The 57,671-nt window shown below is 68.6% G+C and carries 48 protein-coding genes and 1 pseudogene (1 of these 49 running past the window's edge); 21 read left to right on the top strand and 28 right to left on the bottom strand.

The features are described 5' to 3' along the window. The 3 genes in view from ASD37_RS24105 to ASD37_RS24095 are tightly spaced (at most 37 nt apart) and all read right to left on the bottom strand, a layout consistent with a single transcriptional unit that may run on beyond the window. Positions 1 to 910, bottom strand: the 5' portion of a protein-coding gene (locus ASD37_RS24105) for an aspartate aminotransferase family protein (protein WP_056557677.1). The gene continues 398 nt to the left of window position 1, outside the view; 910 of the gene's 1,308 nt are visible here — the first part of the coding sequence; its start codon is at positions 908 to 910; its stop codon lies beyond the left edge, outside the window. Further along, positions 907 to 2,394, bottom strand: coding sequence for an APC family permease (locus tag ASD37_RS24100; RefSeq protein WP_056557675.1), 1,488 nt, complete (start codon positions 2,392 to 2,394; stop codon positions 907 to 909). Before ASD37_RS24100 ends, ASD37_RS24105 begins: the two co-directional genes overlap by 4 nt. Positions 2,395 to 2,431: 37 nt before the next feature. Further along, entirely contained in the window at positions 2,432 to 3,751 is a 1,320-nt protein-coding gene (locus ASD37_RS24095) for a glutamine synthetase family protein (RefSeq protein WP_235568533.1), read from the bottom strand. 131 nt (positions 3,752 to 3,882) lie between these two features. Between ASD37_RS24095 and ASD37_RS24090 the strand changes: the two genes are divergently transcribed. Both ASD37_RS24090 and ASD37_RS24085 read left to right on the top strand, forming a co-directional pair. Continuing rightward, complete coding sequence (locus tag ASD37_RS24090) at positions 3,883 to 4,707, top strand: class II glutamine amidotransferase (RefSeq protein ID WP_056557673.1); 825 nt, start codon at positions 3,883 to 3,885, stop codon at positions 4,705 to 4,707. Beyond that, positions 4,704 to 5,567: a MurR/RpiR family transcriptional regulator gene (locus ASD37_RS24085; RefSeq protein WP_235568532.1), complete on the top strand. Its 864-nt coding sequence runs from the start codon at positions 4,704 to 4,706 to the stop codon at positions 5,565 to 5,567. Before ASD37_RS24090 ends, ASD37_RS24085 begins: the two co-directional genes overlap by 4 nt. Before the next feature lie 3 nt (positions 5,568 to 5,570). On the opposite strand, the gene ASD37_RS24080 is transcribed toward ASD37_RS24085, so the two are convergent. Then, positions 5,571 to 6,923: an MFS transporter gene (locus ASD37_RS24080; protein ID WP_056557669.1), complete on the bottom strand. Its 1,353-nt coding sequence runs from the start codon at positions 6,921 to 6,923 to the stop codon at positions 5,571 to 5,573. A 69-nt stretch (positions 6,924 to 6,992) separates the two neighbouring features. Next, complete coding sequence (locus ASD37_RS24075) at positions 6,993 to 8,210, bottom strand: FAD-dependent monooxygenase (protein ID WP_056557667.1); 1,218 nt, start codon at positions 8,208 to 8,210, stop codon at positions 6,993 to 6,995. An 81-nt stretch (positions 8,211 to 8,291) separates the two neighbouring features. Between ASD37_RS24075 and ASD37_RS24070 the strand changes: the two genes are divergently transcribed. Continuing rightward, positions 8,292 to 8,786 (top strand): MarR family winged helix-turn-helix transcriptional regulator, encoded by a 495-nt coding sequence (locus ASD37_RS24070; protein ID WP_056557665.1) that lies wholly within the window; start codon positions 8,292 to 8,294, stop codon positions 8,784 to 8,786. Positions 8,787 to 8,879: 93 nt separating this feature from the next. Here the strand turns inward: ASD37_RS24070 and ASD37_RS24065 are convergent, their stop codons facing one another. Further along, positions 8,880 to 9,773 (bottom strand): GGDEF domain-containing protein, encoded by an 894-nt coding sequence (locus ASD37_RS24065; RefSeq protein ID WP_235568550.1) that lies wholly within the window; start codon positions 9,771 to 9,773, stop codon positions 8,880 to 8,882. A gap of 133 nt (positions 9,774 to 9,906) precedes the next feature. Beyond that, complete coding sequence (locus ASD37_RS24060; protein ID WP_056557661.1) at positions 9,907 to 11,052, bottom strand: FAD-binding oxidoreductase; 1,146 nt, start codon at positions 11,050 to 11,052, stop codon at positions 9,907 to 9,909. Between the two features lie 61 nt (positions 11,053 to 11,113). On the opposite strand from ASD37_RS24060, the gene ASD37_RS24055 reads away from it, so the two are divergent. Next, positions 11,114 to 12,049 (top strand): DUF808 domain-containing protein, encoded by a 936-nt coding sequence (locus tag ASD37_RS24055; RefSeq protein WP_056557659.1) that lies wholly within the window; start codon positions 11,114 to 11,116, stop codon positions 12,047 to 12,049. Between the two features lie 86 nt (positions 12,050 to 12,135). On the opposite strand, the gene ASD37_RS24050 is transcribed toward ASD37_RS24055, so the two are convergent. Continuing rightward, positions 12,136 to 13,761: a PucR family transcriptional regulator gene (locus ASD37_RS24050; protein WP_056557657.1), complete on the bottom strand. Its 1,626-nt coding sequence runs from the start codon at positions 13,759 to 13,761 to the stop codon at positions 12,136 to 12,138. Positions 13,762 to 13,841: 80 nt separating this feature from the next. Between ASD37_RS24050 and ASD37_RS24045 the strand changes: the two genes are divergently transcribed. Then, positions 13,842 to 15,350, top strand: a complete 1,509-nt coding sequence (locus ASD37_RS24045; protein ID WP_056557654.1) for a CoA-acylating methylmalonate-semialdehyde dehydrogenase — start codon at positions 13,842 to 13,844, stop codon at positions 15,348 to 15,350. A 17-nt stretch (positions 15,351 to 15,367) separates the two neighbouring features. Beyond that, entirely contained in the window at positions 15,368 to 16,750 is a 1,383-nt protein-coding gene (locus tag ASD37_RS24040) for an aspartate aminotransferase family protein (RefSeq protein WP_056557651.1), read from the top strand. A 72-nt stretch (positions 16,751 to 16,822) separates the two neighbouring features. Here the strand turns inward: ASD37_RS24040 and ASD37_RS24035 are convergent, their stop codons facing one another. From ASD37_RS24035 to ASD37_RS31165, 7 genes are all read right to left on the bottom strand, one after another. After that, on the bottom strand, positions 16,823 to 17,431 hold the full coding sequence (locus ASD37_RS24035) for a cysteine hydrolase family protein (RefSeq protein ID WP_056557649.1): 609 nt from the start codon (positions 17,429 to 17,431) through the stop codon (positions 16,823 to 16,825). Positions 17,432 to 17,472: 41 nt separating this feature from the next. Continuing rightward, positions 17,473 to 18,327: a CoA ester lyase gene (locus ASD37_RS24030; protein WP_056557647.1), complete on the bottom strand. Its 855-nt coding sequence runs from the start codon at positions 18,325 to 18,327 to the stop codon at positions 17,473 to 17,475. A 63-nt stretch (positions 18,328 to 18,390) separates the two neighbouring features. Beyond that, positions 18,391 to 19,773 (bottom strand): dihydropyrimidinase, encoded by a 1,383-nt coding sequence (hydA, locus tag ASD37_RS24025; RefSeq protein ID WP_056557645.1) that lies wholly within the window; start codon positions 19,771 to 19,773, stop codon positions 18,391 to 18,393. After that, entirely contained in the window at positions 19,770 to 21,194 is a 1,425-nt protein-coding gene (locus tag ASD37_RS24020) for an amidase (protein WP_056557644.1), read from the bottom strand. The genes hydA and ASD37_RS24020 overlap by 4 nt, the downstream gene beginning before the upstream one ends. Further along, on the bottom strand, positions 21,191 to 22,501 hold the full coding sequence (locus ASD37_RS24015; RefSeq protein ID WP_082570389.1) for a cytosine permease: 1,311 nt from the start codon (positions 22,499 to 22,501) through the stop codon (positions 21,191 to 21,193). Before ASD37_RS24015 ends, ASD37_RS24020 begins: the two co-directional genes overlap by 4 nt. A 90-nt stretch (positions 22,502 to 22,591) precedes the next feature. After that, on the bottom strand, positions 22,592 to 23,245 hold the full coding sequence (locus tag ASD37_RS24010) for a GntR family transcriptional regulator (RefSeq protein ID WP_156721070.1): 654 nt from the start codon (positions 23,243 to 23,245) through the stop codon (positions 22,592 to 22,594). A gap of 25 nt (positions 23,246 to 23,270) precedes the next feature. Continuing rightward, positions 23,271 to 24,431 (bottom strand): GAF domain-containing protein, encoded by a 1,161-nt coding sequence (locus ASD37_RS31165; protein WP_082570388.1) that lies wholly within the window; start codon positions 24,429 to 24,431, stop codon positions 23,271 to 23,273. Between the two features lie 272 nt (positions 24,432 to 24,703). Between ASD37_RS31165 and sthA the strand changes: the two are divergent. The 4 genes and pseudogenes from sthA to ASD37_RS23985 all read left to right on the top strand — a co-directional run. After that, a pseudogene (sthA, locus tag ASD37_RS24000) lies at positions 24,704 to 26,110 on the top strand (Si-specific NAD(P)(+) transhydrogenase); the annotation flags it as partial. Between the two features lie 145 nt (positions 26,111 to 26,255). Continuing rightward, positions 26,256 to 27,008, top strand: a complete 753-nt coding sequence (locus ASD37_RS23995; RefSeq protein WP_056558216.1) for a S9 family peptidase — start codon at positions 26,256 to 26,258, stop codon at positions 27,006 to 27,008. Between the two features lie 25 nt (positions 27,009 to 27,033). Then, positions 27,034 to 27,942 carry a 2-hydroxyacid dehydrogenase gene (locus ASD37_RS23990; protein WP_082570408.1) on the top strand — a complete coding sequence of 303 codons (909 nt, stop codon included), beginning with the start codon at positions 27,034 to 27,036 and terminating at the stop codon, positions 27,940 to 27,942. A 10-nt stretch (positions 27,943 to 27,952) separates the two neighbouring features. Continuing rightward, positions 27,953 to 28,882 carry an NAD(P)/FAD-dependent oxidoreductase gene (locus tag ASD37_RS23985; RefSeq protein ID WP_056557635.1) on the top strand — a complete coding sequence of 310 codons (930 nt, stop codon included), beginning with the start codon at positions 27,953 to 27,955 and terminating at the stop codon, positions 28,880 to 28,882. On the opposite strand, the gene ASD37_RS23980 is transcribed toward ASD37_RS23985, so the two are convergent. Next, positions 28,883 to 30,178: an aspartate aminotransferase family protein gene (locus ASD37_RS23980; protein ID WP_056557633.1), complete on the bottom strand. Its 1,296-nt coding sequence runs from the start codon at positions 30,176 to 30,178 to the stop codon at positions 28,883 to 28,885. It lies immediately after the preceding gene. A gap of 54 nt (positions 30,179 to 30,232) precedes the next feature. Between ASD37_RS23980 and ASD37_RS23975 the strand changes: the two genes are divergently transcribed. The 4 genes from ASD37_RS23975 to ASD37_RS23960 all read left to right on the top strand — a co-directional run bounded on the left by ASD37_RS23975 (position 30,233) and on the right by ASD37_RS23960 (position 35,537). Then, positions 30,233 to 31,456, top strand: a complete 1,224-nt coding sequence (locus tag ASD37_RS23975) for a cysteine desulfurase-like protein (RefSeq protein ID WP_056558214.1) — start codon at positions 30,233 to 30,235, stop codon at positions 31,454 to 31,456. A 234-nt stretch (positions 31,457 to 31,690) separates the two neighbouring features. Continuing rightward, on the top strand, positions 31,691 to 32,179 hold the full coding sequence (locus ASD37_RS23970; RefSeq protein ID WP_235568531.1) for a MarR family winged helix-turn-helix transcriptional regulator: 489 nt from the start codon (positions 31,691 to 31,693) through the stop codon (positions 32,177 to 32,179). Further along, positions 32,176 to 32,616: an MmpS family transport accessory protein gene (locus ASD37_RS23965; RefSeq protein ID WP_056558210.1), complete on the top strand. Its 441-nt coding sequence runs from the start codon at positions 32,176 to 32,178 to the stop codon at positions 32,614 to 32,616. The genes ASD37_RS23970 and ASD37_RS23965 overlap by 4 nt, the downstream gene beginning before the upstream one ends. After that, a complete protein-coding gene (locus ASD37_RS23960; protein ID WP_082570385.1) occupies positions 32,613 to 35,537 on the top strand; it encodes an RND family transporter in 2,925 nt (974 codons plus the stop codon). The genes ASD37_RS23965 and ASD37_RS23960 overlap by 4 nt, the downstream gene beginning before the upstream one ends. Here ASD37_RS23960 and ASD37_RS23955 read toward each other — a convergent pair. From ASD37_RS23955 to ASD37_RS23940, 4 genes are read right to left on the bottom strand one after another with little or no spacing between them, the layout of a single operon-like run. Beyond that, the gene (locus ASD37_RS23955) at positions 35,534 to 35,863 is read right to left on the bottom strand and encodes an STAS domain-containing protein (protein ID WP_056557631.1); all 330 of its coding nucleotides are present in this window, start codon (positions 35,861 to 35,863) and stop codon (positions 35,534 to 35,536) included. The two genes, ASD37_RS23960 and ASD37_RS23955, sit on opposite strands and share 4 nt — an antisense overlap. Then, positions 35,863 to 39,987: a SpoIIE family protein phosphatase gene (locus tag ASD37_RS23950; protein WP_235568530.1), complete on the bottom strand. Its 4,125-nt coding sequence runs from the start codon at positions 39,985 to 39,987 to the stop codon at positions 35,863 to 35,865. The genes ASD37_RS23955 and ASD37_RS23950 overlap by 1 nt, the downstream gene beginning before the upstream one ends. Before the next feature lie 21 nt (positions 39,988 to 40,008). Further along, positions 40,009 to 41,067, bottom strand: a complete 1,059-nt coding sequence (locus ASD37_RS23945; RefSeq protein WP_056557626.1) for a B12-binding domain-containing protein — start codon at positions 41,065 to 41,067, stop codon at positions 40,009 to 40,011. Next, positions 41,055 to 42,347, bottom strand: a complete 1,293-nt coding sequence (locus tag ASD37_RS23940; RefSeq protein WP_056557625.1) for a PP2C family protein-serine/threonine phosphatase — start codon at positions 42,345 to 42,347, stop codon at positions 41,055 to 41,057. The genes ASD37_RS23945 and ASD37_RS23940 overlap by 13 nt, the downstream gene beginning before the upstream one ends. 228 nt (positions 42,348 to 42,575) lie before the next feature. On the opposite strand from ASD37_RS23940, the gene ASD37_RS23935 reads away from it, so the two are divergent. Beyond that, positions 42,576 to 43,565, top strand: coding sequence for a TIGR03885 family FMN-dependent LLM class oxidoreductase (locus tag ASD37_RS23935; RefSeq protein WP_056557623.1), 990 nt, complete (start codon positions 42,576 to 42,578; stop codon positions 43,563 to 43,565). Then, positions 43,562 to 45,244, top strand: a complete 1,683-nt coding sequence (locus ASD37_RS23930; RefSeq protein WP_056557621.1) for an alpha-amylase family protein — start codon at positions 43,562 to 43,564, stop codon at positions 45,242 to 45,244. The genes ASD37_RS23935 and ASD37_RS23930 overlap by 4 nt, the downstream gene beginning before the upstream one ends. On the opposite strand, the gene ASD37_RS23925 is transcribed toward ASD37_RS23930, so the two are convergent. Next, the gene (locus tag ASD37_RS23925; RefSeq protein ID WP_156721069.1) at positions 45,237 to 46,100 is read right to left on the bottom strand and encodes a cutinase family protein; all 864 of its coding nucleotides are present in this window, start codon (positions 46,098 to 46,100) and stop codon (positions 45,237 to 45,239) included. The genes ASD37_RS23930 and ASD37_RS23925 overlap by 8 nt on opposite strands. A gap of 337 nt (positions 46,101 to 46,437) precedes the next feature. Here ASD37_RS23925 and ASD37_RS23920 point away from each other — a divergent pair, with 337 nt between their 5' ends. Next, positions 46,438 to 46,683: a hypothetical protein gene (locus tag ASD37_RS23920; protein WP_056557619.1), complete on the top strand. Its 246-nt coding sequence runs from the start codon at positions 46,438 to 46,440 to the stop codon at positions 46,681 to 46,683. Between the two features lie 36 nt (positions 46,684 to 46,719). After that, positions 46,720 to 46,974 carry a hypothetical protein gene (locus ASD37_RS31160; protein WP_082570383.1) on the top strand — a complete coding sequence of 85 codons (255 nt, stop codon included), beginning with the start codon at positions 46,720 to 46,722 and terminating at the stop codon, positions 46,972 to 46,974. An 89-nt stretch (positions 46,975 to 47,063) separates the two neighbouring features. Here ASD37_RS31160 and ASD37_RS23910 read toward each other — a convergent pair whose 3' ends face one another. The 3 genes from ASD37_RS23910 to ASD37_RS23900 all read right to left on the bottom strand — a co-directional run bounded on the left by ASD37_RS23910 (position 47,064) and on the right by ASD37_RS23900 (position 50,395). After that, the gene (locus ASD37_RS23910; RefSeq protein ID WP_056558205.1) at positions 47,064 to 47,708 is read right to left on the bottom strand and encodes a TetR/AcrR family transcriptional regulator; all 645 of its coding nucleotides are present in this window, start codon (positions 47,706 to 47,708) and stop codon (positions 47,064 to 47,066) included. Between the two features lie 69 nt (positions 47,709 to 47,777). Beyond that, a complete protein-coding gene (locus tag ASD37_RS23905; RefSeq protein WP_082570407.1) occupies positions 47,778 to 49,127 on the bottom strand; it encodes a S1C family serine protease in 1,350 nt (449 codons plus the stop codon). A gap of 113 nt (positions 49,128 to 49,240) precedes the next feature. Continuing rightward, on the bottom strand, positions 49,241 to 50,395 hold the full coding sequence (locus ASD37_RS23900) for an NAD(P)/FAD-dependent oxidoreductase (RefSeq protein WP_056557613.1): 1,155 nt from the start codon (positions 50,393 to 50,395) through the stop codon (positions 49,241 to 49,243). 154 nt (positions 50,396 to 50,549) lie between these two features. Between ASD37_RS23900 and ASD37_RS23895 the strand changes: the two genes are divergently transcribed. Beyond that, positions 50,550 to 50,963, top strand: a complete 414-nt coding sequence (locus ASD37_RS23895) for a YciI family protein (RefSeq protein WP_056557611.1) — start codon at positions 50,550 to 50,552, stop codon at positions 50,961 to 50,963. Beyond that, the gene (locus ASD37_RS23890; protein WP_056557609.1) at positions 50,960 to 52,120 is read left to right on the top strand and encodes an RNA polymerase sigma factor; all 1,161 of its coding nucleotides are present in this window, start codon (positions 50,960 to 50,962) and stop codon (positions 52,118 to 52,120) included. The genes ASD37_RS23895 and ASD37_RS23890 overlap by 4 nt, the downstream gene beginning before the upstream one ends. On the opposite strand, the gene ASD37_RS23885 is transcribed toward ASD37_RS23890, so the two are convergent. From ASD37_RS23885 to ASD37_RS23875, 3 genes are all read right to left on the bottom strand, one after another. After that, the gene (locus ASD37_RS23885; RefSeq protein WP_056557607.1) at positions 52,121 to 52,837 is read right to left on the bottom strand and encodes a CoA pyrophosphatase; all 717 of its coding nucleotides are present in this window, start codon (positions 52,835 to 52,837) and stop codon (positions 52,121 to 52,123) included. A gap of 27 nt (positions 52,838 to 52,864) precedes the next feature. Beyond that, positions 52,865 to 54,082 carry a formaldehyde dehydrogenase, glutathione-independent gene (gene fdhA / locus ASD37_RS23880; RefSeq protein ID WP_056557605.1) on the bottom strand — a complete coding sequence of 406 codons (1,218 nt, stop codon included), beginning with the start codon at positions 54,080 to 54,082 and terminating at the stop codon, positions 52,865 to 52,867. Between the two features lie 124 nt (positions 54,083 to 54,206). Continuing rightward, a complete protein-coding gene (locus tag ASD37_RS23875) occupies positions 54,207 to 55,031 on the bottom strand; it encodes an LLM class F420-dependent oxidoreductase (protein WP_056558203.1) in 825 nt (274 codons plus the stop codon). A 259-nt stretch (positions 55,032 to 55,290) separates the two neighbouring features. Between ASD37_RS23875 and ASD37_RS23870 the strand changes: the two genes are divergently transcribed. Further along, positions 55,291 to 57,258, top strand: a complete 1,968-nt coding sequence (locus tag ASD37_RS23870; protein WP_056557603.1) for an MFS transporter — start codon at positions 55,291 to 55,293, stop codon at positions 57,256 to 57,258. Here the strand turns inward: ASD37_RS23870 and ASD37_RS31860 are convergent. Beyond that, positions 57,255 to 57,671, bottom strand: a 417-nt coding sequence (locus ASD37_RS31860; RefSeq protein ID WP_162253310.1) for an HNH endonuclease signature motif containing protein, incomplete at its 5' end; no start/stop codon positions are given. The two genes, ASD37_RS23870 and ASD37_RS31860, sit on opposite strands and share 4 nt — an antisense overlap.

Raw genomic sequence — 57,671 nt, 5'->3', positions numbered from 1 at the left:
CCGCCGCGGTGCACACCGGGTTGCCCGCCGTGGTGAGAAGTGCTGCCGCAGGCGGGTTGTCGAGTATCTCTGCCGGTCCCACCGCGGCCGAAAGGGGTAGTCCGCCGCCGAGCACCTTGCCGAACGTGACGATCTCCGGCTCGATCCCGTCGTGAGTGAAGGCGTGCAGCGTGCCGGGCCTGCCGAGACCCATCTTCACCTCGTCGCAGATCATCGGCACACGAAAACGTCGGCACAGCTCGTGCAGCCGGGCCAGGAATCCGCCGGGTGGTACGACGAGGCCGCCGTCGGACAGGATCGGCTCGACGATCAGGCAGGCAATGGTGTCGCTGCTCAGGTGTTCCTCGGCCCGCGCCAGGCAGGCCGTGACGTCGGCCTCCACCCCGTCGGGTCCGGGCCGAAAGGGGTTGGGGTAGGACAGGAACACCGCATCCGGGTCGGCGGGCGCGCCCGCGTCCACGTGCACGCCGGAGACGCCCATCGCGACCCCGACCCCACCGTGATAGCTGTGCTCGAAGGCGATGACGGTGCGCTTGCCGCTCGCGTGCCGGCAGGCCCGCAGCGCGACGTCGTTGGCGTCGGAGCCGGCGTGCCCCAGGTAGACCCGCCGCTCTCCGCTGCCGGGCACCAGCGCCAAGAGGTCCTCGGCCAAACCCACCGAGTCCGGGTGAACCGCCGAGAGGCCGCCGGACCCCGGCGCGCTCCGGATCGCGCGGCTGACCGCCTCGACGACGGCCGGGTGCCCGTGCCCGAGCCCGCTCGCCGTCCACGTCGCCGACAGGTCGAGCAGCTCGCGACCGTCGGGGGTCACCAACGTCGAACCGTGGCCCGACACCACCTCCAACGGGAAGAACCGAAGCTTCTCGATTCCCGCGACGGCAGCCTCGTCGCGGGCGTAGAGCGAGCTCATTCCTTGGTGGCCAGCTCGGCGCTCAGCGACGCCCCGACCCGTTTGGCGATTCCGGATGCGGCCAGCGCGATCACCAAACCGACTGCACACCAGTACAGTCCGAGCAGGGGCGCGGCGGTCCACTCCGTCGCATCCTTCACGTTAAACCACAGGATGACGGCGATCACCACCGCGCCGAGCAACGGAAGCGCAAGACCGAGCACCTTGCCGCCGCCACCGTGTATGCGGACGAACTTGGGTGCGCCGACGAACCACGCGGCGGCGAGTTCCACCAGCAAGTAGCAGACCATGAGGCACACCGAGCCCGCGACGGCGAACAGGAAGTACGTGTCGATGGCGGGGTTGCCGGTGCCCATGTCCGGCCAGCGGAAGGCGCCGCAGAGCAGGTCGACCACCAGCGCGACGCCGACCACCAGCCAGGTGGCGAAGCGGGGACCGCCGGTGCCCTCGTGAATCTGGGCCAACGCCTTGGGGCCGAAGCCGTCCCGACCGAACGCGTACAGCATCCGGCCGGACGTCGCGGACGTCGCAAGGTGACACCCGAACGCCGCCACGGTGGCGGTGAAGATGATGAGCAAGCTGAACCACTGCCCGACGTACGTGCTACCCAAGTCCCCCAACGTGTTTCCAGAACTTTGGAATGCCTCGAGACCCGCGGCGTCGGTGCCGAATCCGACCACCTGGGCGAACATCACGACCACGAAGAGCACACCGGTGAGGAGCAACGTCCCCGCCAGCGCCCGTGGGATGTTGCGCCCGGGATCGTCGGTTTCCTCCCCCATCGAGGCGCAGGCCTCGAAACCCGCCCACGACAGGAACGCGGCCACCACGCCGCTGATCACCGCGGAGCTGGAGACTCCGTCGAAGGTGAAGACGCTGAAGTCGATCCCCGTCGTCGGCGCTCCGCCCTTGGCGAAGATCACCACCACCAGGGCCACCATCGACACGATGCCGATGCCCTCGATCACGAGCAGGATCTTGGCGAGCAGCCGAATGTCACGGCCGGACAACAGGAATGAGATGGCGGCGCCAACCACGACCACGAGCAGCCACGGCACCTGGTAGGGGTCCGGGTTGGACGGTTGCAGCTGCGCGATGAACGCGTTGGTGAACGCCGCGGTCAACGCCAGGGTGCCGATGGAGAACCCGACGTAGGCGCCGAGCATGGCGAAGCCGGAGAAGAACCCGGCGCGCGGCCCAATGGTCCCGCCGACCAAGCCGTACGCCGAGCCGGCGTGGTTGAGGTGCCTGGTGAGGCGGACGAAGCTGTACCCGACCAGCGACACCCCGATGAGTCCGATGAGGAACACCAGGGGGATGGCCTTGCCCACCGTGGCGATCAGACCCTGACCGTTGCCGGACATGGCAAGTGTCGGCCCGACCAGGGCGACGGACATGGCCAGCGCCACCCAGAACGGGAGGCGGCGCTGCGGAAGCTGACCGGTTTCCTCCGATGGACTGGCCGGTGACGTACTCGTGCTCATCGATGTCTCCTCGGTTGCTGGGGTGGCAAGCGCTTGGTCAACAGCTCCACGCCAGGCGCAGCGCCTGCGTGGTCTCGGCGGGTGGTCGGCCGCCGTAGGTCGCGAGTTCGTGCCGCCGCACCGCGACCACGGCTTCGACCATTTCGGGGGTGAGCAGCTCCGCCGCGACCTCGGAGCGTTCGAGGGCGTCTATCGCGGAGAGTTGGTCGGTGGCCAGCGGCGCTGGGGCAGTGGCAGATTCGGCCGGGTTCTCGGGGACCTCGGCGGGCAGGTCGAGCCCGAGGTCGACACCGCGGAGGGCGCTGCCCAGGAAGGCCGCCGCCGCCAGGTACGGGTTGGCGCTCGGGTCGACGAGTTTCAGCTCGGCGTTGGCACCGTGCGGGTTTCCCGGGGTGGCCGCGATGAACCGCACGGCGGCTTCGCGGTTCTCCAAGCCCCAGCACGCCACGGCGCCTGCCCAGTTGCCCGGCTTCAGCCGCAACGCCGAGAGTGCCGAACCCGCGTAGACCCCGATCAGATCGGGAAGCGCGGCGACGACGCCGGCGATCGCGGCCCCTCCGGCCGGCCGGATGCCGTACGGTCCGTCCCCGCCGGAGAACAGCGGGCCGTCGGTGTCGGCCAACGACAGGTGCAGGTGTGCCCCGTTGCCTGCGGCGCCCTCGAATGGCACGGGGGCGAACGAGATTCGCAGTCCGTGCCGCGCCGCCGCCCGGCCGAGGACGATGCGGGTCAGGATGACCGCGTCGGCGGCGGCGACCGGGGTGGTCGGCGCCAGCGACACCTCGAGCTGGTCGTGGCCGTATTCGGTGTGGATCTGTTCGATGCTCAAGCCCGCACGGTCGGCGGTGGTGGCGAGGTCGACGAGGAACGCCGAATGCTCCAGCGACGTCCTGATTCCGTACGGCGACCACGGCCCAGTCGACGCCGGCCCTCCGTCGGGGGCGATCATCGTGCACTCCAGTTCGGCGCCGACCAGGGCGGTCAACCCGCGATCCGCGGCGGCCCGTTCGGTGCGCGCCAACAGGGAGCGCACGCACAGCGGCGCCGCGTCACCGGCCTGGTCGGTGAGGTTGCCCGGCGCCCATGCGATGCCGTCGTCGACGACCCGGGCGGTCGTCGGGTCGATCCGGATCCGCAGGTCACCGGCGACGCCGATGGTCGGGGTGAATGCGATTCCACTGTCGACGCAGAAGACGCTCCACGAGGGCGACACCCCCATGCCGGAGCGTTGGAAGTCGCCGAGCCTGCGCAGGGGAACGTACTTGGCCCTTGTCACACCGGCCGGATCGGTCACCGAACCTGCCACCAGTTCAACGCCTTTGGCGCGCAGGTCGGCTATGCGGTCGTCGATCGACACTGGCTATATCTCCATCTCGAGTGCTGCCTGTCAGGTGAGTCTGCGAGAAATCTATGTCATGAATGTTTCAGATTCTTTAAATTCGAAGGTTTATGGTTGATTCGTAAGATCAACGATCGGAGGATGTCAGCATGTGTCGACTCTTGGGTGTCGTCTCGCTGACGCCGGTGTCCATCGCCTCCGCGGTCGGGGACGCGGTACTGACGGACTTCCTCGCGCTGACGAAGATCCATGGCGACGGCTGGGGAGTCGCGGGCGTCGACGACATAGGCGACTTCCCCCGCGTCATGGTGTCGGCGGGCAGCGCGCTCGACGATCCCGAGTTCGTCGCGGCCACCCGTGAACTCCGCCCGACCGCGTCGCTCGTCCACCTCCGCTGGGCGACCACCGGACTTGCCGTCGAGCCGCGCAACTCACACCCGTTCCTCGCCGACGGTCTCGCTATGGCCCACAACGGGTCGATCAAACCGATGGACTCGTTGGACGGCCTGCTCGAGCCCGCGATCGCGGCGTCCATGCGCGGCACCACCGACAGCGAGCGGTACTTCGCGTTGATCCGTCAACACCGCGGTGCGACAACCACTCTCGCCGAAGCAGTGCGGCGCGCCGTCGCCCAGCTCCGTGAGAGCCACCCCAACGCCAGCCTCAACGCCCTCATCCTCGGCGAGGACCAGCTGATCGTCGTCCACGCGCACGCCCACAGCATCCTGCCCGCCGAGGACATCGCGGAGATCAGCGCCACCGACCTGCCGTCGGAACACCTCGAGGACTACTTCGCCCTTCGCATGGCCCGCGTTGGCGATGGCGACGACGCCAGGGTGGTGGTCGGCTCGACCGGATTCGGCGACCTGGCGTGGGAACCCCTGCCACCGGAATCCGTCGTCGCCGTCTCGATGCATGATTTGTCGGTGACGACGTATCCGCTGGTTCTGCCCAACTCGACGAGATCGGCGTGACCGACGAGACGGTTGCCGCACGCGCCGGCGCCGCTCTCCCGTCGCTGAGCAAGGCCGAGCGTCGGGTCGGCCGGGCGCTGCTCGCCGACTATCCGAGCGCCGGGCTGGCCAGCGCCGCACGGCTCGCCGAGCGCGCCGAAGTGAGCCCGCCGACCGTGCTCCGGTTCGCGCAAACCCTTGGCTACGAAGGGTTCACCGATCTACAGGTCGCATTGCGCGCCGAGCTGACGGCCCAGTCCAACGGGCCGATCACGCGGCTACCGGCCGCCCCCGCCAGCTCGACGGACGCCGGCCCGCTGGATCGCCTCCTGCACCAGGCCCGCGCGCAGAACGAACGGGCCGAGGAGACTTTGGCACAGATGCCCGGCCCCGCCGTCGAGGCGGCGATCGCGCTGCTGGCCGACACCAGCAGACCGCTGTATCTACACGGTGGACGGTTCTCCCACTTGCTGGCAATGCATCTCGCCGCACACCTGGAACAGTTACGGCCGGGTGTGCGACTGCTGACCGACCCCAGCGGTCGCGATCTTGGCACGATGATCGAGCTGACCCGCCGCGACGTCGTGATGCTGTTCGACTATCACCGCTATCAGCGCAGCGCCGCCGACCTTGCCGCTCGGGTGCATCGGGCCGGCGCCACGGTGCTGCTCGTCACCGACGACCTGGCCTGCCCCGTCGCCCCTGAGGCCGAGGTGGTGTTGACGGCGTCGAGCACGGTGGGCACCACCTACCAGAGCATGGCGGCTGGGTTCCTGCTCACCGAGCTGCTCATCCCGCTGGTGATGGACACGGTCGGCGAGCCGGCCAGGACCAGGATGGCGCTGTGGGAGGAACAGCGCCGTAGCGAACTTCTGGACTGAGCACTAGCGTGCGGTCACCGCGGTGGCCGCATCACGCGGCAACCGGAACGACTCGACCACGGTGAGCGCCATCAACGCGCCGAGCGCCAGGAAGGTCCACGCGTACGCGGTGTGCGGGGTCGCCGCCAGCGGAGTCAACGTGCTGAGCAGCAGTGCCGCAACGGCGATCCCGAGACCGGACGCCAGTTCCTGCACCGCCGCGTTGAGCGTGTTCGCATGTGTCAGGCGGTCGCCGCCGACGTCGGAGAACGCCAGCGTGACGTAGGCGGTGAAGCCGACCGATCGCAGGGCGCCGCTGAGGAACAGGACCACCCCGATGACGGCGATCGGCATCGTCGGGCCCAGGCTCGCGAGCAGCCCGTAGCAGCCCACCGAGAGCACCCCGTTGACGATGAGCACCCGACGAATCCCGAAGTGCCGCATCAGCGGCGTCGTCGCCGGTTTGATCGCGATGTTTCCGGCGAACAGCACCGCGACCAACAGGCCCGAGAGGAACGGCGTCCACCCGAAGACCAGTTGGAACTGCAATGGCAACAGGAACGGCACCGCGGTGATCACCAGGCGGTACAGCGATCCGGCGGTCACCGTGATTCGCAGGGTCGGTACGCGCAGGACCCGCAGCTCGATGAGTGGATGGCGGGTGTGCAGCAGATGCCAGGCCGCGACGGCCAGCAGCACGAGGGCCGTAGCACCGCCAGCGGCGACCAGCAGCCACTCGGTGCCTGCGACCCGGATGCTCTCCAGTGCCATCAGGGCCGCCGCGATCCCCGCGCCGAGGACGAGCAGCCCCTGCCAGTCCAGCGGCCTCGGGGCCGGATCCCGCTCGCCGCGAATGAGCTTGAGCGACAACAGGAAGCCGACGACACCGATCGGGATGTTGACGAAGAAGATCCAACGCCACGAGCCGAGGGTCGCGATCGCACCGCCGAGGACCGGGGCCAGCACCGGCGCCGCCAGCGCAGGCCACGTCAACAGCGCGATCGTGCGGACCAGGTTGGCCTTGCCGCTGACCCGCAGCACCGCCAGGCGGCCGACGGGCACCATCATGGCCCCGCCGACGCCCTGCAGGATGCGCATCCCGACGAGCATCGGGAGGGAGACGCTGAGCGCGCACCCGATCGACGCGAGGGTGAAGATCGCGATGGCGGCGGCGAACACCGGCCGGGCACCGAAGCGGTCGGCGACCCACCCGCTGGCCGGGATGAGCACCGCGAGGGTGACGAGGTAGGCCGAGATCGCGAGGTTGACGTCCACCGGGTCGACCCCGAACGACGACGCGATCAGCGGTATCGCCGGGGTGATGATCGTGGCGTCGACGATCTCCATGAAGAACGCGCCGGCCACCAGCAGAGCCATCCCCCGGGGGAACGGCGCCGACTCTTCTGGTGACTCGGGCGGCGACACGGCTGTCACCGTAGTCAGAACTCACCCGGCGCGCTGGACCACCGCGTCCGGATGGTCGGGCAGGCGCAGGTCGTCGGCGGCCACGCGGACCAGCCGCTTGCCTGCCAGCTTCATCGCACCCCGGCCGACGGGGCCCGCCGCCACTCGCGCCCCGGCGTGCAGCGCCCTGATGCCTCCCTCGGTGCGCGGGTTGGCGCGCCGAATGGTCTTCATGACCGACTGTGGCGCAGTGGTTTCCACGTGAGGGCGCATCAGCTGCTCGTAGCGCAGCAAGGCGGCCCGGTCGTCGTCGCCGCGGGACAGTTCACCGGCGAGAACGTAGGCGCCGATCAACCCCAGGCTGGTGCCGCCCCCGCCGAAGGTCGCGTTGGTGTACGCGGCGTCGCCGAGAAGCGCGACGCGACCGCGCGTCCACTGCGACGAGCTCACCTGACCGAGGGCGTCGAAGTACAGCGGCGCGTCGTCGAGTTCGGCAAGTACGCGCGGTGCGAGGCCGCCGACGTCGGCGAAGGTACGACGCAGGATGGAGACCTGGTCGGCTCGGTCCAGATCTTCCAGCCCGCGCACGTCGGAGATGAACGTCAGTATCGCCCTTGATGTTCCGAGGTTGTCGGGCCGGACGTGTACGGCCAGCGAACCGGGAGCGTGCTGCCAATTCCACCACTGGTCGTCGGTGGCCTGCCTCGGCACGGTGACGTAGGCGAAGTACATGCCGAGGTCGTTGACCTGGGTCGGGGTGACGAATCGGCGCGACGTCGAGCGCAGGCCCTCGGCGATGACGACGACGTCGGCGTCGACGGTCGAACCGTCGTCCAGCGCAACGGTGACGTGGTCGTCGCGGTCGGTGATGTCGGCGATCTGAGTGCCGAAGCGGTACTCGGTGGTCTCACGGGTGTGCTCGATCAGGATCCGGGACAGCTCGCCCCTCAGAATCTCCAATTCGGCTGTGGGACCGTCGGATTTACCGGGCCCGCCCATCGGGAAGGACGCCACCGGAGAGCCGTCGGCGTCGACGAAGCGCATGCCGACCTCGCCGGTGCCGGCGGCCCGCACGTCGGCGTCGATTCCCATGCGGCGCACCACCTCACGGGCGGCGCCGCGGACGTCGACGTTCTGACCTTCACTGCGCGCCTTGGGGAAACGCTCGAGGACGGTGGTGCGCCAACCCCTGGCGGTGAGTTGATGAGCCAGGGCGGGTCCGGCGATACCCGATCCGGAGATGACGGCGTGGCGAGTCACGAGATGGTGTCCAATCTGAGAGGATTTACCTAGAATACCGTAATACACGTTCTATGAAGTATCTGCCCACGGGAGAGCTGCGTGACACCGAAGAGCGATGAGAGACACGAGCGCGACGCGACGGGCCACTGGCTGGCCAACCTGAGCGGGCCGACGATCGCCATGCGCGGCTTTCTGGAAGCCCACGACGAGCTTCAGCGGCGGCAGGCGCGACGGATGGGCCTCAACGCCACCGACATGCAGGCCCTGCGACTGCTCGACGTCCACGGCCCGATGGGACCAACGGAGTTGGGCCGTCGACTGGACATCCGGTCGGCGTCGGTGACGGTGCTGTTGGACCGCCTTGAATCCGACGGGCTGCTCGAACGCGTACGCGACGTCGACGACCGCAGGAGGGTCGCCGTTCGGGTGCTGCCCCACGCGGTCGACCTGCTGTTCGACACGTGGGCGCCGATCGTGCGCGCCCTCGACGACGTCGGACACGCCCTGACCCCCGCCCAACAGAAGGCGGTCTGCTCGTTCTTCGGTCAGCTCGTCGGCGTCATGAACTCCAGCGGTCCGGGGCCAACCGCGTGACGATCTCAACGGTGTCGGGCTTCGGATTGGGGGAGAACTGCTGATCGACGTCGCTGCAGTTGGCAGTCACCGAACCGCAGAGGTTGCAGCGCATCAAGCCAGGACGGCGGTGTTCTTGCCGGCCGCCTTGGCACGGTAGAGCGCCGAATCGGCCGAACCCATCAGGTCGGGGATCGACATCGGCGGTGCAACCGCAACGCCGACGGATACCGAAACTCGTTGAAGGGACGGATGGGCACGAAGAGCAGTGCACAGTCCACGGCGAAGGCGGTGTGCGGCGGTCAGTGCGTCAGCTCCGTCGCCGCAGCAGCTCAGGACGACCATGAATTCGTCACCGCCAAGGCGGCCAACCGTGTCGTCCGCGCTGACGTTGGTCGAGAGATGGCGAGCGGCGAGTTTCAGTAGCTCGTCACCCACCATATGGCCGTGCCGGTCATTCACCGCCTTGAAACCATCGAGATCCAGGATCAGCACTGCTGGCGCAGCAGCGGTACCGGCACGGTATCGGTCGAGGTGCGCTCTCAGATTCCCGATCAGCAGGTTTCGGTTGCCGATCCCCGTCAGCGGATCGTGCATCGCCCGCCAGCGGTCGAGTTCGTGAGCCTCGACGCGTTGCGAGATGTCGTGGATCTGCGAGACCAACATCGAGATGCGACCATCTTCGCCATTGATTGCAGCGACGTGCAGAACCGTCCACACCGTGTGGCCGTCGCGGTGAATGTAGCGCTTGTCGATCTCGTACCAGTCTCGCTCGCCAGCGAGAAGCTCCTGATGGAGCACCGAGTGGGTGTGTCGGTCTTCGGGGTGGGTGACCTCCGCTATCGACATGCCGAACAGCTCGTCGGCGGTGTATCCGAGGATGGCTGTCAGTGCCGGGTTGGTCAGCAGCACCTGGCGGTCGACAGTGACGAACGACAGGCCAACGGGGGTTCGCTCGAAAGCAAGTCGCAGCAGGTGATCTGGAGGCACCGGCGGCCCTGCTGGCATCACGACGCTTCCTTCCGCGCCCACCTGGCAGACGACGTCGTTAGTTTGCCAGGTGCCAGGCCGCATCTCCAACTGTGGACCAGGAGCAATGGGCTCGGGTCGCCGTCCGTACGGCGGCTCCCGCCGCTCGAGGTCACGCCGTGTGTCCCCTGCGATCCGGCGCCAGCCGCGTGACGTCGAGCCCGCGGTCGACGAGGTCGGCGGGAACGGGTTGGCCAAGCACCAGGGCCGCGCCCAGCCGGGCCGTGGCGGGCGCGGTCTGGATGCCGTAGCCGCCCTGCCCCGCAAGCCAAAAGAAGCCCGGCACATCGGCATCCTCACCGACGACGAAGTTGCGGTCCGGCGCGAACGTGCGCAAGCCCGCCCACGACGCACCGATGCTGCCCACCCCGATCGTCGTCGTGGCATTGATCGCCTCGATGGCCCTGGCGATTTCGAGCTCGTCCGGCTTGGCGTCACTCGGCGGGCATGGCGTCTCGTCGGCGGGTGAGCACAAGAATTGCGCCCCTGCGGTCTTGACGTAGAAGGACTGGTCGACGTCGCTGCAGTTGGGCCATTCCCGGCTGGCCTCACCCAACGGCGAGTCGACCATGAAGATGGTGCGCCGTAGCGGCGTCAATCCGACGGGCCGCACGCCGGCCGCGGCGGCCAGCACGTCGGCCCACGCGCCCGCGGCGTCGACCACCACCGGCGCACGATGGGTGCCCCCGTCGGCGGTGGTCGCGGTCCACGTGTCCCCCAGCCGTTGCAACGACACCACGTGGGCGGTCCGGACGATCTCGGCTCCGTTGCGGCGCGCCCCGCGGACGTAGCCCTGGTGCAGGGCCGCCACGTCGAGCGCCATCGCCCGCGGTTCGTAGATTCCGCGCTCGACCACCTCGGGTCGCAGCAACGGGAACAACTCGTGGCACCTGTCGCCGTCGAGCAGTTCGGCATCTGCCACCTGCCGCAGCACCGCGGCGTGCATACGCTCGACCACCGCGGCACGCCCCGTGGTCGCGATCTGCATGGACGGCCGCGGGGTCATGAGCGTCGACTCGAAGAACTCGGGCGGGTCGGCGAAGAACGCCCGACTTCCCGTCGTCAGCGCCCGAATCTGTTCGCCACCATAGGTTTCCAGAAACGTCGCGGCCGACCGGCCGGTGGTGTGATAGGCCAGCGTCGGCTCCATCTCGAGCAGCGTGACCCGCACCGTGCGCGACAATTCGTAGGCGACCGACACCCCGGCGATTCCGCCGCCCACGACGATGACGTCGGCGCGGGTGTCGGTCGAAGTCATGACAGCAGCTTCCCAGACTCCACGTATCCTCGGGTGCCATGAGGCATAGCAGAGTGCACCCGTGAGCGCGGGGTTGTTCGGGCTGCTCGACGACGTCGCCGCGCTGGCCCGGCTCGCGGCCGCCTCGGTCGACGACATCGGTGCCGCGGCGGGTCGCGCTACGGCGAAGGCGGCCGGCGTCGTCATCGACGACACAGCCGTGACGCCTCAGTACGTGCAGGGCATCACTGCGGACCGCGAGCTGCCGATGATCAAGCGGATCGCGCTCGGATCGTTGCGCAACAAGCTGCTCTTCATCCTGCCCGCCGCGCTACTGCTCAGCCAGTTCGTGCCGTGGCTGCTGACGCCGATCCTGATGCTGGGCGCCACCTATTTGTGTTTCGAGGGCGCCGAGAAGGTATGGGGCAGGATCCGGGGCCACGACGCGCACGCCGCGCCAACGGCCGCGGTCGGCGACGACGCCGAGAAGCAGATGACGAGCGGGGCCATCCGCACCGACTTCATCCTGTCGGCCGAGATCATGGTGATTGCCCTCAACGAGGTGGCCGACCAGTCCTTCTGGCCGCGGCTCATCATCCTGATCGTGGTCGCGTTCGTGATCACCGCCGCGGTGTACGGCGTCGTCGCCCTCATCGTGAAGATGGACGACGTCGGCCTGGCCCTCACTCAGCGCGCGTCGGCTTTCGCGCAGAAGGTCGGCCGCGGTCTGGTGGTCGGCATGCCGAAGCTGCTCGCTGCGCTGTCGACGATCGGCACCGTCGCCATGCTGTGGGTCGGCGGCCACATCCTGCTGCTCGGCACCGACACCCTCGGCTGGCACCCGCCGTACGGGTTCGTGCACCACCTCGAGGAGAACGTCCGCCATGCGACCGGTGGCGTTGGCGGGCTGTTGGCCTGGCTGGTGAACACCTTCATCTCCGCGGTCATCGGGCTCGTCGTCGGCGCGATCGTGGTGGCCGTCGTGCACGTGCTGCCGTTCGGCAAGAAGAAGCACTAACTCACTCCGCTCACCCCGCCGAGTGTGGACTTCTGCCACGCACGAGGGCAGATCGGCGCAGCACATCTCCACGTTCGGCGAAGGCACTAGGGCCGCGCGAGCACCATCATCGCGACGTGCAGCGACGTCCGGGACTCGGCGTCGTCGAGGTCGACGCCGAGTAGTCGCTCGACGGCCGCCAGCCGCGCGTACAGCGTCGGCCTGGACAGGTGCAGACGCTTGGCCAGCGCCGCCTTGTTGCCGCCCTCGTCCAGGTAGCCGGCGAGCAGATCGAACATCTCGTCGCCGTGCGTGGCCCGTCGCTCCAGCAGCCCGCGCAGCTCCGTCTCGGCGAACGCCTGCACCCTCGCCTCCGAGCGAATCAGGGCGATCAAACCGCGCAGCCGCACGTCGGCCGCCCGGTAGAACGGTCGGTCGTCCGCCATCGCCAGCGCGACCTCGGCGACGTGGGCGGATTCCTCGAGCCCACCCGCGGCGTCGACGAGCCTGCTCGACTCCGGCCCGACGCCGATGACGCACGCCGAGACGCCGTCGACCTGGACGACGGCGTGGCGCATCGCGGCGGTGACCTCGAGAAGTGCGCGTTCGGGACCGGGGTCGCGCTCGCGATGGTGGATGGCCATCGTCTTCGATTGCGGCGCGAGCAGCAGGTCGATCTGGCCGTCGTCCCTGCTGGCGGCCAGCACGCTGTGCCCGCCGGACCGGATGGCGTGGACCACCGCGTCCAACGTTCGGCTGCGCCGCTGCTGGGTCAACAACTGGTTGGCGTTGGCGGTCTGCGGCACCCGGACGGTCATCGGAACGTAGGTCAGCGCCGGACGCAATCCGAGCGCATGCGCGCGGGCGGTCGCCTCGCCCTCGTCCCTGATCCGGCCCCGCAGCAGGTCGTCGACCAGCCCGCTCTGCGCCCGCAATTCGAGTGACGTCCGGTCCTGCTCGACCATCCGGTGCAACGCCAGCGCCTGGGCCGCTCGCTCCAGCGTCGTCACGGTGCGGTCGTCCGGCTCGCCACCGTCGGCCCGCCCCAGCGGCGCCACCAGCCGGCCCCACTCCTGCCGATACGGACCGACCGGGCGGGTCACCCAGGTGCCGACGGCGACTCGCGACCGGCGCTCCCAGTCGTCGAGCAACTCGGTGAGCGAGAGCCCACGTCGCACGAAGGCCAGCGCCTGGTGGTTGAGGTCTTCCAGCACGATCGGCATGTCGAGCATGTCGGCCGCGGCGGCGACGATCTCGTCGACGGAGGCTCGGCGCATGCTCAGGTTGGTGAACGCCTCGTGCACCCGGCGGGCGTAGTCGACCTCGGCGTACTGCTCGGCAACGATCCGGCGGTGCACCTCCTCGGTGACCTCGACGAACCGGACCGGGTGCCGCAGTGCGACGACGGGCAGGTCGAGATGCGCGCCTGCCGCCACCACCGAGGGCGGCACCTCGTGGACGTGCGTCCCGAGTTCGACGACGAGGGCGACGGCCCCGGCCCGCGCGAGCTGCGGGAGGTAGTCGTCGCGGTGCCGCTCGTCGGTCAGCGCCTGCCCGGTCGTGAGCACGAGCTCGCCACCCTCGAGCAGGTTGGACAGATCGGGCAGGTCGCTGACGTGCACCCAGCGGACCGGCCGGTCCAGCGCCTCCGGACGGTCGGCGCCGCAGACCATGACGGGGTCACCGGCCTGCAGCACCGGCAGCGCCAGTATCTCGCGGACGGTCGGCTGCATCTACACATCGTAAGTTCATTACGCGAATTCGTTACAGATCGTCGGCCATCTCACCCATCGGACGCGGCGAGAATCGAGGCATGACACTCAGCACCCGCGTCAAGACCATCGCCCACTGGGCCGACGGCAAGGGCTTCGCCGGATCCGGCGACCGCACCTCCTCGGTGACCAACCCCGCCACCGGTCAGGTCACCGGCGAGCTCGCCCTTGCCGACGTCGCCGACGCCCGCGTCGTCATCGACGCCGCCGCCGCGGCCTACCCCGCCTGGCGCGACACCTCGCTGGCCAAGCGCACGACCATCCTCTTCGCGTTCCGGGAGCTGCTCAACGCCCGCAAGGGTGAGCTGGCCGAGATCATCACCAGCGAGCACGGCAAGGTCGTCTCCGACGCCCTCGGCGAAGTCAGCCGCGGCCAGGAAGTCGTCGAATTCGCCTGCGGGATCGCGCATCTGCTCAAGGGCGGCATGACGGAGAACGCCTCGACCAACGTCGACGTCGCCTCCATCCGCCAGCCGCTGGGCGTCGTCGGCATCATCAGCCCGTTCAACTTCCCGGCCATGGTGCCGATGTGGTTCTTCCCCATCGCCATCGCCGCGGGCAACACCGTCGTGCTCAAGCCCAGCGAGAAGGACCCGTCGGCCGCCCTCTGGCTGGCCGAACTGTGGGCCGAGGCCGGCCTGCCCGCAGGCGTGTTCAACGTGCTGCAGGGCGACAAGGTCGCAGTCGACGAACTGCTCACCAACCCGTCGGTCAAGGCGATCAGCTTCGTAGGCTCCACGCCGATCGCGCAGTACGTCTACTCCACCGGCACGCTGCACGGCAAGCGGGTCCAGGCCCTCGGTGGCGCCAAGAACCACGCCATCGTGCTGCCCGACGCCGATCTGGACCTGGCCGCCGACGCCATGATCAACGCGGGCTTCGGTTCGGCGGGCGAACGCTGCATGGCCATCAGCGCCTGCGTCGCCGTCGGCCCGATCGCCGACGAACTGGTCGCCAAGATCGCCGACCGTGCGAAGGGCCTCAAGACCGGCGACGGCACCCGGGACTCCGACATGGGGCCACTGGTCACCAAGGCCCACCGCGACAAGGTCGCCTCCTACGTCGACGCCGGCGAGGCCGATGGCGCGACCATCGTGGTCGACGGCCGCGGCATTTCCGTGGACGGCGAGGCTGACGGCTTCTGGCTGGGCCCGACGCTGATCGACAACGTCACCCCCGAGATGAGCGTCTACACCGACGAGATCTTCGGCCCCGTGCTGTCGGTCGTCCGGGTGAGCTCGTACGACGAGGCCCTGAACCTGATCAACGCCAACCCCTACGGCAACGGCACCGCCATCTTCACCAACGACGGCGGCGCGGCCCGGCGGTTCCAGAACGAGGTCGAGGTCGGCATGGTCGGCATCAACGTGCCGATCCCCGTTCCGACCGCCTACTACAGCTTCGGTGGCTGGAAGAGCTCGCTGTTCGGCGACACCCATGCCCACGGGACCGAGGGCGTGCACTTCTTCACCCGTGGCAAGGTCGTCACGACGCGCTGGCTCGACCCGAGCCATGGTGGAATCAATCTCGGCTTCCCGCAGAACGACTGACGAGAGAGACTGACGACATGACGACTTTCGACAGCACATTGCTGCCCAGCGGCCAGGACCTCGCAACCGCCAAGGCCGAGGCCGCCCACGCCTACGAGCTCGACCGCAAGCACGTCTTCCACTCGTGGTCGGCCCAGGCCCAGATCACGCCGATGACGATCGTGGCCTCCGACGGCCAGTACGTCTGGGACGGCGACGGCAACAAGCTGCTCGACTTCTCCGGGCAGCTGGTGTTCACCAACATCGGCCATCAGCACCCGACGGTGGTCAAGGCCATCGCCGAGCAGGCGGCCAAGCTGTGCACCGTGGCGCCGCAGCACGTCAACGCGGCCCGCTCGGAGGCGGCCCGACTGATCGCCGAGCGCACCCCGGGTGACCTCAACCGCGTGTTCTTCACCAACGGCGGCGCCGACGCCGTCGAGCACGCCGTCCGGATGGCGCGGCTGCACACCGGCCGCTATAAGGTGCTGTCGCGCTACCGCTCCTACCACGGCGGCACCGACACCGCGGTCAACCTGACGGGCGACCCGCGCCGCTACCCCAACGACTACGCCAGCAGCGGCGTCGTGCACTTCAACGGCCCGTTCCTCTACCGCTCGTCCTTCTACGCGGAGAACGAGCAGCAGGAGAGCGAACGCGCGCTGGAGTACCTGGAGCGGCTCATCCAGCACGAGGGTGCGTCGACGTTCGCGGCGATCATCCTGGAGTCGGTCCCCGGCACCGCGGGCATCATGGTGCCGCCGCCCGGGTACATGGCGGGCGTCCGCGAAATCTGCAACAAGTACGGCATCGTGATGATCGCCGACGAGGTGATGGCCGGCTTCGGACGAACCGGAAAGTGGTTCGCCATCCAGCATTTCGACGTGGTGCCGGATCTCATCACGTTCGCCAAGGGTGTCACCTCGGGCTACGTGCCGCTGGGCGGCGTGGCGATCAACGACGCGATCTACTCGACGTTCGCCGACCGCGCCTACCCCGGCGGGCTGACCTACTCCGGCCACCCGTTGGCGTGCGCCGCCGCCGTCGCGACGCTGAACGTGATGGAGGACGAGGGCATGGTGGCCAACGCCGCCCGCATCGGCTCCGAGGTGCTTGGCCCCGGCCTTGCCGACCTCGCGTCACGGCACCCGTCGGTCGGCGAGGTGCGTGGGCTCGGCGTGTTTCAGGCGATCGAACTGGTCGCCAACCCGCAGACCCGGGAACCGTTGGCCCCGTACGGCGGGTCAAGCCCCGCGATGAACGCGGTGATCGCGGCGTGCAAGTCCGGTGGCCTGCTGCCGTTCGCCAACTTCAACCGCATCCACGCGGTCCCGGCCTGCAACATCTCCGACGCCGAGGTCGCCGAGGGACTCAAGATCCTCGACGCCGCGCTGACGGTGGCCGACGGCTACGTGAACTGAGGTCGACCGCCGAGACTTCACGTGCTGACGCGGTTTCGCGAATTCCCGTCAGCATGTGAAGTCTCGGCGAGCTCAGCTCAGGGCGGCGACGACCTCGTCGGTCGTGACGACGGTCGCGTAGTTGGGCATGGTGACCTCCAGCGCGGACTGCATCTCGCGCTCCGAATAGCTGGCGGTGGCATCGCCGACGACGGTGACGTCGTAGCCCAGTTCCGCGCCAAACCGCACGGTGGACTCGACGCAGGTGTGCGCGATCAGCCCGACCACGATCAACTGGTGCACGCCGTGTTTCTTCAGCTGCAGGTCCAGGTCGGTGTTCGCGAATCCGCTTGAGCACCAGTGCTCCTGGGCGACGATCTCGCCGTCGACCGGCACCAGTGCGGGGTGGATCTCACCGCCCCACGTGCCGTATTCGAACGTCTTGCGCCCCCATGCCGCCTTCTGAATGGGGGCGACGTACTTCCAGGTTTCGTAGTCGCCGGGCCGGTATCGGTGGTGCATGGCGTAGAAGACGCGAATGCCCGACGCCCGCGCGGCGGTGAGCACCCGTTCCAGGTTGGGCACGCAGTGGTTGGCCTCGGCGATCGCCTTGAGGCGGTCCCAGACCTTGCCGCCCTCGGAGATGAAGTCGTTGTACGGATCGATCATCACCAGTCCGGTGACGTCCCGGTCGAAGTTCATGGCACATCCACGTTCATGAAAGATCAGTGTGCCGGATGCGATCAGTCAACGAGGCCCAGTTTCGCGGCGTAGTCGAGCACGGCCTCGGCGCGGGCGCGGGTGGGGCCGACGCTTCCGTCGTACGGTCCGGTCGGTGCGTCGAGGCGGGCGAGCGTGGCACGCGCCTCGTCGATCTCCAGCGGTGACGGGCTGAGCAGCGCGTTGACCGTCTCGGCGTGCGCGGAGTCCAGGCACAGCCGCCCGGTCATCCCGGCGGCCTTCGTCACCGCGGTGTCCCTGGCCAAGTCGGCGGCCTGGGCCCGCAGCGTCGGTCCGTCGACCGGTGCGGGCAGTCCCGCCGCGCGGCTGGCAATCACCAGCTGGGCGCGTGGGTAGGCCAGCGTCATCGGCTCGGCGGACATGCCGGTGTCGCGACGAAAGTCGCCGACTCCGAAGGCAATTCGCGCACAACCGGGCGCCCTGGCGATGTCGGAGACCGACTCGACGCCGACGGCCGATTCGACCAGCGCGACCACCGGCGTGCCCGCGGGCAACCGGGAGGTCGTCGCGGCGACGTCGTCGGCGGACTCGGTCTTGGCCAGCATGACGCCGAGCAGCCCCGGCGCGCCGGACAAGGCGTTGAGATCGGCGGCCCAGAACGGCGAGGTCGTGCTGTTGATCCGCACCCAGCCCTGACCACCGGCGAACAGCCACTCGGCCACCGACTGACGGCCGGCGGGCTTGCGCGCGTCGGGCAGCCCGTCCTCGACGTCGAGCACGACCACGTCCGCGTTGCCGGCGACCGCGGCGTCGAAGGCGTCGTGGCCGTCGGGGGTGCCCGGCTGCAGCAGCCACGTCCGCGCGAGCGACCAATGTGGCCGTCGGGTGCGCACGGGTGCGTCAGATGAAAGGGTCATCCCTCCATCATCGGCGCCGAAGGCGCGTTCGAGAAGCTTGCGCACATTTAGTTCACGACCGGTTCACGCCGTGGTGGGTCCGCGGGCCACGAACCGCCCATGCCCCCTGCGGTCCTGCACCACGCCGTCGTCGACGACGACCGTCCCCCGGCTCAGCACCCGACGGATGGCGCCGGCCACGCTCCAGCCCTCATAGATGCTGTAGTCCACCAGCGACGGCGACGAGTCCACCGACAGCCGGGTCTCGCCGTTCGGGTCGAAGATGACCACGTCGGCGTCGGCCCCCACCATCAGGCTGCCCTTGGCGGGATACAACCCGAAGAGCTTCGCCGGGTTGGTGGCCGTGATCGCCACCAGCTGCTCGAGGGAGATGCGGCCGGCGGCCACCCCACGGTCGAAGAGCAGCAGCAGCCGGTACTCGACTCCGCCGACGCCGTTGGGGATCTTGAGGAAGTCCTCGATCCCGGCGTCCTTCTGACCCACCATGCAGAACGGGCAGTGGTCGGTGGAGACGACGTCGACGTCGCCGCGCCGGATGCCGTGCCACAGCCGATCCTGGTGATGGGGTGCGCGCAGTGGTGGCGTCATGACGTACTTGGCCACTTCGAAGGAGTCGCCGTCGTAGACCGAGTCGTCGAGTGTCAGGTAGTGCGGGCACGTCTCCGCGTGGATGGGCAGGCCTCGCGCCTTGGCGGCCGCCACCTCGGCGAGGGCCTCCTCACAGCTGATGTGCACGAAATAGGTGGGCGCCTCGACCAGTTCGGCGAGCACGGTGGCTCGATGCACGGCTTCGGCCTCGAGGATGGTCGGTCGTGTCTTGCCGTGCCATTGCGGCGACGTCCGGCCCGCCCTCAGGGCGCGCGAGGTGAGAACGTCGATGGCCGAACCATTTTCGGCGTGCACCATGGTCAGCCCACCGGCCGCGGCCATGCGTTCCATCGCGACCAGCAGGGTGGCGTCGTCGACCATCAACTCGCCCGGGTAGGCCATGAACAGCTTGATGCTGCTGACCCCGGAGTCGACGAGTTCGTCGATGCCGCGGATCCTGTCGGCGCCGAGATCGCGCACCACGACGTGGAATCCGTAGTCGACGACCGCCTGGCCCTCGGCCTGGCGGACCGACCGCTCGAGCGCGGCGGGCAGCGGTTCCCCGAATTCCTGCATGGCAAAGTTGACGATCGTCGTGGTGCCACCCCGCGCCGCGGCGGCGGTGCCGGAGTGCGACGTGTCCGCCGTCGTGGTGGTCAGCGACGGGAAGTCCAGGTGCACGTGGGGGTCGACACCACCGGGCAGCAAAAGGCATCCCGCGGCGTCGATCACGGTGTCCACCGCGATGTCCAAGCCGTGGCCGAGTCCGACGATCACGCCGTCGCGGACGTACAGGTCCGCTGCGAACCGTTCGGTGGCGGTGACGACGGTGCCGCCCGTGATCACGGTCGTGCTCACGGCACGAGTCCGCGCAGCGCCGGCCAGTGCCCAGCGGCTCTCGCACGACGTTCGTAGGCGGCCGCGGCGGCGAGCACGACACCGTCGCCGAGGTGCGGGCCGATCAGCTGAATCGCGACCGGAAGCCCCGACTCCGTCAACCCCGCCGGCACGCTGATGGCCGGCTGGCCGGTGAGGTTGGCGATCGGCGTGAAGCCCTGCCACGCCGTCGGGGCGACGACGACGCCGTCGATCTCGGTCGGACCCTCACAGTCGAGCGGGAAGGCGGGCACCGCGCTCGTCGGGGAGAGGATCAGGTCGAATCGCTGCATCGTCGCCGCCATGTCGTTGACGACGGCCTTGCGCATCATCAGTGCCTGTGTGAAGTCCTCTGCCGTCCAGTCGGTTTCGAGCATCTCGACCAGTCGGGGCGACATTCGCCCGCCGAACTCGGCGACCATCCGGCGCATGCCGACCAGGTCGGTCTCGTTCATGATGAGCGCGGTGAAGTGCGGCGCCGGGTTCGGCCAGGTGGGCACGAACGTCTCGACCTCGGCCCCGAGCTCGGAGGCGAACAGCTCGGCGGCGCGGTCGGCTGCCGCCCTGACCTCCTGGTCGACGGGGAGGTAACCGAAGTCGGGCGTGTAGCCGATGCGCAGCCCTCGCAGATCGGACCGGGCCGTGGCGGTCGGCCAGTCGACGTCGCCGGCGGGGATGGTGTGCCGGTCGCGCGGATCGGGACCGGCAAGTGCCGCCATCACCACCGCGACGTCGTCCACCGTGGTGGCCAGCGGACCGATGTGTTCGATGCTCTCCCAACCGGATACGCCGGGGTGTCGGTGGTCGCGGCAGCCAGGGTAGACGGGTACCCGTCCCATCGACGCCTTGAAGCCAACCAGCCCGCACAGGGCGGCGGGGATGCGGATCGAGCCGCCGCCGTCACTGCCGAGGGCGAACGGCACGATCCCGGCGGCCACTGCCGCCGCAGTGCCTGCGCTGGAACCGCCGGGGGTCCTGCTGAGGTCCCATGGATTCCTGGTCTCCGGGAACAGTGGATTCGCCCCAGTCGCGGAGTAGCCGAACTCGCTGGCGTTGGTCTTGCCGAGGCTGATCGCGCCGGCACCGTCGAGCCGCTCCACCGAGACGTCGTCGGTGTCGGGGACGAAGTCCGCATACGCGACCGAACCCGAGGTGGTCCGAATTCCCTTGGTGCACATCAGGTCCTTGACGGCGTAGGGCACCCCGGCCAGCGGCCCGGCCACCCCGTCGCGCAGTTGACGCTCGACCTCGACGGCGCGCGCCCTGGCGATCTCCGGGGTCGGGGTGCAGAAGGCGTGCAACGACGGGTCCGCCGCGGCGAGCCTGCTCAGCGCGGCGTCGACCAGGTCAACCGGCGACGAGTCGCCCGCGGCGATGGCGTCGAGGAGTTCGACGACGGTCACGCCGCCTCCGTCCCGGCGCTACGCTGCCCCGCGTACTGGCGGACGGCCTCCATCGCCGCGTATGCCGCTGCTGCCGCGACGATTCCGACCAACGCGTCGACCGACCCTGGGACGAGGTAGTGCGAGGCCGTGGCGGCGGCGGCACCGAGAATCCACCCGGCGAACGCCGTTGGACGGTAGGCGAGCAGGCCGGCGTCGACCCTGCGCAGCACCAGTTGGTCGACGATCAGCACCGCCCCGATCGGGGGTACGAAGATGCCGAGCAGGTTCAGCCAGTCGAGGAAGTACGCCCACACTCCGGTGGCCGCGACGACAAGGCCGACGACGCCGAGGCCGATCGCGATGGGCCGCATGCCCGCCCTGGTGATCCCCGACCAGCCGACCGCGCCGTTGTACAGGCAGTGCGAGGCGACCGAACCGAGGTTGATGAAGACGAACACCACGGCGATGGCGGACAGCAGGACGCCGTGACCCGTCAGCAGGTTCAGGAACCCACCACCCTCGTTGGCAGGATCCTTGGATCCGCCGACGGCGACGACCAGACCGCCGACCGCATAGGCGATGAAGTTGGCCACCGGGAACGCCGTGAACGTGGCGGCCACCGCCGAGCGACCGCTGGTTGACCACCGGGTGAAGTCGGCGGTCATCGTGCCGGAGTCGGCGAACCCTGCGATGACGATGCTGACGGCCGCGCCGAAGGACAGTGCGGTCCCCGCACCGTGGTAGGACACGACGTCACCGAACGACGTTCCGGAGTCGCTGCTGCCCAACATGATTGCGACGATCGCCAACACGATGAACAGCGGTGCAGCCACCATCCCGAGCCACGACAGGGCTCGGATACCGACGATGGTGACGGCGGTGTACAGCACTCCGCCGATCACCGCGCCGACGACGGCCGACCACCCGAGGGCGCCCTGCAGGGTCGTACCGGTCAAGCCGATCTGGAAGGAGAACCAGCCGAGGACCACCGTCGCGAGAAACGCCGCGGCGATCACCCTGCCACGGTCACCGAACGTCGCGGCGGCCTGCAGCGAGAAGCTCTTTCCCGTGCGCCCCGCGACGAAGCTCAGGGCGCCGACGTAGGCGAACAGGACGACGTTGCCGATCAGGATGGCGCTGAGCCCCGCGACGGTGCCGAGGTTGTAGACGATCACCCCGCCGAACACGGCGTTGCCGAGGTTCATCGGGAAACCGAACCAGACGGCGGCTATCGAGGTCAGGCTGCGGCGGGCCGCCTGGGGCACGGGTTCGTGTTCGTACTCCTGTGCGAGGTCGAGGTGTGGTTCGTGGGCGGTCGTGGACATGCTTCTCCTGCAACGGTGTTGGGCGTGACGGGTCATCACCCGGCATGGCCGGGTGTGCTTGACGGGCTGTGCGTGACGGGCTGGGGGGACTTACGGGGCGCCGAAGAGGTGGTGCAGCACCCGGGCACGATTCACTTCGATGTGCTCGTACGACAGCTGGCGGGCGCGACCGGCGTCACCGGCGATCAAGGCCTCCAGCATGATTCGGTGTTCGGCCCACAGCACGTCGGGTTCGTCGTTCTGCAGGTTGATCCAGTGCAGGCGTCCCTCGATTGGCTCGAGCATCTGCATCAGAAACTTGTTGCGCGCCATCTCCGGCACCAGGTCGTGGAATTCGACGTTGCAGGCGTACACGGTGTCGCGGTCGCCGGTCTCGACAGCCCGCTCGGCCTTGTGCGCCAACGCCTCCAGGCGCCGGACGTCGTCCTTGGTCGCGCGCTCGGCTGCCTTGCCGAAGGCCGTGGACTCCAGTGCTTCGCGAACGTCGAACAGCTCCTCGACGTCGACGCGGGAGAGCTGACGGACGATGACGCCCCTGGTGGCCAGCATCTCCACGAAGCCCTCGGTGTTCAGCATGCGCAGGGCCTCGCGGACCGGCAGCCGGGACACGTCGAACTCGGTCGCGAGATCGCGTTCGACCAGCCGAGTGCCGGGCGGATAGGTGCCGTCGGAGATGCGATCGCGGATGGCGTCGCGGATGAACTCGCGCAGCGGTCGGCCGTTCTGGCGGCCCGTGCGCGTCATGGGCTTCAGTATCGGGGTCGCCACGTCACACCGTCACCAGGTAGGCCAGCAGCGCCTCGGTGTCGCGGGCCGCCACCTCGACGGCAAGCTGGTCGGCGTCGGTCCAGGCGCGTTCGGCCAGGCTGTGCACCGACAACCACCCCACCATGTCTGCGCCGTGCTGCACCGGTGCCAGCATCTGCGCCCGAACGCCGTACACGTCGACGAGTGCCTGGGGCGGCTTGGGTGCGGTCGCGAAGTCGGGTTGCACCAGCGTTCGGCGGTGCTGCTCGATCCAGCGCACCGTCTCGAGATCGCGCTGCGGCAGCGTGGCGTCGCGGCGGATCGAGCGCGTCGACGGGCCGTGCGATTCGGCCGCACACGTGCCGACCGAGCAGCCGGCCGCGGGCAGGTCGATCCGCAGCGTGGTGCGGTCGCCCCCGGTCTGGTGGCGCAGCCGCTCGGTGAGGGCCTGCATCTTCGCGCGCAGTTGGCCGCTGACGCCGAGCTCCCCAAGCGCAGGGAGCGGGGCGTCGTCGCCGGCCAGACCGGCGGCGTGCCACACGGTCGCGCCGATCGAGTCGAACACCGGCGTGCCGAGCTGCGCCCCGACCCGCGCCGCGGGGGCCACCCCGTCGACGTTCGTGCACATCACGGTGACGGCGTCGGCTCCCTTGGCCGCCGCGGCGATCATCGACGCGACGTCGGCGGGTCCGACCGATGCGAAGTCGTAGTTGGTGGCGAGACCGCGGTACTGCTCGTTGACCACCTCGATGCCGTTGCGGCCCAACTCTTCTACGATGCGCGCGGAGACGTCGGCGGTGTAGGGACTCACCAGTCCGAGGCGACCGACGCCGTAGGCCCGGCAGGCCTCGAGAACCGCGAGCGTCGACGTCGTCGCGGGAACCCCGGCCGCGGCCGACAGCGCGTCGCACAGGGCCCGCTCCCGGCCGACACCGAGCCACGAGCCGGACGTGCCCGCCCAGGCGACGACGTCGACCCTGGCCTCCGCCAGCAGGCGGGCGGCGGCTTCCATGCCTACGACGTCGAATTGGTCGTCGGAGTCAGACCCGAGGGCGATGCGGGTGACCCCGACCCGGGTGACGTGCATCGACGCCCGGTCGGCGAGCAGCGCCCAGGCGGCGGGTTCGAACGCGGTGTTCGACGACGGGCAGATGAAGCCCAGCCGTATCGCGTCGTGCCTCACTCCGACCTCCTCGCTGCGGTCCCGATTTGGGATCCCAAAAGAGATTGATCCGCCGCGAGGTTGATGTCAACGCGGCGGACGCCGACCCCGTAGCACGACTCAGTCGTCATACGCCCAGTTCAGCGCGCTCCGACACTCAATCCGGCGACCGTCGGCCCGGTTTTGGGATCCCAAAATTTACCCAGTCGTAGCACTCGAAACATGACGGCAGCCCTGGCGAAACCGTGTCCTCATCTCGCGATCCAATCCCGATATGTGGGTATGCCCCACCCATGGCAAGTGAGACTGAGTACGACCTGATCGTGATCGGCTCCGGCCCCGGTGGGCAGAAGGCCGCCCTGGCCGCGGCGAAACTGGGCAAGAAGGTGGCCATCGTCGAGCACGGCCACATGGTCGGAGGTGTGTGCGCCAACACCGGCACCATCCCGTCCAAGACGCTGCGCGAGGCGGTGCTGCACCTGACCGGGATGAACCAGCGCGAGCTCTACGGCGCGAGCTACCGCGTCAAGGAACACATCACGCCCGCCGACCTGCACCAGCGGACCTCGCACGTGATCGACCGCGAGGTCGACGTCATCCGCAACCAGCTGATGCGCAACCACGTCGACCTGCACATCGGCAACGGCAGCTTCGTCGATGCCCACACCGTCAAGGTGGAGGGCGCATCGTCGGCCGAACACCGAACGCTGACAGGCGATTTCATCGTCATCGCCACCGGAACCACCCCGCGCCGACCCGATGGAGTCGACTTCGACGAGGAACGGGTGCTCGACTCCGACGAGATCGTCAACCTCGGCTTCATCCCGACGTCGATGGTCGTCGTCGGCGCTGGGGTGATCGGCATCGAGTACGCGTCGATCTTCGCCGCGCTCGGCAGCCACGTCACGGTGGTCGAGAAGCGCGACACCATGCTCGACTTCTGCGACCCCGAGGTGGTCGAGGCCCTGCGCTTCCACCTTCGCGACTCCGCCGTCACGTTCCGGTTCGGCGAGGAGGTCACCGACGTCGACGTCTCACCGAACGGCACGTTGACCACCCTGGCCAGCGGCAAGCAGATCGCCGCGGAGGCGGTCATGTACTCGGCGGGCCGCATCGGGCGCACCGAAGGGCTGAACCTCGACGCGGCCGGGTTGGCCACCGACGACCGCGGGCGCATCGAGGTCGACGACCACTTCCGAACCAAGGTCGACCACATCTACAGCGTCGGCGACGTGATCGGCTTTCCCGCGCTCGCGGCGACGTCGATGGACCAGGGCAGGCTGGCCGCCTATCACGCGTTCGGTGAGCCGGCCAACGACATGACGGCCCTGCAGCCGATCGGCGTCTACACGATTCCGGAGTTGTCGTTCGTCGGCGCCACCGAGGTGGAGCTCACCAAGGATTCGATCCCGTACGAGTTCGGGGTCTCCCGTTACCGCGAGCTCGCGCGCGGCCAAATCGCCGGTGACTCCTACGGCATGCTCAAACTTCTGGTGTCGACGAAGGACCGAAAGCTGCTCGGGGTCCACATCTTTGGAACTGCCGCCACCGAACTGGTGCACATCGGTCAGGCGGTGATGGGCTGCGGCGGCACCGTCGACTACCTCGTCGACGCGATCCTCAACTACCCGACGTTCTCCGAGGCCTACAAGGTCGCCGCGCTCGACGTGATGAACAAGATCAGGGCCGTCCGGAAGTTCAACGAGGGCCACGTCGAGCCGGAAGCTCAGGACGAGGTCGCCGAGAAGGAACTCGCTGCCGCAGAGTGACCGCCCCGCGTGGCATCCATCTCACTCCTGCCCGATGTCGGCACCCGGCACGCCCGTCGATGACAAGATCTTGCGCGTGGCCGAGCCCGTCAGTTTTCCCAGCAGCACCGGACCCATCCTGCGCGGGGTGGTCGACCTCCCCGTCGGCGAGCCCCGCGGGTGGGGCGTCTTCTCCCACGGCTTCACCCTCGGCAAGGACAGCCCCGCGGCGAGCCGGATGTGCAAGCAACTCGCCGCCGACGGCATCGGCATGCTGCGCTTCGACAACCTGGGCCTCGGTGACTCCGACGGCGACTGGGGCGACGGGTCCTTCTCGCACAAGGTGGCCGACACCGTCCGCGCCGTCGAGTTCATGAACGGCACCGGCCGCGAGGTCCATCTGCTCGTCGGGCACTCGTTCGGCGGTGCCGCCGCGATCGCCGGTGCGCACGAATGCGAGACCGTGGCCGCGGTGGCCAGCATCGGCGCGCCGTACGAACCCGCGCACGTCGAGCACAACTACGACGCCCTGGTCCACCTCATCGAGGCCGACGGTGAAGCACCGTTCCTCGCAGGCGGCAAGGCACTGACCCTCAAGAGGCACTTCATCGAGGACGTCCGCGCCGCCGACCTGCGCGAGCGCATCCGCACCCTGCGCCGGGCGCTGCTGGTGATGCACTCTCCCACCGACAACACCGTCGGCATCGAAAACGCCAGCGACATCTTCCGCACCGCTCGGCACCCTCGCAGCTTCGTCTCCCTCGAGGGCGCCGACCACCTGCTGACCGGCAAGAACCAGGCCGCCAGAGCCGCCCGAATCATCAGCGCCTGGGCCGACCCCTATCTATAGCCCGGACATAACTAGCGTGGACACCGTGAAAGTGCTCGTCCCAGACGACCTCGGCCTCGAACTTCCCGCCCCATCTGAGGGCCTGACGACGGCGTTCTACCGGCCCGGTGATCCGTGGCCGTCCGACCACCTCGACGCCGACGTCGTCGTGGTGGGATTCGACGACGCCGCGGCGACCGGAGCCCGGTTCGTCGACCTGCCGAATCTGCGCCTCGTCCAGACCCTCAACGCCGGCTATGAACAGTGGGTCCCCCACCTGCCCGCTGGCGTGATGCTGTCCAACGGGCGTGGCGCGCACGGCGGCTCGACGGCCGAGTGGGCGGTGGCGGTGTTGCTGTCCATCTACCGCGACCTGCCGGGGTTTCGTGCCATGCAGGCCGACGGCGTCTGGGGTTTCAAGGACACCGAGACGCTGATCGGCAAGCGCGTCGTCGTCCTCGGCGCAGGCGATCTGGCCGTCAACCTGGCGGCGCGGCTCGCACCGTTCGAGGTCGAGGTGACGCTCGTCGGCCAGCGGGCCCGCGACGGTGTCGTCGCCCTCGCCGACGTCGACGCCCTGCTCCCCAACGCCGACGCCGTGGTCGCGATGCTGCCGGCGACCAAGGAGACCTACCACCTTCTCGACGCCGCGTTCCTGGGCCGGCTGCGCGACGGCACGGTGGTCGTCAACGCCGGCCGCGGCAATGCCGTCGACACCGACGCGTTGATCGCCGAGCTGACCTCGGGCCGGCTCCGCGCCGCGCTCGACGTCACCGATCCGGAACCGCTGCCGCCCGGGCACCCGCTGTGGTCCACGCCGAACCTCGTCATCACCCCGCACGTCGCGGGAAGCACCGAGGGGGCGTGGGACCGGGCGTTGCGAATCGCCATGGAACAGATCGACGTCTTCGCCACGGGCGGTCGGCCGCCTAACGCCGTGATCGTTCCGGACTAGGTTGGGAGCCATGTCCTCGCGAGTCGCAGTCGTCGGTGCAGGCATCTCCGGCGCGATATGCGCCCACGTCCTTCGCGAACACGGTATCTCGGCCGAGCTGATCGAACGGGGCCGCGCGCCGGGCGGGCGGATGGCGTCGCCGGAGTTGCACGGCCGCCGGGTGGACCTGGGCGCTGCGTACTTCACGGCCAAGGAGCCCGACTTCGTCGCCGCCGTCGAGCGATGGTCGGCCCAGAAGCTGGTGCGGGACTGGACCGACACGCTCGACGTGTACTCCGCCGACGGCCATCAGACCACCTCTGGCCCGATGCGCTACGCCACTCCCGGCGGGCTTCGGTCCCTGGTGCGGGCAACGCTGCCCGACGGGGTGCGGTGCGAGCGAACAGTCGACTCCCTCGACGAATTGGACCATGACGCAATCGTTTTGGCGATGCCCGATCCGCAGGCCGCCCGCCTCGCCCCCGACGCCGCCGACTGGGTCGACTACGAACCGGTGATCACCGTCGTGGCGGGCTGGGAGCAGCGCTGCTGGCCATTTCCGGACGCAGCCTTCGTCAACGACGACGCCGACGTCACCACCGTCGCCGACGACGGCTCGCGGCGCGGTGACGGCGCCGCGGTGCTCGTCGTACACACCACCGCCGACCGCGCCAGCGCCCATCTGCAGAATCCCGACGACGCGGTGGCACCCGTCCTCGACGCGCTGCGCCGGGTCATGGACGTCACGCCACCCCCGGAGTGGACCCACGCCCACCGCTGGACGTTCGCGAAACCCGTTACGACCCATGGCGAGGACGCCTTCGGATTGACCGACCACGCGGGACGTCCGCTCGGATTGTGCGGCGACTCGTGGTGCCCGTCCGGTGCGCCGCGCATCGAGTCCGCATGGCTGTCCGGGCACCGGCTCGGGTCGGCTCTCGCCGCCCGGCTGGGCTCCTGACTACAGGCAGGCCGCCAGCGCGTCGGACAGGATGTCCAATCCCGCGTCGAGATCGGCGTCGGTGATCGTCAGCGGCGGGGCGATGCGGAAGATTCCGCCCATGCCCGGCAGCTGCACGATGTTCATGTGCAGCCCCCGCTGAAGGCACTCGGCGGTGACCCTCGCCCCGAGGTCGTCGGCGGGTGCCTTGCTCACCTTGTCGGCGACCAGCTCGACGCCCTGCAACAACCCCCGGCCACGCACGTCGCCAACCTGCTCGTGCCGATCGCGGAGCGCGGCCAGCCGCGTTCCGAGGTGCCGTCCGAGGACGGCAGCCCGGTCGACGAGCCCGTCACGTTCGACGACCGTCAGCACCGTCAGGGCGACGGACGCGGCAAGCGGATCCGACACGTGGGTGGTGAAGAACAGGAAACCCCGCTCGTGACAGACGGATTCGATGTCGTCGGTGGTGACGACGGCGGCCACCGGCAGACCGGCGCCGAGCGTCTTCGACAGCGTCAACAGATCCGGGACGACGCCGTCGCGTTCGAGGGCGTACATCGTTCCCGTGCGGCCGATTCCGGTCTGCGCCTCGTCGGCGATCAGCAGCATCCCGCGCTCGACGCAGAGTTCGGAGAGTCGGGCCAGGTAGCCGGGCGGCGGTTCGATGATGCCGCCCGAGGACAGGATCGGCTCGACGAGGCACGCGGCGAGGCTGCCCGAGGATTGCGCGTCGACCGCCGCGAAGCCGTACTCCAGCTCCGTGCGCCAGTCGTAGCTGCCGTCGGAATTCCGGAACGGTGACCGGTAGGCGTTCGGCGTCGGCAAGGTCAGGTTGCCAGGCATCGGCGGGCCGTAGCCGCGTCGCCCCGCGCTGAACGTCGCCGACGCCGCCCCCGAGGTCATGCCGTGCCACGACCGGTCGAACGACACCACCTCGTACCTGCCGGTGTAGAGCTTGGCCATCTTGATGGCGGCTTCGTTGGACTCGGCGCCGGTGGTCAGCAGCAGCACCTTGGTCAACGAGTCGGGCAGGGTGGCCGCGAGCGTGGCCGACAGCTCCACCACCGGCTCGCTGAGCATGCCGCTGTAGAGGTGGTCGAGGGTGGCGACCGCCTCCGACACCGTGGCCACGACGTCGGGATGGGAATGCCCCAGCACCGAGCTCATCTGCCCCGAGGTGAAGTCGAGGATCGCCGTCCCGCTCTCGTCGTACACATGACTTCCATTGGCCCGCTTGATGACCCGCGGGACGAAGGCCGCCCCGTAGCGCACCACGTGTCGGTCGGCGTTCGTCCAGAACTGCTTGGTGTCCACGACACGAGTATGCCGCTCGCTGCGGGCGCGCCGAGCGTGGGTCAGACTTCGTTGGTGACCGGTCAACGCGACACCGAAACCGCCTTCGACGCCGAGGCGGTCCGCGCCCACTTTCCCGCCGTCGACGGCGGCACCGCGTTCTTCGACGGGCCGGGTGGCTCGCAGACGCCAACCGCCGTTGCCGACGCCGTTCGCGACGCGATGCTGCGACCGCTGTCCAACCGCGGGCACGCCACCGCCGCGGCGCGCAACGCCGAGGCCATCGTCGTCGAATGTCGTGCCGCACTTGCCGATCTGCTCAACGCCGACCCCGACGAGGTGATCTTCGGGCGCAGCATGACCGCGCTGACCTTCGACCTGTCGCGCACGCTGGCCGCCGGTTGGGGCCCCGGCGACGAGGTCGTGGTGACGCGGCTCGACCACGACGCGAACGTGCGGCCGTGGGTGCTCGCCGCCGCCGCGGCGGGTGCGACGGTGCGATGGGTGGACTTCGACCCAGACACCTCGGAGCTCCCGGTGGCCGCCGTCGCGGCGCAGCTGACCGACCGTACGCGGCTCGTCGCGGTGACCGCCGCCTCGAACCTGATCGGCACCATGCCCGACGTGCGGGCCATCGCCGAACTGACCCACGCCACGGGTGCGCTGCTCTACGTCGACGGCGTGCACTACACCGCACACGGCGTCGTCGACGTCCAAGAGCTCGGCGCCGACTTCTTCGCATGCTCGCCATACAAATTCCTTGGCCCGCACTGCGGAGTGGTGGTCGGCAGAGCCGACGTGCTTGACGGGCTGCGTCCCGCCAAGCTGCTCCCGTCTCCCGATCGAGTTCCGGAACGCTTCGAATTGGGCACGCTGCCATACGAAGTGATGGCCGGCGCGACGGCCGCCGTCGACTTCCTCGCGGGTATGACGGGTGCCGCCGGCTCTCGCCGCGAGAGACTCGTCGCGAGCCTGGGGGCCCTGGAAGTCCACGAGGACGGACTGCGCCGGCGGATCGAGTCGGGCCTCAGAGATATTGCCGGAGTGCGGATTCACTCGACGGCCAGCCGACGGACCCCAACGCTGCTGGTGACCTTCGAGGGCCGCGACGCCGTCGAGATCAGCGCGGCACTCGCCGAACAGGACGTCAACGCCCCGGCCGGGTCGTTCTACGCGTACGAGGCAGCCAGGCTGCTCGGCCTCGGCGATGCGGGCGGGCTGCGGATCGGCTTGGCGCCGTACAACACCGCTGCCGACGTCGACCGGTTGCTCCGAGTGCTCGGCGACGCGCTGCGCTGACGTTCCGGTGAGCACAACCGCTCGATACATAGGGCACGTTATGCACAGCCCGGCGAAGCACCTCTCAAAGAGCTTTGGCCGCCGGGGCGGTTTCGAACCCCGGTGAATGAAAGTTCCACCGGCGCCGGTTGATCGGAGGCGCTGCACCGCAGCGTCTTTTCTGTGAACTTTCTGCCAAGATCCTGCGTCCGCCGTCGATTCGCCACTGCATAGGCCAGGTGATATACCTAGCGGGTGAACGACGAGTCGGGCGAACGAATCGCCGGTGACTGCGTCGGCGGCTTCCTCGATCAGGCCGTCGACCTGACCGCCCGGTTCCTGACCGACAGAACCGATTTGGGCGTCTCCGCCCTGTTCGTGATCAACAGGGTGTGCCGGGAAGGTCCGCTCCGGCTGACCACCCTGGCCGCCAAGGAGGGCATCAGTCAACCGTCGATGACTCAGCTGATCACACGGCTGGAGCGGCAGGGATTCGTCACCCGCACCGCCGATCCCGAGGACGGCCGGGGCACCCTCGTCGGCATCACCGAGCTTGGCCAGGAAGCCCTCGACGACCGCAGACGCCTGCGCAGGGAACGCCTCGGCGAGCTGTTGGAGACCCTGACGCCCGACGAGCGGCACGCGCTGCTGCTCTCGGCCAACGTTGCGCTTCCCATCCTGCGCAGGCTCGCCGCAAATGCGGGCTGCCCGCCCGACGACGATCAGTGGAAGGCGTCGACGTGAAGAACAACCCCATCGGTCGCGTGGTCAAGACACTGTGGATTCCCCTGGTCTTGGTCGTCGTGCTGGCGGTTTCCGGTCTGGTGGTCTACCGCTTGCACGGTCAATTCGCCTCCCAGAACCTCAACGCCAACGCCGGCTCTGGCATCGAAATCGTCCAGTTCAACCCGAAGGTCATGGTGTACGACGTCTACGGCTCACCGGGCGACACGGCCCTCATCAGCTACTTCGACCCGGACGCCAAGGTCCACACGATCACCGCGTCGCTGCCGTGGTCGGTCACCCTGTCGACCACGTTGCCCACGGTCAGCGCGAACCTGATGGCGCGGGCCGACGGAGATCAGATTGGATGCCGCGTCACCGTGAACGGAATCGTCCGTGAAGAACAGTCAGCGAACGGAATCGAAGCCCAGACCTACTGCCTGGTGAAGTCGGCATGACCCACGCGACGCCCGGACGAGCTCCGGCCGAAACCCCGTCCGGTGACGCAGAGCGACCCAAGCGGCCCTACCTGCCACACGCCATCCGGATCTTCTCGATCCCGATCGTCCTGTTCTGGATCGCGGTGGCGGTTCTGGTGAACGTGCTTGCGCCTCAGCTGGAGGTCGTCGGTGAGCTGCACTCTGCGCCAATGGCGCCCGAGGACGCACCGTCGATGACGTCGATGAAGTTGATGGGCGGAAACTTCAAGGAGTTCGACTCCAACAGCACCGTGATGGTCGTGATCGAGGGCCAGCAGCCGCTGGGCCCGCCCGCGCACGACTATTACAACGCGATCATCAAGAAGCTGCAGACCGATCCCCAGCACATCCAGCACATTCAAGACTTCTGGGGCGACACCTTGACCGCGGCCGGCGCACAAAGCGCCGACGGCAAGGCGTCCTACGTGATGATCAACCTGGCTGGCGAGCAGGGGCAGACGGAGGCCAACGAAGGCGTCGACTTCGTCCGCAAGGTCATCGCCGAGACCAAGGCCCCACCGGGTGTGCAGGCCTACGTGGCCGGCCCGGCCGCCCTCACCGACGACCTGCACGTCATCGGCAACGCCAGCCTCGCCCAGATCACGTTGATCACGCTCGCCGCGATCGCCCTGATGCTGTTGATCGTCTACCGATCGATTCGCACGACGCTGATTCAGCTGTTCCTGACATTCCTCGGACTGCTGACCGCGCGGGGCGTGGTGTCGGTGCTCGCGACCAACGGGGCATTCGGTCTGACGACGTTCGCAGGCAACATCCTGACGATGCTGGCGATCGCCGCAGCCACGGACTACGGCATCTTCATCTTCGGTCGCTATCGAGAAGACCGCGCGATGGGGTTGGACCGCGACGATTCGTACTACGCCACCTTCAAGTCCGTCGCGCCCGTCATCGTGGGTTCTGGCCTGACCATCGCCGGCGCCACCTTCTGCCTCAGCTTCTGCCGACTGCCCTATTTCAGCACCATGGGCGCACCCGTGGCCATCGGCATGATCGTGGTCGTGATCATCTCGGTCACCCTTGGTCCCGCGGTGCTCTTCCTCGGCAGCAAGGTCGGACTCTACGAGTCGAAGCGGCCCGCCAAGAGCCGCTTCTGGCGCAAGGTCGGAACGGCGGTAGTCCGTTGGCCCGCACCGATCTTCGTCGTCAGCCTGTTCGTGGTGCTGATCGGCATCGTGGCGATTCCCGGCTACAAGCCGGCCTACAACGACCAGTACTACCTGCCCGACGACGCGCCGACCAACGTCGGGTTCGCCGCCGCCGACCGGCACTTCTCCCAGGCTCGAATGAATCCCGACATCCTGATGGTCAACTCCGAGCACGACATGCGCAATCCCGCCGACATGCTGGTGCTCAACGCCGTGGCGCGCAACGTGATGCACACCGACGGCATCGCCATGGTGCAGAGCATCACCCGGCCGCTCGGCATCCCGATCCAACACAGCTCGATTCCGTTTCAGACGAGCGTCTCCGGTCAGACCAGCAACATGAACCTGCCGTTCCAACGGGCCCAGCTGGCCGATCAGCTGAGGACGATCGATTCGACGAACGCCTCGATCGCCATCCTGGAGCAGCAGTACCAACTGTCACTGCAGCAGACCGCACTCACCCAGGACTCGGCGGAGAAGTCCCGGGAGCTGCTCGGGACCACCGAGAAGCTCCGGGACAACATCGCCAACTTCGACGACACGTTCCGGCCGATGCGCGCGTACTTCTACTGGGAGCCGCACTGCTTCGACATTCCGCTGTGCGCCGCCATCCGTTCGCTGTTCGACTCCCTCGACGGGATCGACGAATTGACCGACCGGACGGGGGCCGTCCAGAACAACACCGATCAACTGTCCGCGCTGGCTCCGAAGTTGACCGCACTGCTGCCGCAGACGATCGCCACGATGAAGCAGAGCCGCGATCTAGCTCTGGCGTCGTACAACTCGCAGAAGGCGCTGCTCGACCAGATGCAGGCGTCCAACGACACCGCCCTGGCGATGGGAGCTGCGTTCGACGACGCCAAGAACGACGACCTGTTCTTCCTGCCGCCCGAAGCCTTCACCAACCCGGACTTCAAGCGCGGCCTCGCGATGTTCCTGTCCCCGGACGGCAAGTCCGCGCGCATGTTCATCACCCACGAGGGCGACCCCGCCACCGTCGACGGCATCGCCAGGGTCGACTCCGAACGCAAGGCCGCGCAGGACGCCTTGAAGATGTCGTCCCTCTCCGACGCCAAGATCTATCTCGGTGGCGTGGCGGCCACGTATCGGGACATGGCAGACGGCGCCAAGTACGACCTGATGATCGCGGTGGTGTCGGCGTTGACGCTGATCTTCATGATCATGCTCATCCTGACCCGCAGCGCCGTGGCCGCTCTGGTCATCGTGACCACGGCGGCCAGTTCGATCGCTGCGTCGTTCGGAATCTCGGTTCTGTTGTGGCAGGACCTCTTTGGCAAGCCAATCCAGTGGCTGGTCATGCTGATGTCGGTAATCATCCTGTTGGCCGTCGGCTCGGACTACAACCTTCTGCTGGTCTCCCGGTTCAAGGACGAGATACACGCGGGGCTCAAGACCGGCATCATCCGCTCGATGGCGGGCACCGGCGGCGTGGTGACATCGGCCGGTCTGGTGTTCGCCGCGACCATGGCGGCGATGATGTTCAGCAAGCTGGTGGTGCTGGCGCAGATGGGCTCCACGATCGCCATCGGTCTGCTGGTCGACACCTTCATCGTGCGGTCGCTGCTGATGCCTTCCATCGCAACACTCTTGGGCCGCTGGTTCTGGTGGCCGCTGGTGGTCTACCCCCGCGGCGACAACCACTTCAAGAAGCCTGCGTCGCCACCGCCGGCGAGCGACGAGACCGACACCGCGCCGGTACCCGTGCCGAGTTAGCCGCCGTCCTTCGGCGGGGCGGCGGCCTCGACCACCGCAATCTCGCTGAGCCCGCTGATCGTGAGCACCCGGACCAGGAACGGGTGCACGATCAAGTGAAGCCGGTCGACCTCGTCGGCGTGGTTGAACAGGACGTTGATGCCCGCGCTGTCGAGGTACTTCACCGCGCTCATGTCGACGGTGATCGGCTGTCGGGTGCCGGCACTCGCTTTCGTGAGCGCCTCGGTGAACACGGCGATGTTGCTGAGGTCGATCTCGCCCTCCGCGACGAGCCGGGGCGCCCCGTCGGCGTCCCGGTCGGTGTTCAGGGTCAGCGGTGTGGCCATTAGCTAATCCTTGCGTGCATGGACACTGTGGTGCCGTTGTCGTCGGAGTGAATGAAGAAGTCTTCCATCAGACCTTTCATGAGGGCCATGCCACGTCCACGGCTGATGTCGGCGACGGTCCGCGGCCGCTTCCAGGTACCGGTGTCGGCGACGGTGACCTGAAGCCGGTCGACGACGGCCGTGGCCTTCAACGAGACGACGCCCTCCGGACGGTCCCGGTGGCCGTGTTCGATGGCGTTTGACACGGCTTCGCCGGTGGCGATCAGGACGTCCTGCATCTGCTCGTCGTCGATTCCCGCCTGAGTCAGCCAGCCCCGCAACGTGTCTCGGATCGGAGCCAGCTGGGCGGCATCGGCGGGGAACGTCACGTTCAAGGGTCCCGGTCTGCGATACAGCAGAAGGGCAACGTCGTCGGGATACCCGCCAAGCGGTTCGAGTTCAGCCATCAGGTGATCGGCGACGTCGTCGAGGGCGTCCACCCGACCGCTCCGTACGAGGTCGGCGGCGTGGACCATTCCGTCGTCCATCGACGTACCCCGACGTTCCACCAGACCGTCGGTGTAGAGCAGCAGCGTGGCGCGGGCGGGCATCGTCATCCGCACCTCGGGCCGAGTCCTGCCCAGCTGCAACGCCAGTGGGAGCCCCCGCCCGCCCTCCACCATTGCCGTCGTACCGTCGGCCTGCACCAGGATCGGCGGCGGGTGCCCCGCGCTGGAGAAGACGAGCTCGCCGCTCGCCAAGGTCAGCACCGCACAGAAGGCGGTGGTGCACCTGGCACCGGGCAGCCGCGCGGCGAAGCGGTCCATACCGGCGAGAACGGCGCTTGGAGAGGACTGTTCGAGAAACAGTGCCCGACACGCACTGCGCAGCTGACCCATCACGGTGGCGGCCCCGAGGCCGTGGCCGACGCAGTCTCCGACGATGAGCGCCATGCGTCCGTCGTCGAGGTCGACGACGTCGTACCAGTCACCGCCGACCTGCAGCGGTCGACTGGCGGGGTGGTACCGCACCGCGAAGCCCGCCGGTAGGTTCGCCGGTCCCAACATCGCGTGTTGCAGCGCCACCGCGGTCTCACGCTGCTCGTCCAGCTGGTAAGCCCGGTGCAGCCCCTGGCCCAGCCGTCCGGCGAGCACCGCGAGGAGGGTGTGGTCGCGCGGACCGAACGGCCGGCGCTCGGACAATTCGACCCAGACGACCAGGACCCCGCGCGGATGCTGCAGCGAAATACCCCCGGACCCGGTGGTCGCGGTCCCGGTGGTGAGCAGACCCGCGTCGCGCACACTCTCGATGGACGCACGCTGGTCGGCGGGTAGCTCGGCCCATTCGACCGGGTCGCCGACGCACACCAGTTCCGGGGCGCTCCCCTCGACGGCGGTGCCGAGGAACGTCACGGCCAAGACGCGCCTGGCCCGCCACACCCGTTGCAACTCCTCGATGGCGCCGACAAGCGCGTCTTCGAGTGAATCAGCTTGAGCCAACTGTTGATTCAGCGCTGCCAGGGCGGTCTGCCGCTGGACGTTGTAGTGCTCGGACGTGACGTCGCGGAAGGTGCCGACCATGACCCGTCGGGCGGTGTCGGGATCCTCGGCGTGGTTGAAGTTGACGGCGACCCACAGGCGATGGCCGTCACGGTGAGTCACGGGAATGGTGAACGCCCCGTGGGTCTCCTTGAGCAGACCCGCAAAGGCCGTCTGCACGAATTGGTGCGCTTCGGAATCGGTGTCGGCGTCCGGCCACCAAGGATGAATGGGCGCATACGGCAGGCCCGCTGGTCCGTATCCGAGCATGTCGACGAAGGCGGTGTTGATCTCGATGACGGCGCCGTGCTCGTCGCAGACGAAGAACGCCTCCTGCAGGGAGTCCACCAAGGCCGTGCGCCACCGGGCATGGTGGTTCCGCAACCTCGCGAGTTCGACGTTGGCCCGCACACGGGCCAGAAGCTCGGCCGCCGCAAAGGGTTTCACGAGATAGTCGTCGGCCCCGGCCTGAAGGCCCTCGATGGACGCCTCCTGGCCAGCCCTGGCCGACAGCAGCAGGACGGGAAGCGCGACGGTCCGCGGATCCCCGCGGAGGGTGGCAAGCAACTGGAGCCCGTCCAGGCGCGGCATCATCACGTCGCTCACGAGGATGTCCGGTGCCTGCTCGCGAATCGCGCCGAGGGCCTCGACCCCGTCGTTCACGGCGGTCACCAGGTAGCCCGAGGTCCGCAACAGGTTGGTGAGGTACTCCCGCATGTCTGCGTTGTCGTCGGCCACCAACACCCGGACCTGATCGTCGCCGCCGCCGAGGTGGGTGACGACGGTCGACTGCTCCTCGGATCCGGGCGAGTCCGGATCCGACGGCAGCCAGCGCAACGCCTCCTGAACGTAGGGCTGCGCAACGGCGCCCACGCCGGCTCCGGTGCCCGACGGCGAAATATCCTCGGCGGCAAGGTGTCCCGCACCGTAGGGCAAGCGGACGGTAAAGGTCGACCCCTCGCCTTCCTGACTGTCGGCGATGATCGTGCCACCCTGCAGCCCGACGAGTTCGCGGACGAGGGCCAACCCGATGCCGCTGCCCTCTGTCGACCGCGCCCGGGCGGTCTCGATGCGATGGAACCGCTCGAAGAGCCGGGGCATCTCGGCGGCGGCCACTCCGATGCCGGTGTCGGCGACGGTCACCACCGCGCCCGAGTCGTCGCCGCGAACCCGGACGGTGATCGAGCCGTCGAACGTGAACTTCAACGCGTTCGACAGCAGGTTCAGCACGACCTTTTCCCACATGTCGCGGTCCAGGTAGACGGCTTGCTCGAGGGTGGGGACGTCGACGACGAACTCCAGGCCCGCCCTGTCGACGGCCGACCGGAAGACGCTGGCCAATTCGGCGGTGACGGCCGACAGGTCGACGGGTTCGAACCGGGCCTGCATCCGTCCGGCCTGAATGCGGGAGAAGTCGAGCAGGGTGTTGACGAGCTTCGCCAGCCGCAAACCGTTGCGGTGCACCAGATCCAGCTCGTCGCGAACCTCCTGGTCCAGGCCGCTCGTCCGGCTGCGCAAGTCGTCGACCGGTCCGAGGATCAACGTCAGCGGAGTGCGGAACTCGTGGCTGATGTTGGAGAAGAACGCCGTCTTCGCGCTGTCGAGTTCGGCAAGCTCCTCAGCCCGCTGCTGCTGGGCCTGGTAGCTCCGCGCGCTGCCCACGCCCGCGGCGATGTGTCCGGCCACCAGCTCGACGAAGCCCCGATAGCCGTCGTCGAGCGATCGGTGCCGATTCAACGCGGCGACCAGGAAGCCCACCGGCGCGCCACCCTGCTGCAGAAGGGGAACCACGAGCGCCGCGGTCGGCGGATCAGCCCAGGCGCCGGTCGGCAGTTCGAGCATCCGGCCGTCGAGTTCCACCAACGCCGTATCGCCGCGGGCCGACTCGGCGACCGGCCAGATGGTGGAGTCATGGGCCGAAAGTGTCTGCGGCACCGCCCGATGACCGATGGCGATGCCGCTGACGCCGGCCAGGTGCGCGTCGCCGCCACCCGGTGTGTCGCCGAACAGGTAGGTCAGCGTGAAGGGAAGGTCGTACGGGTTGCCGGCGAGTTGACTGGCCGCGAAGTCCAGCATTTGGCGCTCGGTGCGGACGACGCTCGGATCCGAGCCGAGGTCGCGCAGCGTTGCCATCCGACGTTCGGCGATCACCCTGTCGGTGTCCTCGCTCACGACGCACAACATGCCCACCAGGCGGGTGGCCTCGTCGCGCAGCGGACTGTAGGAGAACGTGTGATAGGTCTCCTCGGAGTAGCCCGACCGCTCGAGGAACAGCAGCAGCGCTTCGTCCCACGTCGCCTCACCGGTGGTGAGGACCGACTCGATCCTCGGTCCGATGTCGGGCCAAATCTCCTGCCACACCTCGCTCGCGGGCCGGCCGAGGGCCCAGGGGTACTTGCTGCCGAGGGTGTCGCGACGATAGGCGGCGTTGCAGAAGAACGTCAGATCCGGCCCCCACGCCATCCACATCGGAAACCGGGACGCCAGAAGGATGCTGACGGCCGTGCGGAGGCTCTGCGGCCAATCCTCCGGTGCCCCAAGCGGCGTCGCCGCCCAGTCGACAACGGCCAGGTCACGGCCGATCTCGTCGTCATCTCGGAAGACCACGGAAACGCCTCTCGTCACATGTCATTCGTTGACCGTCGCTTCCCGACGCCACTCTGCGGGCACTACGAAGTGGGTTGCCAACATCGACGCCGCGACGGGGTAGTCGCGCATCGCCGCGGCGAGAATCTCCACCAATTCGACCATCATCCTGGGGTCGGCGCCTCGGGTGCCGAGCAGATCGTCGATCCACCAGGCCGTCTCGGGCAGCACGCGATGATCACCGGTGAGCAAGGCCGCCTCCACCGCGTGCAGGGTCTGGTGCAGCACGTCGTCCGCGACGTCGATCACGCTGTTGAGACAGTCCGCGTCGGGAGTGGTGGCCGCGGCCACCAGCGACCACCGCTCGCGAAGCCGCGCCACGAGGCGACGATGATCCGATTCCAGCGCCGCCTGCTCGGCGGTCCGTTCACCGGGCAGGGGAGCCGCAGGCGCGACGACCGCAGGCAGCCCGTCCATCGCCACGATGGCGCCATGCGCGTCGCTCGCCCATGCGGTGGCGCCAAGGGCGACCGCGCGCACGTCGTCGACGCCGAACGCCGGACCGCCGACCAGGATCGGTGTTCCGCTGGCCGTCGTGGCCTCGATGAACCGGCGACAGGTCGACAGGGAACCGAGCACCGAACAACTCACCGCGACGGCGTCCGGCCCGAGGTCGTTCAGATACTGGTTGAGGCGCAACGGATTCGTCGACGCGCCGAGCAGCGTGGTGTCCCACCCGTGAGCACGCAAGGCACATTCGATCATCATCGCCGGGAGCGCATGCCACTCACGCTCGGCGCAGGCGACGAGGACCCGGCCCCTGGTCAGCGGCACCTGGCGGACGTGTTTCGCGACGACCCTGGTCGCGGCGATGGCCGTGGCGGTGGCGGCGTGCTCCTGCGCGACGGTGAATTCACCTCGCTGCCAGCGCCGTCCGATTTCCCGCTGAGCGGCCGCCACCACGTCGGTGAGCACCGATACCGGCTCCCGACCGTCGCGCAGCAGTCCGTCGACGATCGACGTGACGGTCTCGGTGTCTCCGCTCGCGAGAGCGGCGTCGTAGGCCTCCAACGGTTTTCGACGCTCGTCTATTCGCCGCATGTCACCGCGAGCAACGCGATGTCGTCATGCTGGCGACCGTCGAGGTATTCGAGGACATCCTGTTCGATTGCCTCGCAGAGCACTTCCGGGTCGGCGCCGGCGTAGCGAGGCAGCAATGCGAGCAGACGGTCGACGCCGTACAGGCCGTCGGCACCCATCGCCTCGTCGACTCCGTCGGTGAACATCAGCATGGTGTCGCCGGACTCCAGCGCGATGGTGACCGGCCGGTACTGCACTTCCGCCACCATGCCGACCGCGGTGCCACCAACGCCGACCGGCTCGACCCGGCCGTCGGCCCGCAGCACGATCGGCGCCGGGTGACCAGCAGAGGCCACGTCGACTATGAACCGCCCGTCGGCGTCCCGGCGCATCCTGGCGCACACCACGGTGACGAAGTCCTTGGTGTGCTCGTCGAAGAGCACCGTGTTCAGCGCGTCGAGCACGACCTCCGGTCGACGATCGAAATGGCATGCGGTGCGGATACTTTGGCGAGTTCGACCGGTCAGCGCTGCCGCCTCGACACCCTTGCCCGACACGTCGCCGACCGAGAGCAACCAGTCGTCCCCCCGCCCGTGGACGTCGTAGAAGTCGCCACCGATGTCCAAGTGTTCGGCCGCGGGCCGGTATCTGGCCGCCAACCGCGCACCGTCGACGCTGGGAAGCGACGGCGGCCGGAGGCTGCGCTGCAGCACCGTCGCGATGCGCCCACGTTCCTCGTAGAGCCTTGCGGAATCCAGCGGCATCGCGGCGCGGGTTGCCACTCGTTCGGCGACGGTCACGTCCTGCGCGTCGAAACCCCGTCCCTCACAGCGGATCATCACCAGCGCTCCGATCGTGGTGCCCCGCGCGGTGAGTCCGACGGCGAGTAAATCAGCCGGCCGCATCGTGGCGGCCTCGGCGGCGAGTCGGGGGTGCGGAATCATGGTGGCGAGATCGGCCTCCACGTCGGAGTCCATCATGACGTGCCGCAACTCCGTGCCACCGGTTCTCAGTACGCGACTGAGTTCGAGATCGGCGATGCCCGACGCCGAGATGACGGCGTGAAAGCCGGCGTCGTCGCCCCCGACGATGGTCAGCCCGCCGGGACGATCACCGGGAAGGACGACCATCGCCCAGTCGGCGAGCCGGGGACGGATCATCGTCAGGAAGCGCAATGCGGTTCGGCGCAAGTTCAGCGAACCGGACAGCCCGACGCCGACGTCCTCGACCAACTGGTCGCCAGCGTGCAGGTCGGCGGCGGGGTCCGAAGGTTGGCACGGGACCGTCTGGTTGAACGCCATCGCCCCCACTTCCCTGCGCGTCGCCGCGACGTATCAGCTGCCATGTCGACGTCGTGAACCGCACGGCAGCGGTAACCCACCCAGATTGGTGGGCCGCGACAGCGACAGGCTGGAAGCTCAACCACCGAACAACCTACCGATCTCGTGAGGTTAAGGCGAGCCACGGACACCCTCGACCGCAAATCTGACGTAGACGTAAGTCGGCGGAAGAACGGGTATGCCGACGGCATGACCGTCATCGGATTCCACTGCTCGCACGAGCAGATCAGTCCCGCGCAACTTCTCCGCGACGTCCAGCACGCCGAACGCGCCGGCTTCACCGCGGGAATGTCGTCGGATCACCTCAGTCCGTGGAGCAGTCGGCAAAACGAATCGGGTTTTGCCTGGGCGTTCCTCGGGGCGGCCCTTGCCACCACCGAGCTGCCGTTCGGCGTGGTGAACGCGCCGGGGCAGCGCTACCACCCGGCGATCATCGCCCAGGCCATCGCGACGCTGGCGCAGATGTTTCCCGGCAGGTTCTGGGCCGCGCTGGGTTCGGGTGAGGCGTCAAATGAGCGCGTGACCGGGCAGGAGTGGCCACGCAAGGAGGTACGCGACCGGCGACTCGTCGAGTGCGTCGACGTGATCCGACGGTTGTTGAAGGGCGAAGAGGTCAGCCACGACGGGCTCGTACAGGTCAACCGGGCCCAACTCTGGACGCTGCCGGACCGGGTCCCCGACCTCGTCGGGCCCGCCGTCACCGAAGCGACGGCCGCCCGGCACGCCGCCTGGGCCGACGGGCTCATCACCGTCAACCAACCCGCGGAGACCCTCCGACGGGTTCTCGACGCCTACCGCGGCGCGGGCGGCCGCGGGCCGGCCCGCTTGCAGATCCACCTGAGCTGGGCCCCCACCGAGGACGAGGCCATCTCCGTCGCCTGCGACCAGTGGCGCACCAACGTGTTCGGTCCGCCGGTGGCATGGGATCTCGAGTCGGTCGAGGCGTTCGACGTCATCGGCAGGCACGTCACCCCCGAGCAGGTGAGGTCCTCGGTGCGGGTGTCCAGCGACCTGGGGCAGCACGCGCAGTGGCTCGCCGAGTACGTCGAGCAGGGCTGGGACGAGTTGTACCTACACTTCGTCGGCCAGCACCAGAGCGCGTTCATCGACGCCTTCGGTGAACACGTGCTGCCGCAACTCTCCCCGACCGCACCCGCGTCGACTGCGGTGATGGCATGAGAAGCGTTGACGGGGGCGACCTCTGGTGGAAGAGCGCCGTCTTCTACTGTGCCGACGTCGAGACGTTCTACGACTCCAACGGCGACGGCACCGGTGACATCCGCGGAATGTCGGACCGCATCGAATACCTCGCCGACTTGGGCGTGACCTGCCTGTGGCTGATGCCGTTCTATCCGACGGCACAGAAGGACGACGGGTACGACATCGTCGACTTCTTCGGAGTGGATCCCCGCTTGGGGAACCTCGGCGACTTCGTCGAGTTGGTGCGCACCGCGCGGGCCGCGGGAATCCGGGTGATCGTCGACTTCGTCATGAACCACACCTCCGACGCCCACCCGTGGTTCAAGTCCGCCCGCCGCAGCGTCGACGACCCGTATCGCGACTACTACGTGTGGAGCGCGACGGAGCCGAAATCCAGCCCGAAGGACGTGGTGTTCCCCGACCAGGAGGACAGCATCTGGGAGCTGGACCTCAAGACCAACGAGTGGTATCTCCACCACTTCTACAAGCATCAGCCAGATCTCAACATCGCCAATCCCAAGGTGCAGGAGGAGATCTCGCGGACACTGGGGTTCTGGCTAGAGCTTGGAGTCTCGGGATTCCGGATCGACGCGGTGCCCTTCCTGTTCGCCAAAGACTCCGTACCCGGGGAGCCGGGCGCCTTCGATCCATACGAATACCTCGGCGACGTGCGGAACTTCGTCACCCGTCGCCTCGGAGACGCGGTTCTCCTCGGCGAAGTCAACGTCGCATACAAGGACCAGAAGAAGTTCTTCGGCGGACCCGACGGCGACGGACTGAACATGCAGTTCGACTTCATCGGGATGCAGAACGTCTACCTGTCACTCGCCCGCGGTGACGCCCGTCCGCTCGCCAAGGCCATGCGTCAACGCCCCGATCTCGACGTCACCAGCCAGTGGGCCAACTTCGTGCGCAACCACGACGAGTTGACCCTGGACAAGCTGACCGACGCCGAACGTCAGGAGGTGTTCGACGCGTTCGGCCCCGATCCGGACATGCAGCTCTACGACCGTGGCCTCCGGCGACGGTTGCCGACCATGGTCGGCGGTGACGAGCGCCGGATGCGGATGGTGTACTCGCTGGCCTTCTCCATGCCGGGCAGCCCGGTGCTGTTCTACGGCGAGGAGATCGGAATGGGTGAAAACCTCGACATCCCAGGACGATTGGCCGTCCGCAGCCCGATGCAGTGGACGGGCGGTCCCAACGGCGGATTCTCGACGGCGGCGAAGCGGAGGCTCACCCGGCCCATGCCCGACGGCCTCTTCGGCCCGGATCGGGTCAACGTCGCCGCCCAGCGCCGCGACCACCAGTCGTTCTGGTGGTTCGTCCGCGACCTCGTCTACACCTATCGCCAACAGCCGGAGATCGGCTGGTCGACCGCCGAAGTGCTGAAGCAACCGCACCGTTCGGTGTTGGCCCACGTGTGCCGGGAAGAAAAATCCGGCTGGCAGATGTTGGCGCTGCACAACTTTGGCGCCGAAGGCGTCCTGGTGCCGATCGAACTGCCCGACGCGCCCCCTGGCTCGGTGCTGGTCAGCCTGCTCGACGGGCTCACCGAGCATCCGCTCGACGACTCAGGCCGAGCGGAACTCGACCTGGACCCGTACGGCTACCGGTGGCTGAGGCTGATCCGCCCCGGCGACGACCCGATCATCTGACGGGCCCGGCCAGCCCCGTCGCCAGCGGTGGCTCGACCTCGGCAGTTGAGCTGGCACTCGCCACCAGTTGGTACAGCGGCGTGCCCCAAGCGTGCGCCCCACTGCTGGCGGGGGCGTACGAGGTGTGGATGGCGAGGGCCGCCGGTGACAGCGCGTCGTCGGTGTCGGCATCGGGGTCGGCGTCACAGACCGGGTCGCCGACGTCGCAGACGCTGACGGTGCGCGCGCCCATCTCGGGCGGCAGTTCCGAGGTGGGGGCCGAGGCCAGGAACGAGTGCTCCTGCGCGACGCCCTTGCCGACGCTGGGCACCACGGCGGTCGAACCCAGGTTGATCGTCGTGTCGGCCGGCAGTCGGTCCCCGTCGGCGATCAGCAGCGCCGCCGCCACGTGGGGGTCGTCGGCGAGGTCGTGCAGGTTGCGGTGGATCACCATCGCGCCCTGCGAGTAGCCGGCGAGCACCACCTTCGTCGTCGGGCACCGCTCGGTGAACGCCTCGAACTGCTCGGCGGCGGCCTCGGTGCCCGCCTTCACGCTGTCCATGAAGCCCATCCAGCCGCCGAGGCCACCGCCCAGCGGGACGGGTGCCGCGGGGTACTGCACTGCTTCGGCGGTGATCGTCTGCCCGCTCGCCGCCAGCTGGGCCTGCAACTGCTGGAACGACTGGTAGACGACGGGGCCCATGCCGCCGTTGGCGGTCAGGCCCGCTCCGTCGCGCTGACCCGATCCGGCAGCGCCGAGCCAGTGGAAGTCACCGCACCCGGGCGCCGCGCCGGCGGTGGCCGGTCCCGTGATCGTGGCAACGCCAGCGAGCGCGCTGCTTGCCACCAAGACGGCCAATCCGAAACGACGAAACACGATGAAAACCCTCCAACTCTGGCGGCAACGGATGTGGTCGCGCTGCCGCGTTCAGTCGGTTGATCGCGCGCGGGTGCGTCCGGTGTTACACGCGGGGACGCAACCATGGGCCTGCCCGGCGGTTCCTTCGGCCGGACTCTGGACCACCAAGTCCTGTTGCGGGCCACACCGCCGCACGGCGGCTCGGCCGTCCGGCGGTGCCGTGAACAGAGGGTTTCGGCTGGTCGGCGGCAGCGCCCCAGTCCTGTACACCGCCTTGACGAGACACCGTTCTGGACGATACAGTTCAGTTCACGTATCTCCAGCGCATTCTAGGTAGCAAAGATAGGATTCGATCATGAATAGTCGTCTCACCCGTCGCGTCGCCGCGGGCCTCGGCGTTGCTGCCTTCATCTCCATGGGAGCGCTGACCGCCTGTGGTGGCAGCGAAGAGAAGCCCGCCCCGTCGAGCACCACGGAGACCACGACCGCCCCGTCGGTCACGCCCACCGAGAAGAGCATCAACCCCACCGGTGGCAACCTGTTCACCCCGCCCGTCAAGGCGCCGCCGGCTCCGACGGCGATCCCCGGCACCCACAACTAATCTCGTCGATCTCGAGAACCCGGATAGGACTGCCTCATGACTAGTCGAAACACTCGCCGCGTCGCCGCGGGCCTCGGAATCGCGGCGTTCATCTCCATGGGGGCACTGACCGCCTGTGGTGGTAGCGAAGAGAAGCCCGCCCCGTCGAGCACCACGGAGAGCTCGACCAGCGCGCCGTCGGTCACGCCCACCGAGAAGAGCATCAGCCCCTCCGGTGGCAACTCCTTCAGCCCGCCGGTCAAGGCGCCCCCGGCACCGACCGGCGTTCCCGGTACCAACCACACCGGATAACCGAACGAGTCCTTCATCAGGACGACACGAGGCGGGTCAGTCGACGACTGACCCGCCTCGTTCGTTTTGGACCCGCTGGTCCGATTCGACTAGTCCCGCTCAGCGCCGTCGGGCTGGAAGGACCTGATGTAGGCGATCGAGGAGTCCAGCGCGGTTTGCATGAGCCGCGGATCGTGGGCCGTCTGCGAGAGCAGGTAGCCGCCCTCGACGGCAGCCAACAGTCCGGTGGCGAGGGTGGGCGCGTCGACGTCGGGCCGTAGCGCGCCCGTGTCGCGCATCCGCTCCAGCGCCGCGGCCAACAACCCGCGCCACTCGGCGAAGTGCGCCGCGAGGGATTCGCGCGCCCTGTCGTCACTGTCGGACAGTTCGGCCGCGAGCGATCCGAGTTCGCATCCCCACAGGCCCCGTCGCAGGGCGCACCGCTGAACCATGGCGTCACGCCAATGGTGGAGCCCGCGGAACGAGTCGACCTTCTCCAGTCGTAGGCGTTGCCACGACAAGATCTCGTCGGCTCGGATGCTGATGACGTCGTACACCAGATCGGTCTTGTCGTCGAAGTGTTGGTAGAACTGCGACTTGCTCGTCGCACTGGAGGCGAGCACTTCGTCGATCGTCGTGGCCGCCACCCCGCGCACGTGCATCAGTTCAGCTGCCGCCTGGACGATCCGGTTGCGGGTCGCGACGCCTCGAGAGGTGAGCCTTGGCCGCGTCACGTCGTTCGGTGGTGGCGGCATCGTCCAACTGTAGCCCTTTGTTTGGACTCTGAAGTCCAACTCGACCATCCCTGGGAACATCCTGTGCGACTACTGCTGGGCCGTCCCCAGAGTGACCTGTTTCGTCTCGCTGGAACCGGACGGATCCTGATAGGTCAGCGTCACCACGTCACCGGGAGCCTTAGACCGCACGGCGGCCACCAGCGCCTCCGGACCGTCGACGACGCGACCGTCCACCTTGGTCACCACGACACCGTTCGGCACCCCCGCGGCCGCGGCGGGACCGCCGTCGACCACCTGCGCGACGGTGGCGCCGGACGCGTTGGGGTCGTCGCCCAACTGCACTCCCAGCGAGGCATGGGTGGCCGTGCCGGTGGAGACCAACTCGGTGGCGATGCGCTTGGCTTGATCCACCGGAATGGCGAAGCCGAGGCCGATCGAACCGCTCTGTCCACCGGATGACTTCGAGCCACCGCCCATCGAGGCGATCGCCGAGTTCACCCCGATCAGTTGACCGTTCATGTCGACCAGTGCCCCACCGGAGTTGCCGGGGTTGATGGCCGCGTCGGTCTGGATGGCGTTGAGCACCGTGGCCTGATCCTGGCCCTCGCCCGCGGTGGCGACCGGCCGGTCCAGTGCGCTGACGATTCCCGTCGTCACGGTGCCCTCCAAGCCAAGCGGCGACCCGACGGCGACCACGTTCTGGCCGACCTTGAGATCCTTCGACGAGCCGATGGCTATCGGGGTCAGGCCCGAAAGGCCTTGCGCGCGAACGACGGCGATGTCACTGGAGGGATCGGCACCCACCACGCTGAACGGTGCGGTGCGGCCGTCGGCCAGCGTGACGGTCGCCTTCATGGCCTGGGGACCAGGGACCTCTTGACCACTTGGGGTGACCTGGGCACCCGCACCGGTCGGTGCGGACGCCAGGGCGGCGACCACGTGGTTGTTGGTCAGGATCAGCCCGTCTGGATCGAGGATGACGCCGGAACCCTCTTCGCTCTGCCCGCCCATGTCGATCTGCAGCTTCACGACGCTGGGCAGCACCTTCGCCGCGACCGCCTCGACGGAACCGCTCGGCAGATCGGCCGCGGGCGGGACCGCGGCCGCCTGGCGCGGCGCGGTGGCAAGGGCGGTCGCGAGCCCACTTTCGGCCGATTGGTCGTGCTGACTCGTCATCACCACCGCGCCGACGCCCGCCGACACCACGGCGATGGCGGCGGCACCGGTGACCATCGCACCGACCCGGGACCGCTTCCGACGGGGCGCGACGACGGCCATCGGCGCCGTGTCGGCCGCGGGGTGGCTGGCGTACCGCCAGTCATATGGCGGCTGCGGCGCGCCATGGGCACGATGAGCCGGATTCCGTTGTCCTGCAGCTGGATCGGTGCCGTGTCTCCGACCGGACGGTTGCATCGGGTACTGCGGGTAGTTCGTCATGTGGGCCATACCTTTACGAGTCGGGCAGCAAAGCGTTGACCCCAAGGTGCCCTCGCCGGCTGAGACGCGACTGAGAGTTAGATCGGTACAGTCGAAGACTTTTCGTCGAGGTGTCAGCCGGCCGCGTCCGGTTGAGGTGTGGCGAACATCTCGACGAGCGACGTCGGCGCGCGGTCGCCGAACAGCATGTCGGTCACCTCGTAGGCCTCTTCTGCGACCGCCGCGCTGCGCGGAAACATGGCCGCTTCGTAGGCGGCGACGGCGGCGTCCACGTCACCGGGGTGCGCGATGATCGCCGCGGCGAGTTCCGCACCGTCCAACATGGCCAGGTTCGCGCCGTCACCCGATGGTGGCATCAGATGTGCGGCGTCACCCAGAAGCGTCACGCCGGGCACAGGGTCCCATCGATGACCGGTCGGCAGCGTGAAGAGCCGGCGCACCACTGGCGCGACGCCGCCGATGGTGAAGCCGTCGGTGATCAACGCGGTGAGCTCCGGTGCCCACCCGTCGAATTCGGCCACCACCCGTGCAATCGCCGCCGCGGGTTCGGCGGCGTCGACCGATTCCATCCACTCGAGCGACCGCCGCAGCGAGACGTAGGTGTGGATGACCTGTCCCTGCTCGCGATGGGCGAGGATGCCCTTGCCGGGGGCGGGGGCGTACATCGCGCCGCCGCCGACTACCTCGGCCGCCGCCGGGTGCCGCGCGTCCACGTCGTGCAGGTACATCTCCACGTACGACATTCCGACGTATTCGGGCGTGGCGGTGGACAGCAGGGGTCGCACCCTTGACCACGCGCCGTCCGCCCCGACGAGGAGCTCCGTCGTCGTGGTGGTGCCGTCGTCGAAGGTCAGCTCGTGTACGCCGCCGCCGAGGGACCGCGCCGACGCGACCTTGCAGCCCCACCGCACGGTGCCGTCGGGCAGCGACTCCAACAGGATCTGCCGCAACTGGCCGCGGAGGACCTCCGGCCGGCCGCCGGGGCCGGTGCCGTCGGGCTGCGCGATCAGGACGGTGCCGTCTTGGTCGAGCACGCGAAGTGCGTCACCGCCGACGTGGATGATGCTTTGGAACCGTTCGTAGAGACCGGCGGCCCTGAGGGCCAGCTGCCCGTCGTCCGGGTGGATGTCGAGCTGGCCGCCCTGGGTGCGCGTCTCGGCCGACGGTTCAACCTCGTAGACCGTCGCGGCGATGCCGTTGACGTGCAGCACCCGGGCCGCCATCAGGCCGCCGAGCCCGGCACCGATGATCGTGACCGGCGTCGTCATGCCTCCCCCTCACCTTTTTGGAACTGCGTTCCAGGCAAGAATGGAACGTTGTTCCAAAGAAGTCAAGGGGAGCCACGTGTCGAGGAACCGGCCACAGCTGCGTCCCAGGGGTGAACGCGGCCAGAATGGGCCGCACCACCTCGAGGAGACCGCCATGGCCAAGTACCTGATGCTCAAGCACTACCGCAGCTCAAGCGTCCCGACCGACCGCCCCTTTGCCCCCATGGACCAGTGGACGCCCGAGGAGATCGACGACCACATCCAGTACATGAACGACTTCGCGGACCGGCTTCGGCAGACCGGCGAATTCGTCGACGAGCAGGCGCTGTCCGCCGAGGGGACGTTCGTCCGCTACGACGGCCCGGGACGACCACCGGTCACCGACGGCCCCTTCCCCGAGACCAAGGACCTCATCGCGGGCTGGATGGTCGTCGACGTCGACGACTACCAGCGCGCCGTCGACCTCGCAGGCGAACTGTCGGCCGCCCCCGGCCGCCACGGCGAGCCAATCTACGAGTGGCTGGAACTGCGGCCGTTCTACGGCGAAGCGCCAACGGTCACCGAGTGACGGTGCCGCCCGACGACACCGTCCTGCGGGAGGTCGCCCCCGCGGTGCTCGGCGTCCTCGTGCGCCGCGGAGCCGACTTCGCGACGGCCGAGGACGCCGTTCAGGAAGCACTGATCGAAGCCGTCGTCCGGTGGAAGTCCGAACCCCCGACCGATCCAAAGGGCTGGCTCGTCACCGTGGCGTGGCGGAAGTTCCTCGACCTCACCCGCTCCGACGTCGCCAGGCGCGGTCGAGAGGAACGCCTGCTCGCCCAGCCCGAGGCGGGTCCCACCGAAAGCGCGGACGACACGCTCGCGCTGTACTTCCTGTGCACGCATCCGTCGTTGACGCACACCTCTGCGGTCGCGCTGACGCTGCGGGCGGTCGGCGGCCTCACCACCCGGCAGATCGCGGCGGCCTACCTGGTGCCGGAATCCACGATGGCGCAGCGCATCAGCCGGGCCAAGCGCACCCTCGCCGACGTTCGCCTCGGCCAGCCCGGCGATGTTCATAGCGTCCTGCTCACCCTCTATCTCGTCTTCAACGAAGGCCACTCCGGCGACGTCGATCTGGCCGCCGAGGCCATCCGCCTCACCAGGCAGCTGGCCGCGGTCACCGACGATCCCGAGGTCGGTGGCCTACTCGCGCTGATGCTGCTGCACCACGCGCGGCGCGACGCCCGCGTCGACGCCGACGGCCGCCTGGTCCCGCTGGCGAGGCAGGACCGCACCCGATGGCGGACCGATCTGATCGCCGAGGGGGTCGACCTGCTGCAGGCCGCGTTGGTCCGCGACGCGCTCGGGCCTTATCAGGCACAGGCTGCCATCGCCGCGCTGCATGCCGACGCCCGCACCGTCGCCGAGACCGACTGGGTGCAGATAGTGCAGTGGTACGACGAGTTGCTGGCGCTCACCGACACCCCCGTCGTCCGGCTGAACCGCGCCGTCGCGATCGGGCAGGCCGACGATCCGCGCGCGGGCCTCGCCGCACTCGCCGACGTGGACGACACCGTGCCTCGCTACGCCGCGGTGGCCGCCTTCCTGCACGAACAGGACGGTGACCTGGCCACGGCGGCAACGCTGTACGCCAAGGCGGCCGCGGCCGCGCAGAACCTCGCCGAACGTGACCACCTGACCCGCGAGGCGGCCCGGCTCCGCAACGTGCCGGGCGGCGGGTAGCTACTTCCAGGCGAAGACCGGTTGCTCCAGCTGGTCGACCGGGTCGTCGCGTCCCTCGAGGCACAGCCAGCGGAACTGCAGCAGCACCGCGCCGGTGGGCGCGTGAATGAGGTCGTTGCCCAGCGGAATCTGCACCACCGGCCGCGGGCTCTCCGGAATGTCGACGAAGCGCGGCGAGTCGTCGCGTTGCAGTTGATGCAGCCCCACCCGATAGGCGGCCACCACCTCGTCGGGTGACGGGCGCAGATCGAGCCGACCGCCACCCCAGACGACCACCGGGGTGATGACGTAACCGGACCGGGTCGGATAGTCGTCGAGCAGACCCAGCACCGACGTCGGTGCCAACCTGACGCCGAGTTCCTCGTCCAGTTCCCGAAGGGCGGCGTCGACGACGGTCTCCCCCTCGTCGACGCGCCCGCCGGGTAGCGCCCACTGGGCGGCGTGGGCGCGCAATCGGGATGCCCTGCGGCACAACAGAAACGCCGCACCACCGGACACGTCGACCATGCGCCCGTCGAGACCGGGATCCATCGGTCGCCCGTCGATCCAGTCGTCGACTGGCGCCGGGTCGACCCTGTCCTCACCCACCTCGGAGTCGACGAGCACCACCGCCACGGCCGCGTGCCGCTTCGAGGGGTCCACGACCTCGCGGCGGGGGTGACTCGCCAGATTGCTCCGAGCTCGTTCGCGCAGCGCCTCGTCGTAGGTGATCGTCACCGCTCGACCATAGGCGCTGCCCGCAGGTCAGGCCGTCGGCACCATCCCGTGGGGGTCGAGGACGAACTTCTCGGCGACGCCCGAGTCGAATTCGGCATACCCGCGCGGCGCGTCGTCGAGGGTGATCACCGTGGCGTTCACCGCGTCGGCAATGTGCGCCTTGTCGTGCAGGATGCTCATCATCAGCCCGCGGTTGTACTTCAACACCGGGCACTGACCGGTGGCGAAGCTGTGGCTCTTGGCCCAGCCGAGGCCCAGCCGGACCTTCAGGGTGCCCTCCTTGGCGTCGGCGTCCGCGGCACCGGGATCACCGGTGACGTACAGGCCGGGGATGCCGAGCGATCCGCCGGCGCGCGTGAGTCCCATGATCGAGTTGAGAACGGCGGCGGGCTGCTCACCCGCGCCCTGACCGTGTCCGCTGGCCTCGAATCCGACGGCGTCCACGGCGCAGTCGACCTCGTTGGTGCCGAGAATCTCGGCGATCTGGTCCTCAAGCGAGGCGTCGGCGCTGACGTCAACCGTTGCGCACCCGAATGATTCGGCCTGCCTGAGCCGGTCGGCATTCAGGTCGCCGACGATCACCACGGCCGCGCCGAGCAGCTGCGCGGAGTACGCGGCGGCCAGCCCCACCGGACCCGCACCGGCGACGTAGACGGTCGATCCGGTGGTGACGCCCGCCGTCTTCGCGCCGTGGTACCCCGTCGGGAAGATGTCCGACAGCATCGTGAGATCGCGGATCTTCGCCAGGGCGGCGTCGCGGTCCGGGAACTTCAGCAGGTTGAAGTCGGCGAACGGCACCATGACGTAGTCGGCTTGGCCGCCGAGCCAACCGCCCATGTCGACGTAGCCGTAGGCCGACCCGGCGCGCGCCGGGTTGACGTTGAGGCACACCCCGGTCTGCCCCTCGCGACAGTTGCGACACCGGCCGCAGGCGATGTTGAACGGTACCGAGCAGATGTCGCCAACTTCGAGAAACTGTACGTCCGAACCCTTTTCGACGACCTCGCCGGTGATCTCGTGGCCAAGGGTCTGGCCGACCGGAGCGGTGGTGCGGCCGCGCACCATGTGCTGATCCGAGCCGCAGATGTTGGTCGACACGCATTTGAGGATGACGGCGTGGTCGGCCTTGCGGCTCATCCCCATCGCGCTCGCCACTTCAGCCGGGACCTCGAGCTTGGGATAGTCGATCGTCTCGACCGCCACCTTGCCAGGACCCTTGTATACGACAATCCGGTTGCCACTCATGGCGTTTCCCAACCAGACCCGCGGTGTTGGCAGCAGGCTCTCCGTTGCGCCCGCGTGTCCGTCCTCGAGCCTAGGCAACCCTCAGCGGCTTGCGGGCGGTGCGGGCGAAAACCTCGCCTTTCGTCTAGCCGCGGTACTGCGCCACCGCCGCGGCGTACTCGTCGAGCAGCCGGAGGCTTTCGTCGCGGGGCACCGACGGGAGCAGCAGCGCGACCTGGCCGAAGCCGAGGTCGTCCACGGTGCGCCAGTAGTCCGCGTCCACGGGAGTGCCGAACTGCGCCAGTGGGACGTCGTGGCCCAAGCCGTCCGTCATCTGCTTGATGCGCGGCGCCAACACGTCGGCGGGGAAGGCGTTGGAGATCCAGCCCGCGTCATGCCGGATCACGCGCTTCACGGTCGCGTCGGAGTTGCCGCCGATGTAGATCGGAGGCTGCCGGACGGGTTTCGGCCGGCTGTAGGAGGCGTCGAAGTCGACGAACTTGCCGTGGTACTCAGCGGGTTCGTTGGTCCACAGCGCCTTGATGGCTTCGATGCGCTCGTCGAGCAGCGCGCCGCGGGTCTTCGGGTCGGTGCCGTGGTCGCGGAGTTCCTCGATGTTCCAGCCGGCGCCGACACCGAATACGAAGCGCCCGCCCGAGATCAAGTCGACGCTGGCGGCTTCCTTCGCGGTGACGATCGGATCCCGCTGGATCAACAGCGCGATGCCGGTGAACAGTTCGATCCGCGACGTCACGGCCGCCGCCGCCGCGAGGGTGACGAAGGGGTCCAGCGTCTTGTAGTAGATGTCGGGCAGCTCGCCGCCGCCCGGGTACGCCGACTCCCGGCTGGCCGGGATGTGGGTGTGCTCGGCGATGACGAGGGCGTCGAAGCCCCGGTCCTCGATCGCGGTCGCCAGCGATACCGGGTCGATGCCGTCGTCTGTGACGAAGGTGGAAATGCCGAATTTCACGGGGGCTCTCATCTGTCGGGGTCAGGACTGGCAACGCCGTCGACGAGACGCACTATTCCCCCGACGTCCCCAGGCGAATGGCCGTCGACCCAGAACGTTAGATAGGGTCACTATCAGGTTGAGCCGGGATCGAAGGTGCTTCGGGTGTGAACAGCCGCTCGCGAGAACACACCGCTGCGTCGGGAAGAAACTCCGCCGCCAATCACTTGGAGAAGTACGTGCCTACCCCGATTCCGTCCGATCACCGAGGACCGCGCTGATGCGCCAGGGACCGCTCGCCGGGCGCTATCCCGCCGTGGCCGCCATGGTCATCCTCGCCCTGATTCCGTACTTGGCTCTGTCCGCGGCGATCGACCCCTTGGTGCCGATCATCACCGAGCAGCTCCACATGAGCGCCCAGACGATGAGCCTGAGCTCGGGGCTCGGCAACGCCGCGTACGCCGTGGGAACGGTCCTGGCGGTCCAGTTCGCCCAGCACCTGCCCCAGCGGCGCATGCTGCTGTCCTACGCCGTGGTGCTGGCGGTCGGTTCCGTGATCGCCGCCGCGGCGGTCAACCCCGGCATGTTCATCGCCGGACACGTCCTGCAGGGCCTGGCCACCAGCATGCTGCTGATCGCCGCCGCGCCGCCCCTGACGATCGGTTTCCCGAAGGAAAAGCTCAGGAACACCGCCGTCATCATGAACATGTGCGTGTTCGGCGCTGTCGCGCTCGGACCCTTCGTCGGCGGTGCGCAGGCCGAGGCACACGCGTGGCGGCCGCTCTTCTGGATCATCGCCGGGATTGCGGTGCTAGCCCTGATCATGGCCGCCCTCACGTTCGAGGACGCCCCACCGGCCGACCTCGACGCCCCCCGCGACCTCCGTGCCATCGGGCTCGCGGCCGTCGGTTGCGCCGCGGCGTTCGTCGGCGCCTCGCAGCTGACCAGCCACGGCTTTGGCGACGTCGCCGTGACCCTGCCCATGTTCGGTGGCCTTGCCCTGATCGTGGTGCTGGTGGTTTATCAATTCCGTTCGCGCCAGCCACTTCTCACCGTCCGCACCATGCTCACCAGCTCGATCCCCGTCGCGGGCGTCGGCGTCGCACTGTTCGCGGCGGCCGCGTCGGTGGCGGCGACGGCCCTGACGGCCAACGTGCTGTTGCAGACCTACAGCCCGGTCCACGTCGGCCTGCTCTACCTGCCGGAGCTCGGCGGCGCCGTGGTGATGGCCGTGGTCTTCGGAATCGTCATCACCAAGCGCGCGATGCACTACCTGCCGCTCGTCGGAATGGTGCTGCTCGCGGCCGGCATCCTGGTCTTCCAGTTCGCCCTGCCCGCCAACCAGCCCCTGGTGCTGATCGCCGCCGGACTGACGGGGTTGGCGCTCGGCGCCACCGTCGCGCCCGCGCTGTTCGTCGCCGGCTTCTCCCTGCAGTCCAACAGCCTGCAGCGCGTGTTCGCCATCATCGAATTGTTCCGCGCCGTGGCCGCTTTCATGGTTGCGCCCATCCTGGCCCACTTCGCACTCACGGTGTCGACCGATCTGGGGATCGGCACGCGTTACGCCCTGTGGATCGGCTTCGGCCTCGCAGTCGGCGGTGCCGTGTTCGGGGTGGCCGTCTACGCGCTGAGCGGCGCCCGACCACAGACGCCGGACCTCGACGAGTTCCTCGACGGCGACGACCCGGCCTGGCACTCGCCACCCCTGCTGGCCCTCATCCGTTCTGGCGCAACGGCTCCCGCCGAGACAACCGCCGTGGCGACCCCCGAGCCGGCCCACGCCGAGGCGGCGGCCGAACCGGCGGGAATGGTGTTGATCGCCTACGACGGAACCGATCTCGCCGCGTTCGCCATCACGCAGGCCGCGGCTCGGCTAGGCACCCAACGAGAGGCCCTGGTGGTCTGCGTCTGGCAGCCGGTCGACGTCGGCTTCACCCCGACCGATCCGCAGCACTTCGACGCCGACCGGGCCACCGAGGTGCGCCACGCCGCCGAGCGGACCGCCGCCCACGGCGCAGAGTTGGCCCGCCAGGCCGGCTTCACGGCGCGCAGCGTTGCGGTTGAGGCCGCACCGACGTGGCAGGGCATCGTTGCCGCCGCCGACGACCACGACGCCAGCGTCATCGTGCTTGGGCCGCATCGCCGCAGCGGTCTTCTCGGACACCTGCAGGGCAGCGTCGCGTCGGCCGTCGTCGCCCACACCGAGCGGCCCGTGCTGATCGTCCCGGAGTACCAGGACGTGAGCTAGGCAGCGTTGGGTTCGGGTCCGCCGGGTCTGAGGTCGGCTTCGGCGCCCAGTTCGTCCTGCGCGTCCTGCTCGTCCTGCGGTGGCCGGTACAGCCGTTCGGGGCGGTGATAGCCGTTCACCCGAACCTGCCCGGTGTCCAACGCCGGCGGTGGAACCCACTCCACGTCGTGGTCGGCGTTGATCCGGGTGGACCACCCGCCCGGGCCGACCACCCGGTTGTCCGGCCCACACGCCAACGCCAACTCGTCGACGTTGGTCTGGCCGCCGTCGGCCCAATCGCGGGCGGCGTGATGGACCTGACAGCCATACGCCGGCACCGTGCACCCCGGCTTGGTGCACCCACCGTCGCGGGCGATCAGCATCAGCCGCTGCGCCCGCGACGCGGTGCGGCGGGCCCGGAACAGGTTCAGCGC

This window comes from Mycobacterium sp. Root135, from assembly GCF_001426545.1.
Lineage (GTDB): Bacteria > Actinomycetota > Actinomycetes > Mycobacteriales > Mycobacteriaceae > Mycobacterium.
This window is presented reverse-complemented; position numbering and strand designations above follow the sequence as displayed.

Bases quoted from the DNA above. Each gene is read 5' to 3' on its own strand.
- ASD37_RS24090 (WP_056557673.1), top strand. From the start codon at position 3,883: ATGTGTCGACTCTTGGGTGTCGTCTCGCTGACGCCGGTGTCCATCGCC.
- ASD37_RS24080 (WP_056557669.1), bottom strand. From the start codon at position 6,923: ATGGCTCTGCTGGTGGCCGGCGCGTTCTTCATGGAGATCGTCGACGCC.
- ASD37_RS24100 (WP_056557675.1), bottom strand. From the start codon at position 2,394: ATGAGCACGAGTACGTCACCGGCCAGTCCATCGGAGGAAACCGGTCAG.
- ASD37_RS24040 (WP_056557651.1), top strand. From the start codon at position 15,368: ATGACGACTTTCGACAGCACATTGCTGCCCAGCGGCCAGGACCTCGCA.
- fdhA (WP_056557605.1), bottom strand. From the start codon at position 54,082: ATGAGTGGCAACCGGATTGTCGTATACAAGGGTCCTGGCAAGGTGGCG.
- ASD37_RS24010 (WP_156721070.1), bottom strand. From the start codon at position 23,245: ATGACGCGCACGGGCCGCCAGAACGGCCGACCGCTGCGCGAGTTCATC.
- ASD37_RS23985 (WP_056557635.1), top strand. From the start codon at position 27,953: ATGTCCTCGCGAGTCGCAGTCGTCGGTGCAGGCATCTCCGGCGCGATA.
- ASD37_RS24060 (WP_056557661.1), bottom strand. From the start codon at position 11,052: ATGACTTCGACCGACACCCGCGCCGACGTCATCGTCGTGGGCGGCGGA.
- ASD37_RS23940 (WP_056557625.1), bottom strand. From the start codon at position 42,347: ATGGCGTTCAACCAGACGGTCCCGTGCCAACCTTCGGACCCCGCCGCC.
- ASD37_RS23930 (WP_056557621.1), top strand. From the start codon at position 43,562: ATGAGAAGCGTTGACGGGGGCGACCTCTGGTGGAAGAGCGCCGTCTTC.
- ASD37_RS24030 (WP_056557647.1), bottom strand. From the start codon at position 18,327: ATGACCCTTTCATCTGACGCACCCGTGCGCACCCGACGGCCACATTGG.
- ASD37_RS24035 (WP_056557649.1), bottom strand. From the start codon at position 17,431: ATGAACTTCGACCGGGACGTCACCGGACTGGTGATGATCGATCCGTAC.
- ASD37_RS23870 (WP_056557603.1), top strand. From the start codon at position 55,291: ATGCGCCAGGGACCGCTCGCCGGGCGCTATCCCGCCGTGGCCGCCATG.
- ASD37_RS23960 (WP_082570385.1), top strand. From the start codon at position 32,613: ATGACCCACGCGACGCCCGGACGAGCTCCGGCCGAAACCCCGTCCGGT.
- ASD37_RS24015 (WP_082570389.1), bottom strand. From the start codon at position 22,501: ATGTCCACGACCGCCCACGAACCACACCTCGACCTCGCACAGGAGTAC.
- ASD37_RS23955 (WP_056557631.1), bottom strand. From the start codon at position 35,863: ATGGCCACACCGCTGACCCTGAACACCGACCGGGACGCCGACGGGGCG.
- ASD37_RS23945 (WP_056557626.1), bottom strand. From the start codon at position 41,067: ATGCGGCGAATAGACGAGCGTCGAAAACCGTTGGAGGCCTACGACGCC.
- ASD37_RS24050 (WP_056557657.1), bottom strand. From the start codon at position 13,761: ATGCAGCCGACCGTCCGCGAGATACTGGCGCTGCCGGTGCTGCAGGCC.
- ASD37_RS23900 (WP_056557613.1), bottom strand. From the start codon at position 50,395: ATGACGACGCCGGTCACGATCATCGGTGCCGGGCTCGGCGGCCTGATG.
- ASD37_RS23905 (WP_082570407.1), bottom strand. From the start codon at position 49,127: ATGACGAACTACCCGCAGTACCCGATGCAACCGTCCGGTCGGAGACAC.
- ASD37_RS23910 (WP_056558205.1), bottom strand. From the start codon at position 47,708: ATGCCGCCACCACCGAACGACGTGACGCGGCCAAGGCTCACCTCTCGA.
- ASD37_RS23920 (WP_056557619.1), top strand. From the start codon at position 46,438: ATGAATAGTCGTCTCACCCGTCGCGTCGCCGCGGGCCTCGGCGTTGCT.
- ASD37_RS24045 (WP_056557654.1), top strand. From the start codon at position 13,842: ATGACACTCAGCACCCGCGTCAAGACCATCGCCCACTGGGCCGACGGC.
- ASD37_RS24065 (WP_235568550.1), bottom strand. From the start codon at position 9,773: ATGCCAGCAGGGCCGCCGGTGCCTCCAGATCACCTGCTGCGACTTGCT.
- ASD37_RS31160 (WP_082570383.1), top strand. From the start codon at position 46,720: ATGACTAGTCGAAACACTCGCCGCGTCGCCGCGGGCCTCGGAATCGCG.
- ASD37_RS23895 (WP_056557611.1), top strand. From the start codon at position 50,550: ATGGCCAAGTACCTGATGCTCAAGCACTACCGCAGCTCAAGCGTCCCG.
- ASD37_RS23935 (WP_056557623.1), top strand. From the start codon at position 42,576: ATGACCGTCATCGGATTCCACTGCTCGCACGAGCAGATCAGTCCCGCG.